Origin of the sequence: Mesorhizobium sp. B2-4-18, assembly GCF_006441385.1 — a bacterium.
GTDB classification, from domain to species: Bacteria; Pseudomonadota; Alphaproteobacteria; order Rhizobiales; family Rhizobiaceae; genus Mesorhizobium; species Mesorhizobium australicum.
In genome coordinates this window covers 53,909-109,763 of sequence record NZ_VFUW01000006.1, presented here as the reverse complement: position 1 = coordinate 109,763, position 55,855 = coordinate 53,909, and the positions used below count along the sequence as shown (strand labels likewise).

Annotated in this window: 59 protein-coding genes and 4 tRNA genes (2 of these 63 cut by a window edge); 47 read left to right on the top strand and 16 right to left on the bottom strand. The window is 62.0% G+C overall.

The features are described 5' to 3' along the window. The 7 genes from FJ527_RS16190 to FJ527_RS16160 all read left to right on the top strand — a co-directional run. Positions 1-182, top strand: the 3' portion of a protein-coding gene (locus FJ527_RS16190; RefSeq protein WP_140823571.1) for an N-acetylmuramoyl-L-alanine amidase. It extends 1,096 nt beyond the left edge of the window; the window shows 182 of its 1,278 coding nt (coding positions 1,097-1,278); the start codon falls outside the window, past its left edge; it ends in the stop codon at positions 180-182. A gap of 214 nt (positions 183-396) precedes the next feature. Continuing rightward, positions 397-2,841, top strand: coding sequence for a penicillin-binding protein 1A (locus tag FJ527_RS16185; protein ID WP_140823570.1), 2,445 nt, complete (start codon positions 397-399; stop codon positions 2,839-2,841). 124 nt (positions 2,842-2,965) lie between these two features. After that, positions 2,966-4,097, top strand: a protein-coding gene (prfB, locus tag FJ527_RS16180) for a peptide chain release factor 2 (protein WP_015318029.1) whose coding sequence is annotated in 2 segments (ribosomal slippage) — positions 2,966-3,031 and positions 3,033-4,097 — 1,131 coding nt in all. Because the reading frame shifts where the segments join, the coding sequence is not laid out codon by codon here. 589 nt (positions 4,098-4,686) lie between these two features. Next, on the top strand, positions 4,687-5,055 hold the full coding sequence (locus tag FJ527_RS16175; protein ID WP_015318027.1) for a hypothetical protein: 369 nt from the start codon (positions 4,687-4,689) through the stop codon (positions 5,053-5,055). 114 nt (positions 5,056-5,169) lie between these two features. After that, the gene (locus FJ527_RS16170) at positions 5,170-5,538 is read left to right on the top strand and encodes a GFA family protein (protein ID WP_015318026.1); all 369 of its coding nucleotides are present in this window, start codon (positions 5,170-5,172) and stop codon (positions 5,536-5,538) included. A 133-nt stretch (positions 5,539-5,671) separates the two neighbouring features. Beyond that, positions 5,672-6,322, top strand: coding sequence for an OmpA family protein (locus FJ527_RS16165; protein WP_015318025.1), 651 nt, complete (start codon positions 5,672-5,674; stop codon positions 6,320-6,322). Between the two features lie 253 nt (positions 6,323-6,575). Continuing rightward, a complete protein-coding gene (locus FJ527_RS16160; protein ID WP_140616918.1) occupies positions 6,576-7,181 on the top strand; it encodes a hypothetical protein in 606 nt (201 codons plus the stop codon). A 151-nt stretch (positions 7,182-7,332) separates the two neighbouring features. Here FJ527_RS16160 and FJ527_RS16155 read toward each other — a convergent pair whose 3' ends face one another. The 7 genes from FJ527_RS16155 to FJ527_RS16120 form a co-directional block, all read right to left on the bottom strand. Continuing rightward, positions 7,333-8,916 carry a DEAD/DEAH box helicase gene (locus tag FJ527_RS16155; protein WP_181166373.1) on the bottom strand — a complete coding sequence of 528 codons (1,584 nt, stop codon included), beginning with the start codon at positions 8,914-8,916 and terminating at the stop codon, positions 7,333-7,335. A 192-nt stretch (positions 8,917-9,108) separates the two neighbouring features. Continuing rightward, on the bottom strand, positions 9,109-9,882 hold the full coding sequence (locus tag FJ527_RS16150) for an NAD kinase (RefSeq protein ID WP_041163462.1): 774 nt from the start codon (positions 9,880-9,882) through the stop codon (positions 9,109-9,111). 893 nt (positions 9,883-10,775) lie between these two features. Next, entirely contained in the window at positions 10,776-11,537 is a 762-nt protein-coding gene (locus tag FJ527_RS16140) for an MBL fold metallo-hydrolase (RefSeq protein ID WP_140823569.1), read from the bottom strand. Between the two features lie 2 nt (positions 11,538-11,539). Beyond that, on the bottom strand, positions 11,540-12,604 hold the full coding sequence (locus FJ527_RS16135; protein ID WP_140823568.1) for an ABC transporter ATP-binding protein: 1,065 nt from the start codon (positions 12,602-12,604) through the stop codon (positions 11,540-11,542). Further along, entirely contained in the window at positions 12,601-13,383 is a 783-nt protein-coding gene (locus FJ527_RS16130; protein ID WP_140717309.1) for an ABC transporter permease, read from the bottom strand. Before FJ527_RS16130 ends, FJ527_RS16135 begins: the two co-directional genes overlap by 4 nt. 2 nt (positions 13,384-13,385) lie before the next feature. Continuing rightward, complete coding sequence (locus FJ527_RS16125; protein WP_140823567.1) at positions 13,386-14,246, bottom strand: ABC transporter permease; 861 nt, start codon at positions 14,244-14,246, stop codon at positions 13,386-13,388. A gap of 12 nt (positions 14,247-14,258) precedes the next feature. Continuing rightward, a complete protein-coding gene (locus FJ527_RS16120; protein ID WP_015318013.1) occupies positions 14,259-15,344 on the bottom strand; it encodes a spermidine/putrescine ABC transporter substrate-binding protein in 1,086 nt (361 codons plus the stop codon). Between the two features lie 91 nt (positions 15,345-15,435). Here FJ527_RS16120 and FJ527_RS16115 point away from each other — a divergent pair, with 91 nt between their 5' ends. After that, a complete protein-coding gene (locus FJ527_RS16115; protein ID WP_140616911.1) occupies positions 15,436-16,050 on the top strand; it encodes a TetR/AcrR family transcriptional regulator in 615 nt (204 codons plus the stop codon). 126 nt (positions 16,051-16,176) lie between these two features. Further along, positions 16,177-16,746 (top strand): DUF2569 family protein, encoded by a 570-nt coding sequence (locus FJ527_RS16110; protein WP_140823566.1) that lies wholly within the window; start codon positions 16,177-16,179, stop codon positions 16,744-16,746. A gap of 105 nt (positions 16,747-16,851) precedes the next feature. Here FJ527_RS16110 and FJ527_RS16105 read toward each other — a convergent pair. Continuing rightward, positions 16,852-16,927 (bottom strand) — tRNA-Thr (locus FJ527_RS16105). Positions 16,928-17,083: 156 nt separating this feature from the next. Here FJ527_RS16105 and FJ527_RS16100 point away from each other — a divergent pair. Further along, positions 17,084-17,251: a hypothetical protein gene (locus FJ527_RS16100; RefSeq protein ID WP_015318010.1), complete on the top strand. Its 168-nt coding sequence runs from the start codon at positions 17,084-17,086 to the stop codon at positions 17,249-17,251. Between the two features lie 166 nt (positions 17,252-17,417). Beyond that, the gene (locus FJ527_RS16095) at positions 17,418-17,642 is read left to right on the top strand and encodes a hypothetical protein (RefSeq protein WP_140823565.1); all 225 of its coding nucleotides are present in this window, start codon (positions 17,418-17,420) and stop codon (positions 17,640-17,642) included. A 61-nt stretch (positions 17,643-17,703) separates the two neighbouring features. Here the strand turns inward: FJ527_RS16095 and FJ527_RS16090 are convergent, their stop codons facing one another. Further along, positions 17,704-17,943, bottom strand: a complete 240-nt coding sequence (locus FJ527_RS16090; RefSeq protein WP_140823564.1) for a hypothetical protein — start codon at positions 17,941-17,943, stop codon at positions 17,704-17,706. Here FJ527_RS16090 and FJ527_RS16085 point away from each other — a divergent pair. Further along, on the top strand, positions 17,936-18,241 hold the full coding sequence (locus FJ527_RS16085; protein WP_140823563.1) for a BA14K family protein: 306 nt from the start codon (positions 17,936-17,938) through the stop codon (positions 18,239-18,241). The genes FJ527_RS16090 and FJ527_RS16085 overlap by 8 nt on opposite strands. A 67-nt stretch (positions 18,242-18,308) precedes the next feature. Here the strand turns inward: FJ527_RS16085 and FJ527_RS16080 are convergent, their stop codons facing one another. Continuing rightward, positions 18,309-18,725 (bottom strand): hypothetical protein, encoded by a 417-nt coding sequence (locus FJ527_RS16080; RefSeq protein WP_140823562.1) that lies wholly within the window; start codon positions 18,723-18,725, stop codon positions 18,309-18,311. A 101-nt stretch (positions 18,726-18,826) separates the two neighbouring features. Then, positions 18,827-19,648 carry an HTH-type transcriptional regulator BhcR gene (bhcR, locus tag FJ527_RS16075; RefSeq protein ID WP_140823561.1) on the bottom strand — a complete coding sequence of 274 codons (822 nt, stop codon included), beginning with the start codon at positions 19,646-19,648 and terminating at the stop codon, positions 18,827-18,829. 208 nt (positions 19,649-19,856) lie between these two features. Between bhcR and gcl the strand changes: the two genes are divergently transcribed. From gcl to FJ527_RS16060, 3 genes are all read left to right on the top strand, one after another. Further along, positions 19,857-21,638: a glyoxylate carboligase gene (gene gcl, locus FJ527_RS16070; RefSeq protein ID WP_140823560.1), complete on the top strand. Its 1,782-nt coding sequence runs from the start codon at positions 19,857-19,859 to the stop codon at positions 21,636-21,638. 171 nt (positions 21,639-21,809) lie between these two features. Beyond that, the gene (gene otnI, locus FJ527_RS16065) at positions 21,810-22,607 is read left to right on the top strand and encodes a 2-oxo-tetronate isomerase (protein ID WP_140823559.1); all 798 of its coding nucleotides are present in this window, start codon (positions 21,810-21,812) and stop codon (positions 22,605-22,607) included. Between the two features lie 89 nt (positions 22,608-22,696). Next, positions 22,697-23,608, top strand: coding sequence for a 2-hydroxy-3-oxopropionate reductase (locus tag FJ527_RS16060; RefSeq protein ID WP_140823558.1), 912 nt, complete (start codon positions 22,697-22,699; stop codon positions 23,606-23,608). Positions 23,609-23,728: 120 nt separating this feature from the next. Here FJ527_RS16060 and FJ527_RS16055 read toward each other — a convergent pair whose 3' ends face one another. After that, the gene (locus tag FJ527_RS16055) at positions 23,729-24,577 is read right to left on the bottom strand and encodes an RNA methyltransferase (protein WP_140823557.1); all 849 of its coding nucleotides are present in this window, start codon (positions 24,575-24,577) and stop codon (positions 23,729-23,731) included. A gap of 200 nt (positions 24,578-24,777) precedes the next feature. Here FJ527_RS16055 and FJ527_RS16050 point away from each other — a divergent pair. Together FJ527_RS16050 and FJ527_RS16045 are read left to right on the top strand one after the other, a co-directional pair. Beyond that, a tRNA-Tyr gene (locus FJ527_RS16050) sits at positions 24,778-24,862 on the top strand. An 89-nt stretch (positions 24,863-24,951) separates the two neighbouring features. Further along, positions 24,952-25,025 (top strand) — tRNA-Gly (locus FJ527_RS16045). 78 nt (positions 25,026-25,103) lie between these two features. Here FJ527_RS16045 and FJ527_RS16040 read toward each other — a convergent pair. Further along, positions 25,104-25,568: a YidB family protein gene (locus FJ527_RS16040; RefSeq protein ID WP_140665425.1), complete on the bottom strand. Its 465-nt coding sequence runs from the start codon at positions 25,566-25,568 to the stop codon at positions 25,104-25,106. A 132-nt stretch (positions 25,569-25,700) separates the two neighbouring features. Between FJ527_RS16040 and FJ527_RS16035 the strand changes: the two genes are divergently transcribed. Beyond that, a complete protein-coding gene (locus tag FJ527_RS16035; RefSeq protein ID WP_015318000.1) occupies positions 25,701-25,958 on the top strand; it encodes a GlsB/YeaQ/YmgE family stress response membrane protein in 258 nt (85 codons plus the stop codon). Between the two features lie 109 nt (positions 25,959-26,067). On the opposite strand, the gene FJ527_RS16030 is transcribed toward FJ527_RS16035, so the two are convergent. After that, entirely contained in the window at positions 26,068-26,955 is an 888-nt protein-coding gene (locus tag FJ527_RS16030; RefSeq protein WP_140616905.1) for a DMT family transporter, read from the bottom strand. Between the two features lie 293 nt (positions 26,956-27,248). Here FJ527_RS16030 and tuf (FJ527_RS16025) point away from each other — a divergent pair, with 293 nt between their 5' ends. From tuf (FJ527_RS16025) to FJ527_RS15965, 13 genes are all read left to right on the top strand, one after another. Then, on the top strand, positions 27,249-28,424 hold the full coding sequence (gene tuf, locus FJ527_RS16025; RefSeq protein ID WP_015317986.1) for an elongation factor Tu: 1,176 nt from the start codon (positions 27,249-27,251) through the stop codon (positions 28,422-28,424). Between the two features lie 163 nt (positions 28,425-28,587). Further along, positions 28,588-30,234, top strand: coding sequence for a hypothetical protein (locus tag FJ527_RS16020; protein WP_140823694.1), 1,647 nt, complete (start codon positions 28,588-28,590; stop codon positions 30,232-30,234). A 96-nt stretch (positions 30,235-30,330) separates the two neighbouring features. Beyond that, positions 30,331-30,813, top strand: a complete 483-nt coding sequence (locus FJ527_RS16015; RefSeq protein WP_015317997.1) for a group II truncated hemoglobin — start codon at positions 30,331-30,333, stop codon at positions 30,811-30,813. 191 nt (positions 30,814-31,004) lie between these two features. After that, positions 31,005-31,080, top strand: a tRNA-Trp gene (locus FJ527_RS16010). 361 nt (positions 31,081-31,441) lie between these two features. After that, a complete protein-coding gene (gene secE, locus FJ527_RS16005) occupies positions 31,442-31,645 on the top strand; it encodes a preprotein translocase subunit SecE (RefSeq protein WP_013531408.1) in 204 nt (67 codons plus the stop codon). A 27-nt stretch (positions 31,646-31,672) separates the two neighbouring features. Next, complete coding sequence (nusG, locus tag FJ527_RS16000) at positions 31,673-32,200, top strand: transcription termination/antitermination protein NusG (RefSeq protein ID WP_015317996.1); 528 nt, start codon at positions 31,673-31,675, stop codon at positions 32,198-32,200. A 174-nt stretch (positions 32,201-32,374) separates the two neighbouring features. Then, positions 32,375-32,803: a 50S ribosomal protein L11 gene (gene rplK / locus FJ527_RS15995; RefSeq protein WP_010909262.1), complete on the top strand. Its 429-nt coding sequence runs from the start codon at positions 32,375-32,377 to the stop codon at positions 32,801-32,803. A 4-nt stretch (positions 32,804-32,807) separates the two neighbouring features. After that, entirely contained in the window at positions 32,808-33,506 is a 699-nt protein-coding gene (rplA, locus tag FJ527_RS15990; RefSeq protein WP_140620687.1) for a 50S ribosomal protein L1, read from the top strand. A 407-nt stretch (positions 33,507-33,913) separates the two neighbouring features. Then, complete coding sequence (gene rplJ / locus FJ527_RS15985) at positions 33,914-34,432, top strand: 50S ribosomal protein L10 (RefSeq protein WP_015317994.1); 519 nt, start codon at positions 33,914-33,916, stop codon at positions 34,430-34,432. 54 nt (positions 34,433-34,486) lie between these two features. After that, the gene (gene rplL, locus FJ527_RS15980) at positions 34,487-34,864 is read left to right on the top strand and encodes a 50S ribosomal protein L7/L12 (RefSeq protein ID WP_015317993.1); all 378 of its coding nucleotides are present in this window, start codon (positions 34,487-34,489) and stop codon (positions 34,862-34,864) included. A 266-nt stretch (positions 34,865-35,130) separates the two neighbouring features. Then, positions 35,131-39,267 carry a DNA-directed RNA polymerase subunit beta gene (gene rpoB, locus FJ527_RS15975; protein WP_140666025.1) on the top strand — a complete coding sequence of 1,379 codons (4,137 nt, stop codon included), beginning with the start codon at positions 35,131-35,133 and terminating at the stop codon, positions 39,265-39,267. Between the two features lie 152 nt (positions 39,268-39,419). Continuing rightward, the gene (gene rpoC / locus FJ527_RS15970) at positions 39,420-43,616 is read left to right on the top strand and encodes a DNA-directed RNA polymerase subunit beta' (protein ID WP_140823556.1); all 4,197 of its coding nucleotides are present in this window, start codon (positions 39,420-39,422) and stop codon (positions 43,614-43,616) included. Positions 43,617-43,698: 82 nt separating this feature from the next. After that, positions 43,699-44,364 carry an O-methyltransferase gene (locus FJ527_RS15965; protein WP_015317990.1) on the top strand — a complete coding sequence of 222 codons (666 nt, stop codon included), beginning with the start codon at positions 43,699-43,701 and terminating at the stop codon, positions 44,362-44,364. Between the two features lie 21 nt (positions 44,365-44,385). Here the strand turns inward: FJ527_RS15965 and FJ527_RS15960 are convergent, their stop codons facing one another. Together FJ527_RS15960 and FJ527_RS15955 are read right to left on the bottom strand one after the other, a co-directional pair. Beyond that, positions 44,386-45,309: a Gfo/Idh/MocA family oxidoreductase gene (locus FJ527_RS15960; RefSeq protein ID WP_181166381.1), complete on the bottom strand. Its 924-nt coding sequence runs from the start codon at positions 45,307-45,309 to the stop codon at positions 44,386-44,388. Positions 45,310-45,464: 155 nt separating this feature from the next. Further along, positions 45,465-45,746, bottom strand: a complete 282-nt coding sequence (locus FJ527_RS15955) for a hypothetical protein (protein ID WP_015317988.1) — start codon at positions 45,744-45,746, stop codon at positions 45,465-45,467. Between the two features lie 472 nt (positions 45,747-46,218). Between FJ527_RS15955 and rpsL the strand changes: the two genes are divergently transcribed. The 16 genes from rpsL to rplN form a co-directional block, all read left to right on the top strand. Beyond that, positions 46,219-46,590: a 30S ribosomal protein S12 gene (gene rpsL / locus FJ527_RS15950; RefSeq protein ID WP_006333356.1), complete on the top strand. Its 372-nt coding sequence runs from the start codon at positions 46,219-46,221 to the stop codon at positions 46,588-46,590. A 73-nt stretch (positions 46,591-46,663) separates the two neighbouring features. Then, positions 46,664-47,134, top strand: a complete 471-nt coding sequence (gene rpsG, locus FJ527_RS15945) for a 30S ribosomal protein S7 (RefSeq protein ID WP_008875664.1) — start codon at positions 46,664-46,666, stop codon at positions 47,132-47,134. A 29-nt stretch (positions 47,135-47,163) separates the two neighbouring features. Next, on the top strand, positions 47,164-49,254 hold the full coding sequence (fusA, locus tag FJ527_RS15940; RefSeq protein ID WP_015317987.1) for an elongation factor G: 2,091 nt from the start codon (positions 47,164-47,166) through the stop codon (positions 49,252-49,254). A 65-nt stretch (positions 49,255-49,319) separates the two neighbouring features. Continuing rightward, positions 49,320-50,495, top strand: a complete 1,176-nt coding sequence (tuf, locus tag FJ527_RS15935; protein WP_015317986.1) for an elongation factor Tu — start codon at positions 49,320-49,322, stop codon at positions 50,493-50,495. 69 nt (positions 50,496-50,564) lie between these two features. Further along, the gene (gene rpsJ, locus FJ527_RS15930; protein WP_010909272.1) at positions 50,565-50,873 is read left to right on the top strand and encodes a 30S ribosomal protein S10; all 309 of its coding nucleotides are present in this window, start codon (positions 50,565-50,567) and stop codon (positions 50,871-50,873) included. A gap of 61 nt (positions 50,874-50,934) precedes the next feature. Next, positions 50,935-51,657, top strand: a complete 723-nt coding sequence (gene rplC, locus FJ527_RS15925; RefSeq protein ID WP_015317985.1) for a 50S ribosomal protein L3 — start codon at positions 50,935-50,937, stop codon at positions 51,655-51,657. Then, positions 51,657-52,277, top strand: a complete 621-nt coding sequence (rplD, locus tag FJ527_RS15920) for a 50S ribosomal protein L4 (protein WP_015317984.1) — start codon at positions 51,657-51,659, stop codon at positions 52,275-52,277. The genes rplC and rplD overlap by 1 nt, the downstream gene beginning before the upstream one ends. After that, positions 52,274-52,567, top strand: coding sequence for a 50S ribosomal protein L23 (locus FJ527_RS15915; protein ID WP_010909275.1), 294 nt, complete (start codon positions 52,274-52,276; stop codon positions 52,565-52,567). The genes rplD and FJ527_RS15915 overlap by 4 nt, the downstream gene beginning before the upstream one ends. 23 nt (positions 52,568-52,590) lie before the next feature. Further along, entirely contained in the window at positions 52,591-53,424 is an 834-nt protein-coding gene (gene rplB, locus FJ527_RS15910; protein ID WP_015317983.1) for a 50S ribosomal protein L2, read from the top strand. Between the two features lie 16 nt (positions 53,425-53,440). Next, positions 53,441-53,719 (top strand): 30S ribosomal protein S19, encoded by a 279-nt coding sequence (gene rpsS / locus FJ527_RS15905; RefSeq protein ID WP_015317982.1) that lies wholly within the window; start codon positions 53,441-53,443, stop codon positions 53,717-53,719. Positions 53,720-53,721: 2 nt separating this feature from the next. Beyond that, positions 53,722-54,111 carry a 50S ribosomal protein L22 gene (gene rplV / locus FJ527_RS15900; protein ID WP_010909277.1) on the top strand — a complete coding sequence of 130 codons (390 nt, stop codon included), beginning with the start codon at positions 53,722-53,724 and terminating at the stop codon, positions 54,109-54,111. Continuing rightward, positions 54,111-54,836 (top strand): 30S ribosomal protein S3, encoded by a 726-nt coding sequence (rpsC, locus tag FJ527_RS15895; RefSeq protein ID WP_013895697.1) that lies wholly within the window; start codon positions 54,111-54,113, stop codon positions 54,834-54,836. The genes rplV and rpsC overlap by 1 nt, the downstream gene beginning before the upstream one ends. Before the next feature lie 27 nt (positions 54,837-54,863). Next, positions 54,864-55,277, top strand: a complete 414-nt coding sequence (gene rplP, locus FJ527_RS15890; protein ID WP_006205460.1) for a 50S ribosomal protein L16 — start codon at positions 54,864-54,866, stop codon at positions 55,275-55,277. 13 nt (positions 55,278-55,290) lie between these two features. Further along, on the top strand, positions 55,291-55,491 hold the full coding sequence (rpmC, locus tag FJ527_RS15885) for a 50S ribosomal protein L29 (protein ID WP_006205459.1): 201 nt from the start codon (positions 55,291-55,293) through the stop codon (positions 55,489-55,491). An 11-nt stretch (positions 55,492-55,502) separates the two neighbouring features. After that, positions 55,503-55,742, top strand: a complete 240-nt coding sequence (gene rpsQ, locus FJ527_RS15880; protein WP_010909280.1) for a 30S ribosomal protein S17 — start codon at positions 55,503-55,505, stop codon at positions 55,740-55,742. Between the two features lie 72 nt (positions 55,743-55,814). Continuing rightward, positions 55,815-55,855 carry the 5' end (the start) of a 50S ribosomal protein L14 gene (gene rplN / locus FJ527_RS15875; protein WP_006205457.1) on the top strand. It continues 328 nt past the right edge of the window, so only the first 41 of its 369 coding nucleotides appear in the window; the start codon lies at positions 55,815-55,817; the stop codon falls past the right edge of the window.

Genomic DNA, 55,855 nt, shown 5'->3' with positions numbered 1-55,855 from the left:
GGTTCAAGGTGCTGAAGGCCCCCGACGTGCCGTCCGTGCTGGTCGAGCTCGGCTATCTCTCCAATGCCAAGGACGAGGCGCAACTGCTTGACGCCGAGTGGCGCGGCAAGGCAGCGCAAAGCATCACCAATGCCGTGGCATTGTTCGCTTCCGCGCGTGCCGGGGCTGGAACCGGAGGTTGACAATGCCCGGCGGCGCCTGCAACCAGAGGCGGCGTTGCGCGATGACAACACCCTGCGCTTTTATTTCGGGCTTGCGGCTGCGAAATCAGGCCTTGCCGTATTTTGTCCACATGGTGGCGACATGGGTTTTCGATTACGGGTTGGGACCGGCTCGAAAGCTTGCGTGAAAGGCGGCTTCGTTTAGGAAATTCCCGAACCAAGGACTGGAGCGGGTATGATTCGTCTCATTGGCTATTTCTTCGGCATAGGCACGACGCTGGCCCTCCTGGCCGCGGCGGGCGTTGCCCTCTACATCGGCCATGTAGCGAAGGATCTGCCTGACTACGAAGTGCTTGCAAAGTACGAGCCTCCGGTGACCACCCGCATCCATGCCTCGGATGGCGCGCTGATGGCCGAGTACGCGCGGGAACGGCGCCTGTATTTGCCGATCCAGGCTATCCCGGATCGCGTCAAGGCTGCCTTCCTGTCGGCTGAGGACAAGAACTTCTACAGCCACCCCGGTGTCGATATAACGGGATTGGGCAGAGCGGTTATCACTTACGTTTCGGGTGGCCCCATGCAGGGCGGCTCGACGATCACCCAGCAGGTTGCCAAGAACTTCCTGCTCACCAACGAGCGTTCCCTGGAACGCAAGGTCAAGGAGGCCATCCTCTCGTTCCGCATCGAACAGGCCTATTCCAAGGATCGTATCCTCGAGCTCTATCTCAACGAGATTTTCTTTGGCTTCAACGCCTATGGCGTTGCCGGTGCGGCACTGACCTACTTCGATAAATCGGTGAACGAGCTGACCGTGGCCGAGGCCGCCTATCTGGCATCGCTCCCGAAAGGTCCGGCCAACTACAATCCCTTCAAGCACGCCGACCGCGCAATTGAACGGCGAAACTGGGTCATCGGCCAGATGGTCGAGAACGGTTACGTGACGCCTGAAGAGGGCGCAAAGGCGAAGGCCGAGCCGCTTGGCGTTGCTCCGCGCCGCAGCGGCTCCTACCTTTTCGCCGGCGAGTATTTCACGGAAGAGGTTCGTCGGCAGATCATTGCCCGCTATGGCGAGAACGCGCTCTATGAGGGCGGGCTGTCGATTCGCACCACCCTTGACCCGAAGGTCCAGCTCATCGCCCGCAAGGCGATGCAGAATGGATTGGTGAAATACGATACTTTGCGTGGCTATCGCGGGCCGTTGAAGACGATCGATGTCTCCGGCGATTGGGGTGTGCCGCTGGGCGCCGTCAAGGGACTGGAAGACGTTCCCGAGTGGTCGCTGGCCGTCGTGCTCGACAGTTCGGCGTCCGGGCTGTCGATCGGCCTGCAGCCCGCACGCCAGGCGTCGGGCGATATCGTGAAGGAACGCGTCGAAGGCACCGTCAGCAAGGAAGACATGGGCTTTGCCATGCGCCATGTGGTCGAGGGCAAGACAGTCAAGGCCAAGTCGCCGGCCGACGTGCTGAAGCCGGGCGATGTCATCTTCGTCCAGAAGAACGACGGCTCCGACAATACCTACAGCTTGCGCCAGGTTCCCGAGGTGGAAGGCGGACTGATCGCCATGGATCCGCACACCGGCCGCGTGCTGGCCATGGTCGGCGGCTTCTCCTATTCGCAGTCCGAATTCAACCGCGCCACCCAGGCGATGCGCCAGCCGGGTTCGTCATTCAAGCCCATCGTCTATTCGGCCGCACTCGACAATGGCTATACTCCGGCCTCGGTGATCATGGACGGACCGATCACCATCCAGAGCGGCAACACCACCTGGACGCCGAAGAACTATGACGGCACCGTCGCCGGGCCGGCAACGCTCCGCTCCGGCATCGAGAAGTCGCGCAACCTGATGACGGTGCGGCTTGCCAACGACATGGGCATGAAGCTGGTCGTCGAATATGCCGAGCGCTTCGGCGTCTATGATCATCTGGCGCCATATCTGCCGATGGCGCTGGGTTCGGGCGAGACGACCGTCATGCGCATGGTTTCGGCCTATTCGATCATGGCCAATGGCGGCAAGTCGATCAAACCGTCGCTGATCGATCGTATCCAGGACCGCTACGGCAAGACCGTGTTCAAGCAGGACGAGCGTGGCTGCGAAGGCTGCAACGCTCCTGAATGGAAAAACCAGCCCGAGCCGGAACTGGTCGACAATTCCGAGCAGGTGCTCGATCCGATGACCGCCTACCAGATCACCTCGATGATGGAAGGCGTCGTCCAGCGCGGCACCGGCGCCACAATCGGGGAACTTGGCCGCCACATCGCCGGCAAGACCGGCACCACCAACGACGAGAAGGACGCATGGTTCATCGGTTATACGCCGAACCTCGTGGTTGGTCTCTACATGGGCTACGACACGCCGCGCGGCCTCGGCCACGGCGCCACCGGCGGCGGTCTTGCCGCCCCGATCTTCAAGGACTTCATGCGTGTGGCGCTGGACGGCACGCCCAATGTCGACTTCAAGGTGCCTGACGGCATGAACCTGATCGCCATCAACCGCAAGACCGGCATGCGCTCCTCCTCGGGCGATGCGGGCACCATCATCGAGGCTTTCAAGCCGGGGACCGGCCCCGCCGACAGCTACTGGGTGATCGGCATGGGTGCCGATGGCTCCAACGCCTCGGGCGGCGCGCTGTCGCCGCAGGCCAACCAGGCCATCCAGGACGGCGGCGGCGGCCTTTACTGACGAATTCACGCGTCCAGTTGGGCCAGCCTCCGGCTGGCCCATTTCGCTTTACACATGGCGGCACCGTCCCTATGTATCGCGCCGACCGAAGCGTCATTTCAGCAACAGGACAAAACATCAGGCCATGCGCGCGGAAACGCAGAATATCGTCGACGAGATCAGGCAGGCGATAACCCTGCTGAGGAGGCATCTTTGACTGGGATCAGGCCATAAAGCGGCTTGAATACCTGAACGTGCGGGCCGAGGACGCCAGTCTCTGGAACGAACCGCTGGAAGCGCAGAAGCTGATGCGCGAGCGCCAGGGCCTCGAGGAAGGCATCGCGGCGGTCAAGGGCCTGACCCAGGCGCTGGAAGACAATATCGGTCTTATCGAGCTCGGCGAGGAAGAGGGCGACGAAGGCGTCGTCGCCGAAGCCGAAGCCGCGATCCGTTCGATGCAGGGCGAGGCCAAGGCCCGACAGGTGGAAACGCTGCTCTCGGGCGAAGCGGACGCCAATGACACCTATCTCGAAATCCATGCCGGCGCCGGCGGCACCGAGAGCCAGGATTGGGCCTCGATGCTGTTGCGCATGTACACACGCTGGGCCGAGCGCCGCCGCTTCAAGGTCGAGGTGCTTGAAGTGCATGACGGCGAAGAGGCGGGCATCAAGTCCGCGACCTTGCTGATCAAGGGCCACAATGCCTATGGCTGGATGAAGACCGAATCCGGCGTCCACCGCCTGGTGCGCATCTCACCCTATGACAGCAATGCGCGCCGTCATACGTCCTTCTCCAGCGTCTGGGTCTATCCTGTGGTCGACGACAGGATAGAGATCGACGTCTCCGAATCCGACGTGCGCATCGATACCTATCGTTCATCGGGTTCGGGCGGCCAGCACGTCAACACCACCGATTCGGCTGTGCGCATCACCCATATCGCCACCGGCATCGCGGTCGCCTGTCAGGCAGAACGCTCGCAGCACAAGAACAAGGCCAAGGCCTGGGAAATGCTGCGCTCGCGCCTCTACGAGGAAGAGCTGAAGAAGCGCGAAGCGGTGGCCAATGCCACCGAGGCATCGAAGAGCGACATCGGCTGGGGTCACCAGATACGTTCCTACGTGTTGCAGCCCTATCAGCTGGTCAAGGATCTGCGCACCGGTGTCGAAAGCACCAGCCCGTCGAGCGTGCTCGACGGCGACCTCGACGACTTCATGGAAGCTTCGCTCTCGCAACGCATCGAGGGTGGCGCGGGCGAAGCGGTGGCGGATCTGGATTAGGCTGCTTGCGCGGGCAATGATCGCGAGCCGGTCGCAAAAGCGGACGTATTGTCGTGCGGCGCCCGGTGTTGGTCTCAAGTGTTCGCCGGTGCGGCGCGACAAGTTCGCGGTGATTGCAGGGTCCCGACTCGGCATATCGCTCTGGTGCGGGAAGGGGCTTTTCTTCCTCCCAAAGCGGGCGCGGCGCATTTTCGCCGTTCGGCCGGCTGCTCATACCTCCGTCGGCTGCAGGGTGGCTGATTCTCCTTTGCGGACGATCGTCGGCACTATCACCGGCAATCAAGAGCATGTGATTGGATTTGAGCGGCTGGAACCACTCCGGGCCAATCCCGTTGTTTGCATGCCCCGCCTGCCGGGAACTTACCTGGCTTGAATCTCGTCAGCGGTAGCAGTGTGTTATGGCGTGCGCCCACATCTGGGTGCAGCGGCTTCTTGCGCCGACCAAGGAATCAGCCCAGCATCCGAATGCTGGGAGACAAAAAGCATTTATGGCCGGACGCGGCATATCTGCGACTGATGATCCGGCCACTGGGAAGACACGTTCCGGGAACGGGCAGGCGAAATGCTTGACGCTCGAAAGGAACGTCCCATGTCTGCTGCCACGCCCAGATCGGCCCGAGCCGTTCAACCGGTCGGCCGACTTATGTTTTCTCTGTTTGCCGTCGCGATGTTCGCGCCTGCGGCCTTTGCTCATGATGCCAAGCCCACGGCGGCAAAGCCGCAGGGTTGGAGCTATCCGTTCGCCTGCTGCGCCAACTATGACTGTCGTGCCACGCACACCGGCGAAGTGCTGGAAAAGCCCGAAGGCTACGTGATTGCCGGTACCGGCGAAGTCGTTCCGATGACGGACAAGCGCGTCAAGGACAGCCCTGACGGCGAATTTCACTGGTGCGCGCATCAGGCCGGTCTCGATGCCGGCAAGACGATATGCCTGTTCGTGCCGCCGCGCTCATTTTGAGACGCGCCGACAGTTGAAGTGCATTGGCGCAAAGGCTGCTGACGGCCAGTTGTCAGGATCGCTTCTTTATGGTGCCTTGCCGCCTGGGCGGCGGACAATGGAGAGGTGATATTCATGGCCATCAAGGGAAGCTGCCACTGCAAGGCGACGATGTTCGAGGTGTCGGAAGCGCCGCAGACGGTGACGCAATGCACCTGTTCGTTCTGCTCGAAACGCGGCTCGCTTTGGGCCTACTATACCCCATCGCAGTTCAAGCTCGTCACGCCGCTGAAGAATGTTTCCTTTTATCAGTGGGGCTCAAAAACCGTAAAGCATGGTTTTTGCGCAACCTGCGGCTGCGGCACCTTCACCGAAACGCCGGACTGGTCGACCGGCGAGCCGGATTTCGACAATCCGAAGATCAGCGTGAACGCGCGGCTGTTCGATGATTTCGATCTCGATAAGGTCGAAGTGGTGGTCATTGACGGCAAGAATCTCTGGTAGCCACACCGGGCGGCCAACTGGATAATCGGCAGGCGCTTTTCCCGTTCCGTTTTTCGCCGCATTTCATGCTACAAGTCGCGGCAAGGGCTGATTTGGCGCCATCGTAAGGCGTGACTTGGAGAGGGACCATCCTATGAAGAAGACCGTGCTCGTCGTTATGGCGACGGCTCTGCTCGTGACCGCGTGCACCACCACCGATCCGTATACGGGCGACCAGAAGATTTCGAACACGGCGGCGGGCGCGGGCCTTGGCGCTCTGGCCGGTGCCAGCCTTGGTCTGCTTGCCGGCGGCAATGACCGCCGCAATGCCTTGATCGGCGCCGGCATCGGCGCGCTGGCCGGCGGCGCCATTGGCGCCACTATGGACCAGAACGAGGCGGAACTGCGCCGGCAGCTCGAGGGCACCGGCGTCAGCGTCACCCGCAGCGGCGACCAGATCATCCTCAACATGCCGTCCGACATCACCTTCAACACCGACCAGGACGCGGTGAAGCCCGGCTTCTACCAGGTGCTGAATTCGGTGGCGCTGGTGCTGAAGAAGTTCAAGCAGACCACGGTCGACGTTTTCGGCCACACCGATTCGACCGGTGGCGACCAGCACAATTTCGACCTGTCGCAGCGCCGTGCACTGGCGGTCGCCAATTATCTCTCCGGCCAGGGCGTCGACCAGCGCCGCTTCGCCGTCACCGGATTTGGCAAGACGAGGCCCGTTGCCTCCAACGCCACGGCCGAGGGCCGGGCCCAGAACCGACGCGTCGAGATCCAGCTTTCGCCACTCACCTGAGCAGGACCGTGTTTGTCACGCTAAACGGCCTCCAATGGGGGCCGTTTTCATCCAGCGTATACTGGCGCTGCCAGCTTCGTGACAGCAGTCAAATAAAATTAGCAATATCTAATAATTTCTTTTCCGCAGCCGTGGAAAGGATTAGCATCGCCGCTGTTCCAAAGGGATGGGGCGGTTTAATCGGCCGCGCAATCAACGTCTTTGCCGCCGCCTCGGTCTTGCACGGCCAGATCATGAAATCTGGGAGGAATGCATGACAAGAACAGCCAGCCTTGGGCGCTGCGGCGTCCTCGCTTTGACAGGTGTTGTAGGTGCATGGTTGGGCCTCGCCACGGCTCATGCCGAGGACGCCAACAAGGCCGACATCGACGCGTTGAAAAAATCGCTCGCCAAATATCAGGACTACACCGCCGCCGTCCGCGATCTCTATTTGTCGACGGTCGGCTGCGTCTACTACAGCGGAGAAAAGATACCCGGCTCCATGGACTATCCGAAAGGCGCCATGGGCATTCATTTCGTCAATGTTCCAAGCGTCGGCCAGAAACTCGACCCGATGAAGCCCAACGTCCTGATCTACGAGCCGACCAAGAAAGGCCTGAAGTTGGTCGGCGTGGAATGGCTGGTGCCGCTAACCCCGGACATCAAGGCGCCGCCGAAGCTGTTCGGTCAAACCTTTATGGGCCCGATGGAGGGACATTATCCGCTCATCCCGAAGGAGTTCGTCCACTACGATCTTCACGCCTGGCTCGATGACAATCCGAACGGCATGTTCAGTCCGACGAACCCGAAGGTGAAATGCAACAAGGCCGAGTTTCCGATGCTGGAAAAACCGACCAAGATGATGTCCGGGCCGATGTGAACTGGAGCGGACCAGCGTTCGCCTGAATCGCCCCACCTGCTTGTTTCCACGCAATTCGCGACGGAAGAGCGCTACGCGGCTTTTCCTCGAATTGCTGTCGGCTGCAGGGCAAAAAAGAAGGCAAGCCGGCTAGGCGGCTTGCTGGCTGGAATCAGACCTTGGCGACGATGCGCATGAAGGCCGGCATGTCGTCGCCGAAGCCGACCGTGGCGTCGTTGTCTTCCTGATGGTGGCGGGCAGGGCGGTTGTTGCTGCGCTGCGGCCTGGTGTCGCCGCGCTCAGGGGCGCGCGGCTCATTGCGGTCGGACGATTTGCGCTCGGTATTTTCCGAGCGGATTGCATCCTTGCGGGCGCGCCGTTCGACAATATCGGCCGTCTCGGCCACATCGGGCTGCTCCTGCGGCTGAGCAACCACGGCCGAGGCATCTTCCTCGCTGTGTCTGCCGCGACGCTCGCCGCTCTTCTTGCGCCCGCCCCTGTCGTTGCGGTCCTCGTCCTTGCGGCCGGCGCGGCGTGGCGCGCCTTTGCCGCGGCGCGGAGCATCGTCCTCGCCTTCGCTGGCAACCACCGTCGACAGGTCGCCGTCATGCCACTCGATCTTGGTCCCGATCAGCCGTTCGATGGCGTCGATATACTTGGTGTCGGACTTGGTCGCGATGGTGAAGGACTTGCCGGAGCGTCCGGCACGGCCGGTGCGGCCGATGCGGTGGACATAGTCCTCGGCATGGATCGGCACGTCGTAGTTGAAGACATGGCTGACGTCGGGAATGTCGAGGCCGCGCGCGGCGACATCCGAGGCGACGAGATAGCGCAGCTTGCCGTCACGGAAATTGGCCAGCATCTGCATGCGCGCGCGCTGGTCCATGTCGCCATGCAGCGCACCGGCATCGAAATCATATTTCAGCAGCGAGCGGAACAGCTCCGAAACCTCGATCTTGCGGTTGCAGAAGATGATCGCGTTCTTCAGCTCCGCATCCTCGGCCTTGATCAGGTTGCGCAGCGTTTCACGCTTGTCCCAAGGCTTCGAGCCCGATTTGACCAACCGCTGGATGATGTTGGTGGCCGCCGAAGCGGCCTTGGAGACCTCGACGCGCACCGGCGCATGCAGGAATTTTTCCGTCAGCTTGGTGATCTCTGGCGGCATGGTCGCCGAAAAGAACAGCGTCTGCCGGGTGAACGAGATCATCTCGCAGATACGCTCGATATCGGGAATGAAACCCATGTCGAGCATGCGGTCCGCCTCGTCGATGACGAGGATCTCGACGCCGTTGAGCAGCAGCTTGCCGCGCTCGCGATGGTCGAGAAGACGGCCAGGCGTAGCGATCAGCACATCGGCGCCGCGCTCCAGCTTTTTGTCCTGTTCGTCGAACGACACCCCGCCGATCAGCAGCGCGATGTTGAGCTTGTGGTTCTTGCCGTATTTGACGAAGTTTTCCTCGACCTGCGCGGCAAGCTCACGCGTCGGCTCCAGGATCAGCGTGCGCGGCATGCGGGCGCGGGCACGGCCCTTTTCCAGCCGGGTCAGCATCGGCAGCACGAAGGATGCGGTCTTGCCGGTGCCGGTCTGGGCAATGCCCAGCACGTCCTTGCCGAGCAAGGCGTGCGGGATCGCACCAGCCTGGATCGGCGTCGGCTGGAGATAGCCGGCATCGGTGACTGCGGAAAGCACCTTCGGCGACAGGCCGAGGTCTGAAAAGGTCAACGCTTCTTGAGCGATCGTCGTGTCTGAGGACAAGTGTTGCTGTCTTTGGCTGGTTCGGGGAAGCGCAACGTCATTCGTCGCGGCAAGCGCCACGCGCCTGCAAGATTGGTATTGCGATTAGGCGCAAGCCCGCGATTTGTCAACAGAAACGGGTAGGATTGGCGCGATTGTGAAGTTGTAACCTTAATCGCGATGCTTAATCCGGCCTCCTGTCACTGTGCCGGCTCAGTAACGGAACTGTTCTGCCAGGATGCGTTCGTTCCAGGAGTGGTTGGGATCGAACAGCAAAGTCGCGGTGGCCGTTGGCGATTCCCGCACCGTGACCGAGGTCACCGCCTTGACCTCCGTGTGGTCGGCGGCCGCGTTCACCGGCCGCTTTTCCGACTCCAGAATGTCGAAGCGCACGGTCGCCTTGTTGGAAAGCAATGCGCCGCGCCAGCGTCGCGGACGAAACGGGCTGACCGGCGTGAGCGCCAAAAGCGGCGCGTCGAGAGGCAGGATCGGGCCGTGCGCGGAAAGATTATACGCGGTCGATCCGGCCGGCGTCGCGATCATGACGCCGTCGCAGTTCAGTTCCTCGAGCCGTATTTGGTCATCGATGCTGATGCGGATCTTGGCCGTCTGGTAGGATTGGCGCCACAGCGCCACTTCGTTGATCGCCAGTGCCGTGACGTGTTCGCCATCCGAGGTGGTTGCCAGCATCTCCAGCGGGCGGATCGTTTCGGCGACCGCCGCTGCGATGCGCTCGGTGAGCCCCCCGGACCGGTATTCGTTCATCAGGAAGCCGATGGTGCCACGGTTCATGCCGTAGACCTTTTTTCCCGTACCCATCGTGTCGCGCAATGTTTGCAGCAGAAAGCCGTCGCCGCCCAGCGCCACCACGACGGTCGCCTCGGCGACCGAACATTGGCCATAGCGCGCCGACAGGCTATCCAGCGCCGCCTTGGCGTCTGCTGTGTCGGACGAGACGAAGGCGATGCTGTTGGTGGCTGTGCTCATGGCTCCCCGATCGCGACCGATTGGCGCCGGCAGGTTCTGGCGCCAGCGCCGGGGTAGCATGGGGCAGGCACGTCTGCAAAGAGAGCCTCTGTCAGCCCATGAGGCGAGGGTGCGGCAGGACCGGCGCACCAGCCGGTCGCGGTTGATGTCACGGCGCGAGCGAATGTGATGGTTAAGGCCGGGCTTAAGGTCTCGTAAAGCCGGATCGATCATGTTAGCCGGCATGGGTGGCGTGGGGCGCCCGCAGCACGACCTTGTCACTTCGGGACGCAAAGGACGCTGCGGCAGTTCAGATATGCGTGCATGAACCCGCGGTTCTCGATGCCAGGGGATATGCGCCAGCCAGACGAGGCCGACATATTGCCGGTAGCACGCCTGATCATCGTCTTTCTCATGTTGGGAAGTTTCGCGCTTGTCTTCGCAGAACTGGTGCGCCAGTCGGAAGAAACGAGCGCTAGGCCGATCCCTACGGCGTCGCGTTGCGGCGATGCCGCCGGCATGCCTTGCCCGCAAAGGGCGCTATAGGGCTTCGGATGTGAGATTCGATTCCGTTCCCTCATCTCCTGGGAACGAGCCTGCGCCGCATTGACCGGCAGAGTTCTGGAATGGAAGACTTTCGCGTGCCGGACCGGGAGATCAGGCCGTTGCGGTTTTTATCAACGCAATCGGCTTTTCTGTGAGCAGCTGAGGCAATGGAGGAGACGCCGCAGGGGATCGGCGCCACCGCGCTATACAATCTCGCTTCCGGCCGAGTGACGCACTGGCTACGGCCCGTTCGTGTCGCGAGCCGGTCGCCCACTGTGTCACCACCGGCGCACTGCGAAGGAGGGTGACGGGCTCGTGCCGCCCCAGGCCTTCCCACGCCATTTCGACTTGATGCCGTAACTCAGCCCTCAAGGGCGCTGCCGCAGATGGCAGCCGGCCTGACGTTTCTGTTCGAGATATTCGTCGATCAACTGGCGGTAGCGCACCTTGCCGAAGCTCGAGAAATGGCCGCCATGGACGGCCGAGACGTCGAGATCGCGCATGGCGAGCAGCGTCGCCATGTAATCTGGTATGTCCGAGTGGTAGACATCATCGATCAGCGGGCCATCATAGATGATGTCGCCGGACAGCAGGATGCCGGTCTTCTTCTCGTAGAGCGCAATGCCGCCCGGCGAATGGCCTGGCGTGTGGACGACCTCGAAGGCCCGGTCGCCGAGATCGATGATGTCGCCATGCGCGAGCATACGGTCGGCCGGCGCGGGCTGGATGCGATAGCGCGCCGTGTCCCAGCCCCGCGGCATGCCATCGAACATTTCTTCTGTCGCATAGGTGCCGGCAGCGGTCCATTCGTTGCGCGGATCGGCCAGGATTGCCGCTTCGGCCGAATGCACGCAGCGATCGGAAAATTCATGGTGGCAGCCGATATGGTCGAAATGCGTGTGGCTGGCAACGCAGGTCAGCTTGCGCTCGCTCACCAGGGACACATGGGTGCGCAGACTGAAATGACCGAGGCCGGTGTCGAACAGGAGATCGCGGTCGCGTCCGCGCACATGCCACATATTGCAGCGGAAGAACGGTTTTATCCATGGCTCGTGGATCAGCGTGATGCCGTCGGCCATGCGGATTGTTTCGTACCAGTCCGGTGCGTCGATGACCGCAAGCGTGCTCATGTTCAATCCGTCAGCAGGATGATCTGGTCGGTATCACAGGAAATCGCGACCCTGTCGCCCGCATGGACGATGGAGGTCGCCGGCAGCTTGGCGATGAACCGCAAGGAAGGCTCTTCGACGGAGGTCGCCAGCACGCGCTTGAAACTGCCCTGGAAAACGACGTCGCTCACATCAGCCTCGCCGAGCTTCGTGCCAGCCGACGCAGCGCCAAGCACAAGGTGCTCAGGGCGTATCGCCAGTGCGGCAGTAGACCCCAACGGCAAGGCACTGGATAAGGAAACCGGTCCGACCGGTGTCGTGACGGTGCTCGTCCTGTCACTGGTCTCGATGACAGTGCCGGCAAGGATCGTGCTCTCGCCCATGAAGGTCGCGGAAAAACGCGTCGCCGGCCTCGCATAGACGCGCTCGGGCGGCCCCTCGTCCTCGATGCGGCCGTCATTCATCACCACGCAATGGTCGGCCAGCGCCATCGCTTCTTCCTGGTCGTGAGTGACATGGATGAAGGCGGTGCCGACCCGCTTCTGGATCGCCTTCAGTTCGTCCTGCATCTGGCGGCGCAGTTTCAGGTCGAGCGCCCCGAGCGGCTCGTCGAGCAGAAGCACCGCCGGCTCGATCACCAGGGCGCGCGCCAGCGCCACGCGTTGGCGCTGGCCGCCGGAAAGCTGGTGCGGCTTCTTGTCGAAGGCGGCGGCGAGACCCACCAGGGCCAATGCATCGCGCGCTTTTGCCGCCCGCTTCGCGCCGTCGACACCTTGCATGCGCAGGCCGAAGCCGACATTGCCGCCGACGCTCATATGCGGGAATAGCGCATAGTCCTGGAACACCGTCGTCGTCGGGCGTTTGGCCGGCGGCACCGAGGTGCAGTCCTGGCCGCGGATGAGAACCTTGCCTTCGCTCGGATTGACGAAACCGCCGAGAATGGAGAGCAGCGTCGTCTTGCCGGAACCGGATGGTCCAAGCAGGATCGTATAGCTGCCGGCCGCTATCGTCAGCGAGACGTTCTTCAGCACGGGATGCTGCCCGAAGCGGTGCGAGATGTCGCGGATATCGACCAGGGGCGCGTTCATGCCGATTTCCTTCGCAGCAAGGTCAGTTCGAAGAACACCACCAGCACGATCGAGACGGCAAAGACCAGCGAACCGACCGCATTGGTCTTGGGGTTGAGGCCGGAGCGCAGCAGGTTCCAGATTTCCACCGGCAGCGTGGTATCGAAGCGCGTCAGCAGGAAGGAGATCACGAACTCGTCCCAGGAGAACGTCATCGACAGGAAGAAGCCGGCGAAAATGGCCGGCGCCATGACTGGCACGGTGATCAACAGCAGCACCTTCCATTCCGGCGCGCCGAGGTCGCGCGCGGCGCGCTCGATGTTGATCTGGTGGTCACCTAACTGGCTGTAGATGATGGCGAAGCACAGCGGCAGGTTGATCACCACATGGCCGATCCCGGCGGCAAGCAGAGATTTCGGCACGCCGGCCCAGTTGAACAGCACCAGCAGCCCCATGCCGATGATGAGATAGCTGACGGTGAGCGGCAAGGTGATCAAACCGCGCAGCAGGCCCGAGCCTGGCAGGACGAAGCGCGCGAACCCCCAGGCCGACAGGAAGCCGAGCATGACGGCTGCGGCCGAGGAAAGAACCGCGACCAGCAGCGAATTGGCCAGCGCCGAAGTCAGCCGGTTATCGGAAAGAACCGCCTCGTACCAGCGCAGCGATGGGCCTGTGAACGGGGGAATGGGGAAGGACGTCGACTGCAGCGAGAACAGCACCAGCACGACGACCGGCAGGAAGATGAAGCCGTAGACGGCAAGCGCGTAAATCCAGGAAGCGATGCGGCCAATGCTGCGCATGATCAGGTCCGCTCGATCTTTAGCCAGCGGGCGCAGGCGAGATAGGCGATGGTCACGACCGCCATCAGGATGATCGACAGCGCCGAGGCCAATGGAAAATCGCCGCGCCGGCCGATCTGCATCATCACCAGCTGCGGCATCAGAAGCTCGTTGTTCCCGCCGAGGATCTGCGGCGTGATGTAGTCGCCGATGCACAGCACGAAAGTGAGAAAAGCGCCGACCATGATGCCGGGCAAGGTCAATGGCAGGATGACATGCAGGAAGGTGCGCACCGGTCCGGCGCCGAGATCGGCGGCGGCCTTGCGGTAACTGGGGCTGAGCTGCTTCAGATTGGCGAAGATGGTCAGCGTCAAAAGCATGACGAAGAAATGCACGAAGGCTGTGACGGTGGCCAGGCGCGTATTGGCGAGTTGCAGCGGTTCGGAGACCACGCCAATGCCAGTCAGCGCCCGGTTGATGACGCCGTTCTGCGCCAGCACCAGCAGCCAGGAGTAGGAGCGCACGACATAGGAGGTCCAGAACGGCAGCACGGCCAGCATCAGCGCCAGCCGCTGCCAGCGTTCAGGAACCTGTTCGGCCAGAATCCAGGCGAAGGGATAGGCAAGCAGCACGGAAACCACGGTGACGATGGCGGTGACCTGCAGCGAGTTCACCATCGCCTGCCAGTAGGCGGGGTTGGTGAAGAATTGGCTGTAGTTGGACAGGGTGCCCCCGCCGCCCTCCTGCGCGGTGAAGCTCGAAAGCCCCATGGCGACGAAGGGCAGCACGAAGAAGAGAAGCGTCCAGCCAAGTGCCGGTGTGACCAGCGCCCAGGGAAGGGCACGGCCTGTCCGCGCGCCCTCACTGTTTCCCGCGGCGCTCATCAGCGTATCGGCTCACTTGGCCTGCAGCATTTCGGTCCACATATCCTGCATCTTCTTGTCGAGGTCGGCGCTCGGCGCCGGATAGGCCTGCGCACGGGCGAGGAAGCCGGGCTGCTCGTCGAAGCGCAGGACCTTTTTCTGGTCGTCGGTCAATGCGGCCTTGGTGTTGGACGGCATGCCCCAGTAACAGGACGAGGTGGCGAGCCGTGCCTGGCCCTCGGGGCTCAGTATGTACTGGATGAATTTCAGCGCCATGTCCTTGTTCCTGGAATCCTTGAACATGGCGAGCGACTGCGACCACAGCACCGCACCTTCTTTTGGAATGGAAAAGTCCAGCGCCGGGTTTTCCTTGGCCAGCCCTGCCGTCACCCATTCGCCGCCGCCGACCAATATGTCGACCTCGCCGGTCGCCAGCGCCGTCTGGCTGGCGGTGACTTCACCGACCAGCTTGGCATTGGCCTTCATCTTGAGCAGCTCTTCCTTGAGCGCGGGCAGGTCGGCTTCGGTGAGATCGGCCGTCTTCTTGCCGATGGCCAATGCCGCCATGCCGATGACGGGGAGATAATAATCGTAGATGGCGACCTTGCCCTTGTACTTGTCTGATGTCAGCGAGGCCAAGGATTGCATGTCCGCCGGATCGACCTTTGTCTTGTTGAAGCCGATCGTGTTGTAACCGAACTTTTCGGTGATGCCGTAGCGCTTGCCGCCGACAATGGTCGAGCCGTCCATCTTCACCTGCGGGAAGAGATCGGCGAACGGCAGCTTGTCTTCCGGCAGCGGCTCGAACAGGCCTTTCTCGACGCCGCGCGGCACGTCGATGCTATCGATCACCATCACATCCCAGTCGCCCGGCTGCGACTGCTCGATGATGGCCAGCCCAGCCCCGGTGCCTTCGAATTCCTTGACGTTGACCTTGACGTTGTTGGCCTCCTCGAAAGGCTGCAGCAGCGCCGGATCGGAATGGTCGCACCAGATCAGCGCGTTGAGATCGGCGGCTTCGGCGAGGCTGCCCGCCGCAAGCAGCAATGCCGTGGCGGCACATGCAGCGTGCATCTGGCGCTTCAGGACGGAAAGCGGATTGCCGGATTTGACGGACATCGAGTGTTCTCCCTTGCCTTTGTGGCTTCTTGCAAAAAACTGAACCAATTCTAAAATTGAGTCAATTCTGTTTTTGTGACAAGAGGCTGATATGAGCGGATTGCGGGCAAGGCAAAAGGCGGATCGCCACCGGCGTATCATCGAGGCGGCGGCGGCGCTTTTTCGCGAGGCCGGGTATGAGGGCGCCAAGATCGAGACGATCGCCGCGCAAGCCGAAGTCTCGATCGGCACCATCTACAATTACTACCAGAACAAAGGCGATATTCTCGGCGCCATCGTCTCGATGGAAGTCGACGAGGTGCTCAATGCCGGGCGCGGCGTGGTCGCCCGGCCGCCCGCCAATGTCGGCGACGCCCTGGACACGCTGATCGGCATCTATATCGAGCACTCGCTGCACTATCTCAGCAAGGAGATGTGGCGGCAGGCGATGGCGATCTCGACGCAACTGCCCGACAGCCCGTTCGGCCAGGCTTATACTGGCCTCGACCGCTCGCTCACCGAACAGATCCGCGCGCTGATCGCCCGCCTTCAGGAGATCGGCCTGGTGCGGCAGGATATCGACGGCACGGCACTCGGCGAATTGATCTTCAACAACATGAACATGATGTTCATCGAATTCGTGAAGCGGGATGAAGCCAGGATACCGGAGTTGAGGGCCGCGATACGGCGGCAGAACCGGATATTGGTGGCGGCGATCGGAGTGTGAGGGCGTCAGGAGCAGGCAGGAGAAGTTGTCGCTTCGGCATCGGACGGCGTCTTACGCGATGATTGGCTCTTGAGTTGAGTTTGAAATCTGCTACAACTTATAGGAGTATAAAAAGGGGGAAGGTAAATGGGGACGTTTTCCATCTGGCATTGGGCGATCGTGCTGCTGCTGATCGGCGTGCCTGTTTTCTTTGCTGTCCGGTCAGCCGCGAAGCCGTCGCAGAATCCTGAGTCACTTGTGGGCTTCGGTGGCTGGCTGATGCTGCTGGCTATCGGTCAGACATTGTCACCGCTGCGCACGCTCGCCGATTTCGGCAATTCCGCCGACGGCTACCAGCAACTCATGACCCTCCCAAACGGCTCTCTGGCTGTGTATGGCGAGGTTGCCCTCAATCTGGCATTTCTGGCGCTTCAGCTGGTGGTGCTGGTTTCAATGCTGCGGCGAAGCCGTCGATTCCCGCAATTGTTTCTCTGCCAATGGTTTGCGATTCCTGTTGTGTTTATCCTGGATACGATCTGGATTTCGTCAATCCTGGGCGTTCCGGTAAACAAGGTGCTCGCTGGCAACGCGCTGGCGGCCCCCATGGCTTGGTTTGTGGTGACCGGCATCTGGGCCGCTTATGTCTATAAGTCTGTGAGGGTGAGGAATACGTTCACCAGGACGAACGTGTCGGCCCAAATCGCGAGCGCTTCGTAAAGGGGGGTGGCGACGTAATCGCCCTACAAGGGGGTTTTCGGAGGACACTCCTGCGTCCCTACGGGCTTGGGGTGGCCTGCCACCCGGAGCTCGAAGAGCGTAGGGTGGTGCCCCCGGACGGAATCGAACCGCCGACCTTCGGTTTACAAAACCGCTGCTCTACCAGCTGAGCTACAAGGGCACGGCGCTCCGGTTAGCATATTTGTTGCGCCAGTAAAGACAAAACTCCGTTTTTGGGCATCAGCCGTGGTGGAGGATGCCCACGCGTCCGCATGCTGAAATCCGCGAACGCGCTTCCTACATCAGGGTAAGTGCAATGCGCTGAACGGAGTGTCGCATGATCAGGCTTGTCATCATTCTCCCTATCGTCGTCGTGGCGTGGATGCTGCTGGTGAAGCTCATCAGCGATGTGAAGAAGGCCAATGTCGACTGGACAGGCGTCACCACCTTCATCGGCTTTATCGCGCTCGCCTTCTGGCTTCGGCATATCACCGGCATGGGCTGAGTGGGTGGTTAGTGAGTGGTGGTCATGGCGTGAGCCGGTACTGCCTACCCAGTTTCGCCAACAGTGCGTCAAAAAAATCTCCAGATCTGTCGAACCTTTCGCCGCGGCGCGCCGACTGATCCTCTGAGGCGAATGGTCGCCTCGATCAGAGATCCAGGAGATCATCATGTTCAAGCGCAGTTTCGTTTCCAGCATCGTCGCCATCGTCGTTGCAACCGGCGCGCTCGCCGGCACCGTTCAGTCTTCGTCGGCTCACGGCATGCATCATCATCATCGTCATTTCGACGACTACCTCTACTACCAGGATTACCCGGACTATCCGGATCACTGGTGGGTCTATGGCCATCACCATCATCGTCATCACCACCACCGCCACATCATCCTCTACTGAGCGCAGCCTGGCGGCTTGATTGAAACCAATCCAGCAAAGGGCGGCTTCGGCCGCCCTTTTCTCATTGAACGCGGCGCTTCCAGTCGCCGTCACGGACGATGACCGATCGGCGCAAGGTGCCTGAAGTGCCGGAATGGATGATCAACGCCGGCGAGGGTCGCCACGCCTTTTTAGCCAGCGAATTCCTGCTACCTCGAAAAAAATCAAAACCCGTCGAACCTTTTTCCTTGCCGCAACGACAGATAATCAAGAGGCGGATGGCTCGCCTCTCCAAACGAAGCAAGGAGATCATCATGTTCAAGCGCACACTCGTTTCCGGCCTCATCGCCACCACCGTCGCCGCCACCGCTTTGGTCGGCACCGTCCAGCCCTCTGCTGCCCACTCGCATCACCACGGCCTCGGCATTGGCATCGCCGCCGGCGTCGGCGGTTTCGTTCTCGGCAGCCTGCTTGCCCAGCGGCAGCCGCGCACCGTCTATGTCGAGGAAGATGGCGGTTCCTGGCACGTCCGCCGCTGCTTCGATCGCTACTCCAGCTACGACCCGGACTCCGACACCTATATCGGCCGTGACGGCTACAGCCATTACTGCCGGCTCTGAGTGGCGGCGGGCGACTGGAAAGAGGGATTGCGAGGCAGCCCCTCTTCGTCGTTTGATGGCCGTCTTTCTAGAGGTGCATCTTCGGGTCGAGGATCGGCAGACCGGCCGCGCGGCAGGTGCCGCCAATCTGAAGCCGGGCAGCCTCGGTCTCGTCGCCCATCGCGACCAGTTCGAAGCGGCTTGCGGCGTCCGGGTAGACCTTGGCGATGAATGGCTTGTCGCCGACGCCGGACGAGGCATTGACGGTGCCGCAAACCACGATCTCCTGGCGGCCATCAAGCATTCGCTCGCCTGCTAACATGGTTCCGAACCTGGCGGAGGCTGAATCCGGCAGCCGCTGGCGGATACCGGCCGTGATGATCTCCTCCAGCGCGAGCGAGATCGGGATGGGATTGACCCGCCGGTCGCCGGTATCGGGTCGTGGTGCCGCCGCCACGCATCCGCACAGCGAAACGGCAAGCAGAAGCTGAACCACTTTCCTCATGCGCGCCCTTTCGCATGCATTCGAACGCGACGGCAAGACGGTCAAATCCCATGCAGCCGGCGGCATGCAGCGATTTTCGGCGCGTCTAGTCTATCCCTTGATCAGCCTGCCTTCGAGCCGCCGATCATTTTCGTCACTTCGGCCGCCGCGTCGCGCACCAGCGGGCCGATCTCGGCCAGCCGCTCGGGCGTGACCCGCACCGTCGGCCCGGACACGGAAACGCCGCCGATCGGCTCGCCATACTCGTTGAAGATGGCGGCGGCCACGCATCGCATGCCGGGATGGCGCTCCTCGTCGTCGACCGACCAGCCGCGATGCTTGATGACGGCCAGATCGTGCGCGAGGGCGGAGATGTCGGAAAGGGTCTTGTCCGTATAGCGCTGCAGGCCCGCCTTGCGCAGGATGGTTCCGACGCGCTCCGGTTCGAGATATGCCAGCACCGCCTTGCCGATTCCCGAGGCATGGAAAGGGCTGCGCGTGCCCGGCCGGAAGAAGGCGCGGATCGCCTGGTGCGTCTCGACCTGGTTGACGAAGACCACGCAATCGTCTTCCGCGACGCCGAGATTGGCGGTCTCGCCGGTCTTCTCCATCAGTTCCTGCATGACGATACGGGCGCGGTCGACCAGCTTGCGGCGGCGCAGGAACGCCGCGCCCATGCGGTAGGTCTCGACGCCGATCGACCAGAGCTGGTCCGATGTATCGAACTCGACCATGCCGTGGTTTTCGAGTGTCGTCAGCATGCGGTAGGCGGTGGAGGCGGCAAGCCCGCTCTGCGCCGATATCTCGCTCAGCGACAGGCCGCTGCCTTCCGCGACAATGGCCAGGATACGCAAGGCCCGGTCGAGCGACTGCACCGAGGCAGCTTCGGCCGGACCATTGAAGGCGCGCGGGCGGCCACGCTGACGTTTTTCGCTCGTTTCCATGGGCTGGCATTCTCGACCGTTTCTCCCAACATGCAACGAAAAAGTTTTTCATGAAATTCTCGGTGCAAAGCCTGGAAAAGGAAAAAGGACACAAAATCAGCTGGTAAGAGCTATTTTCTGTAAATGAAAAAATATTCTGAAAAAATTGAAAAAGCGCTCGCCCGATGACATCCTTAGCCATCCAACAATCATCTCGTGGAGGCTGGAAATGGCCAGGATGCGCGCTGTCGATGCCGCTGTTCTCGTTCTCGAAAAGGAAGGCATGTCCTGTGCCTTCGGCGTGCCGGGTGCGGCGATCAATCCGCTGTACTCGGCATTGAAGGCGAGGGGCACGATCCGCCATGTCCTTGCCCGCCACGTGGAGGGCGCCTCGCATATGGCTGAAGGCTATACCCGAGCCAAGGCGGGCAATATCGGCCTCTGCATCGGCACATCAGGGCCGGCCGGCACCGATATGATCACCGGGCTCTATTCGGCCGCGGCCGATTCCATTCCGATCCTGTGCATCACCGGCCAGGCGCCGCGCGCGCGGCTGAACAAGGAGGATTTCCAGGCTGTCGATATCGCCGCGATCGCTGCGCCCGTCGCCAAATGGGCGGTGACGGTGATGGAGCCCTATCTGGTGCCGATGGCGCTGCAAAAAGCGTTCCATTTGATGCGCTCGTCGCGGCCGGGTCCGGTGCTGATCGACCTGCCGGTCGACGTCCAACTGGCCGAGATCGAGTTCGACATCGATGCCTATGAGCCGCTGACGCCATTCAAGCCGGCGATGACGCGCGCCCAGGCCGAAAAGGCGCTTGCGATGCTCAACGCGGCCGAGAAGCCGCTGATCGTTGCCGGCGGCGGCATCATCAATGCCGACGCGTCCGACCTGTTGATCGAGTTTGCCGAGATCACGGGCGTTCCGGTCATTCCGACGCTGATGGGCTGGGGCGCGATTCCTGACGATCACCGGCTGATGGCCGGCATGTGCGGGCTGCAGACCTCGCACCGCTACGGCAACGCCACCATGCTGGAAGCCGATTTTGTCTTCGGCATCGGCAACCGCTGGGCCAACCGTCACACCGGTTCGGTGGACGTCTACACCAAGGGCAAGAAATTCATCCATGTCGACATCGAGCCCACACAGATCGGCCGTGTCTTCGCCCCCGATCTCGGCGTCGTTTCGGATGCGGGGGCGGCACTGAAGATGCTGCTCGACGTCGCCACCGAGTGGAAGACGGCGGGCAGGCTGCGCGATTGGGCGGGCTGGGCCAGGGAATGCCAGGGCCGCAAGAAGACGATGAAGCGCAAAACCCACTTCGAACAGGTGCCGCTGAAGCCGCAGCGTGTCTACGAGGAGATGAACAAGGCGTTCGGCCGTGACGTCACCTATGTCACCACCATCGGCCTGTCGCAAATCGCCGGCGCGCAGTTCCTGCATGTCTACAAGCCGCGCAACTGGATCAATTGCGGCCAGGCCGGCCCGCTCGGTTGGACCTTGCCGGCCGCACTCGGCGTGCGAGCCGCCGATCCCGACCGCACCATCGTGGCGCTGTCGGGCGACTACGACTTCCAGTTCATGATCGAGGAACTGGCGGTCGGCGCGCAGCACAAGCTGCCCTATATCCACGTCGTCGTGAACAATGCCTATCTCGGCCTCATCCGCCAGGCGCAGCGCGGCTTTTCGATGGACTACGAGGTCAGCCTTGCCTTCGAGAACATCAACCGGGCCGACGATCCGGAGGCGGGCTATGGGGTCGACCATGTCGCCGTCGCCGAGGCAATGGGCTGCAAGGCGGTCAGGGTGCGCAAGCCGGAGGAATTCGCCGGCGCCTTCAAGAAAGCGCAGCGGTTGCTGAAGGAACACCAGGTTCCGGTCGTGCTCGAATTCATTCTCGAACGGGTCACCAACATCTCGATGGGGACCGAGATCGACAAGATCACCGAATTCGAGGACCTTGCCGAACATCAGGAAGACGCGCCTACCGCGATCGTGATGCTGGACTAAGCCATGCTGATATTCAGGTGAGGCCCGCCTGCAAACGGCGGCCTCCTGCGCTTCCGGTGCTCACGTACGAAAAGTACGCTCCGCTCCGGTTCTCGGAAACCACCATTTTCGACTCGGCCTGACCTGAATCTCAACACGGCTTTGGTTCCAGGCAAGAAAAGGAGAAAAAGAATGCCGCGTTTTTCAGCCAATCTGTCGATGCTCTTTGGCGAGCATGATTTCCTCGACCGTTTCGATGCCGCGGCCCGCGCCGGCTTCAAGGGGGTCGAATATATCGGCCCTTACGATCATGCGCCCGAGGTGGTCGCCGCCCGACTGAAGAAGAACGGCCTGACACAAGTGCTGTTCAATCTGCCCGCCGGCGACTGGGCCAGGGGCGAGCGTGGCATCGCCGTGCTGCCGGACCGCGTGCCGGAATTCCGCCAGGGCATTGCCAGGGCGATCGCCTACGCGCAGGCCCTTGGCTGCGGGCAGGTCAACTGCCTGGCCGGCATCGCGCCAACCAATGTCGACCGCAAGGTGCTGGAGGATGTCTTTGCCGAAAACCTGGCTTTCGCGGCGGAGAAACTCGACCAAGCCGGCATCAAGCTGCTGATCGAGCCGATCAACACCCGCGATATCCCGGGCTTCTTCCTCAACTACTCCGACCAGGCGCTGACGCTGATCGACCGCGTCGGCTCGAAGAACCTGTTCCTGCAATATGACATCTACCACATGCAGATCATGGAGGGGGATCTCGCCCGCAAGATCGAGGCAAACCTCGACCGCATCGCGCATATCCAGCTTGCGGACAATCCCGGCCGTCACGAGCCGGGGACGGGCGAGATCAACTACCCCTTCCTCTACGAGCATATCGACCGGATTGGTTATGCCGGCTGGATTGGCGCGGAGTACAAGCCGAAGGCAGGGACGGAAGCCGGTCTGGGCTGGTTCAGGGAACTGACCGGGCAGGGGAGTGCTGCCGCTTAGCTGTCAAGAATCTTGCAATTCAGGTCGCGTTCTGTTGCGCCCCCTCTGGGCGTGAAGGAACGCGATCTGACAAAAAACGGAGAGAAGCAATGGAAACCATCGGCTTCATCGGGCTGGGCATCATGGGCGCGCCGATGGCGGGGCATCTGCTGGCGGCCGGCTACAGCGTCATCGCCAGCGACCACCGCTCAAAACCACCGGCCGATCTCGTCGCCAAGGGTCTGAAGTCAGTCGCCGGCCATGCCGCCGTCGCGAAGGCCGCCGACATCGTCATCCTGATGGTTCCCGACACCCCGCAGGTGGCCGATGTGCTGTTCGGCGACAACGGCGTCGCGTCCGGCCTGGCCAAGGGCAAGCTGGTGATTGACATGAGTTCGATCTCGCCGATCGAGACAAAGGACTTCGCAAAAAGGATCAACGATCTCGGTTGCGACTATCTCGACGCGCCGGTTTCCGGCGGCGAGGTCGGCGCCAGGGCGGCTTCGCTCACCATCATGGTCGGTGGTGAGGAACCGGCCTTCGAGCGTGCAAAACCCGTGTTCGAGAAAATGGGCAAGAACATCACTTTGGTCGGGCCCAATGGTGTCGGGCAGATCACCAAGGTGGCCAACCAGATCGTCGTCGCGCTGACCATTGAAGCCGTCGCCGAAGCGCTTGTTTTTGCATCGAAAGCTGGCGCTGACCCGGCCAAGGTCAGGCAGGCGCTGATGGGCGGGCTGGCCGCCTCGCGCATTCTCGAAGTGCATGGCGAGCGCATGGTCAAGCGCACCTTCGCGCCGGGCTTCCGCATCGAACTGCACCAGAAGGATCTCAACCTGGCGCTGGAGGGTGCGAAGGCGCTTGGTGTGTCGCTGCCCAACACCTCGACCGCCCAGCAACTGTTCAATTCCTGCGCCGCCAATGGCGGCGCGAAGGAAGACCATTCCGCGCTGGTGAGGGCGCTGGAGCGGATGGCGAATTTCGAAATCGGCAAGGAGGCAAGAGAAATCAAAGCGGCATAGGCCGGAAGAGGGCGGCGTAACGTTCCCAGGCCGTCAACTTCCGTCTTAACCCAGCAACGGGTTCCGGCAAGCATCGCCGGGACCCGTTTTGATTTCTGGCGGGAGGCTTGCCGCTTCCAGTCAGCCGCGCTTCAGAAATGCCCGCGCCGCATAAAGGCTCACCGCCGCCGCGTTCGACACATTGAGCGAGCGGATGGCGCCGGGCATGTCGAGCCTGGCCAGCGTCGTCACCGTCTCGCGCGTCTTCTGCCGCAGGCCCTTGCCCTCGGCGCCGAGCACCAAAGCGATCCTGTCGCCGGCAAAGCTGGTTTCAAGCTCAGCCGGCCCGTCCGAATCGAGCCCGATGGTCTGGAAGCCCGCTTCGTGCAACTGGCCGAGCGCATCGGCGAGGTTCTTCACCTCGACCTGGTCGATATGCTCAAGCGCACCGGAGGCGGATTTTGCCAGCACGCCTGATTCCTGCGGGCTGTGGCGCGCCGTGGTGATCAGCGCGCCAGCACCGAAAGCGACCGCCGAACGCAGGATGGCGCCGACATTGTGCGGGTCGGTGACCTGGTCGAGCACCAGCACCAGCCTTGTGTCGCCAAGTGCGTCGAGGCGCTTGGGCTTCAGCGGCTCGGCCTCGATCAGCACCCCCTGGTGCACAGCGTCCGATCCGGTAATCTTGTCGATGTCCCTGGGTTCGACCAGTTCAGCCTTGAAGGGCAGGGCGGCGAGATCGGCGATCTCGAGCCGTTCGGCCGCATTGCGCGTCACCAGCATTTTCTTGATCCGGCGGCGCGGATTGTCGAGTGCCGCGCGCACCGTATGCAGGCCATAGAGCCGCACCAGCCCGTCGGCTGCGTTTTCGCCTGGTGGCACTGGTTGCCGTGGCTTGAACGCCGGCGCGCCGCCGCTCTTCTCGTCGCGAAAGGCGCGGCGCAGCTTGGCGTAATGGGTGTCTTTGGGGGTGTTGGAATTGTTGCTCATGGCCGGCTTCTATAGCCGTGTCCTCCGGCCAAGGATATGCCCTGTCGCCGCAGCCGGCGAACAACATCGAAAAACCGTGGCCGCGCGGTTGACACCCAATGGGCTTGCCGCCATAAGGCGCTTCGCTGGTTTCGGAGAAGACATCTATCTCGGGTCCGGATCGGCAAGAATGCCTCGTTGCATGGCTCCGGCGGCAGACTGGAGAGGTGCCCGAGTGGTTAAAGGGGACGGACTGTAAATCCGTTGGCTTAGCCTACGTTGGTTCGAATCCAACCCTCTCCACCACTGCCGGCCGGAAGCCCTGAAACGTGAAAGCATCGGAGGCGAAAAGCGCATGGCGCTTTTCCGGGAAATCCGATACTTCAGTGCAAGGCGCGGGTATAGCTCAGTGGTAGAGCAGCAGCCTTCCAAGCTGAATATGCGGGTTCGATTCCCGCTACCCGCTCCAGATTTTCAGCGAAACAACCGGCAAGCCGAAACACTGCGCGGCAGGCGCGCAGCGCTTCAGGCATTGGTGTGCGCCGCGTCAGCTGTTGAAGGCGGAGGCGACCTGGTGCTGTTGGGGTATCTGGCCGTTCGGGGTCAGCTTGTCGACGATGCCGGGCAAGGCTGCCGATAGCTGCTTGAGCAGCTCCTGCTCGTCGAGCCCCGTCCTTTGGGCGATCTCGCGAATGACCTGCGGTCCGATCGCGTTGCCCAACTCATTGGCCCCGATTGACTGGTTCTGCCCGGTGCCGACCCAGGAGTCGGCGACATTGCCATGGCCGGCGTTCTTGAGCTTGTCGAGCAGCCCGCCCAGTCCGCCGAGCAGCCCACCGTCACCGGACGCGGTTCCGACAGGCGTGGGATCGGCGGGCGCCGGCGCCTGAGCCTGGTCCGGCTGTTCGGCGCTTCTGCCGCTCAGCATCTTCCCAACCAGCAGCGCACCGAGCGCGATCATCAGCGGTTTGGTGATATTGCCGCCGGGAACGGCGTTGTCAAAAAGTCCCATAGTGGATCCTCCATTTCAACCAAGCCCGGCCCATCTTCAACAATGGCGCATTCGGGGGGAATTTCAAGCTGGCTTGAGCTTTTGACAATCATATGAAAATGTCCGGTTGGCGGAGGAATGGAGAGGAAAAAAATGGGTATCATCAGCTGGATCATTCTCGGCGTCATTGCCGGGTTCATTGGCAGTAAGATCGTCAACAAGACCGGTCAGGGCATGATCATGGATATCGTGCTCGGCATTGTCGGCGCCATAGTCGGCGGGCTGATCTTCAGCGCCTTCGGTGCTTCGGGTGTGACCGGCCTCAACATCTATAGCCTGATCGTCGCCGTCGTGGGTGCCGTCGTGGTGTTGTGGGCCTATCATCAGTTCGCTGGCAAGCGGACCATCTAGACGCAATCGGCAGATTATCAGCTGCCGAATTCTGAATTGCGATGATCCGCCGTCGGTGCTGACCGCGCTCACGGTATCGGAAACTATTATGCCGGTGCGTAGCCGCGGATCAGGCAACCACGGCCAGCCGACGCTTGCGCTGGTCCAGCGACACGATGGTCAGCCCACTGGCGACAACCAGCAGGATGCCGCAGACCGCCAGTGCATTGGGGAATTGCCCGAACACCAGCAGGCCCGAAATGACGGCCCAGACCGTGAAGCAGTAATAGAACGGCGCCACCGCGCCGGTCGGCCCGACGCGATAGGCCATGAAGATGAAGAAGTGGCCGAAGATCAGGAAGAAACCGGCTCCCGCCATCAGCATCAGGTGGTGCGCCTCCGGCGCCACCCAGCGCTCGGAAACCAGATGCGCGGCGCCTGCGCCGATCAGGACCACGACGACCGCCGAGATCGCCACGATCATTCCTGGCACTTCGGCGGCGATCTTGCGGCCGGCCAGATCGCGCGCGGCGGCGAACGTCGCGTTGCCGAGCGCCAGCAAGGCATAGATCGAAATGCCTTGCATGGTGGGCTGCGCCACCATCAGCGCGCCGATGAAGCCCAGCCCGATCAGCGCCATGCGTTGGCCGCCGATACGCTCGCCAAACAGGATCGAGGAGCCGACCAGCATCAGCAGCGGCGTGATCTGCCCCAACGCGGTGGAATCGGCGATCTGCATGTTGGCGAGCGCGACGACGTAACAGAGGATCGCCGCCAGTTCGAGGAGGTTCCTGCGCAGCACCCGCCTGTCGAAGATCAGCGGGATTTGCTTGCCGTAGCCGAGCGCAAACAACAGCGGAAGGCCCCACAGCGTTGCCGCGGCACCGCGCAGGAAGAGCACTTCGTAGGAGGGCAAACCCGACGTGGCGAGCTTCATCATCGTGTCGTTGACCAGATAGGACCCGGTCGAGACGATCATGAACAGCGGGCCGCGAACGGCAGTCGGGATGAAATACATCGGCGCAGGAAATCAGACGCGGATCGCTGCCGCAATGGGCCATGAACCGCCGATAAATCCGACAGCGACTGACGTGGAGACCCGAGCAATCCTCGCTTTGCTCCCTCGGTTTTCGCCCATTCCATTTTCAAAGACGGATCCCCATATCAGCGCCACATCCCCGCAATCGGATCATGGGTTCTGGCCGAGTGAGATGGCGCCCGGGCAAAAGACGCTTGTGTTTTTTGGCCTTTGTCGCTAATCGCCCCGCATTCGACTGAACTGAAGGTCCAGGCCGTCCAAGGAAAGAGACTATGGCAAAAGGTAAATTCGAGCGCACCAAGCCTCATGTGAACATCGGCACGATTGGTCACGTCGACCATGGCAAGACGTCGCTGACGGCGGCGATCACCAAGTATTTTGGCGAATACAAGCGCTACGACCAGATCGATGCGGCGCCTGAAGAGAAGGCGCGCGGCATCACGATCTCGACGGCTCACGTCGAATACGAGACCGCCAACCGCCACTATGCCCACGTCGACTGCCCCGGCCACGCCGACTATGTGAAGAACATGATCACCGGTGCCGCGCAGATGGACGGCGCGATCCTGGTCGTGTCGGCCGCCGACGGCCCGATGCCGCAGACCCGCGAGCATATTCTGCTTGCCCGTCAGGTCGGCGTGCCGTCGATCGTTGTGTTCCTGAACAAGGTCGACCAGGTCGACGATGCCGAGCTGCTCGAACTGGTCGAGCTCGAGGTTCGCGAACTGCTGTCGAAGAACGAATTCCCCGGCGACGACATTCCCATCGTCAAGGGTTCGGCGCTGGCCGCTCTGGAAGATTCGGACAAGAAGATCGGCGAGGACGCGATCCGCGAGCTGATGGCTGCGGTCGACGCCTACATCCCGACGCCGGTTCGTCCGCTCGACAAGCCGTTCCTGATGCCGATCGAGGACGTGTTCTCGATCTCGGGCCGCGGCACGGTCGTCACCGGCCGCGTCGAGCGCGGCGTGGTCAAGGTCGGCGAGGAACTGGAGATCATCGGCATCCGTCCGACGACCAAGACGACCTGCACGGGCGTGGAAATGTTCCGCAAGCTGCTCGACCAGGGCCAGGCTGGCGACAACATCGGCGCGCTGCTGCGCGGCGTTGATCGTGAAGGTGTCGAGCGCGGCCAGGTTCTGGCCAAGCCGGGCACGGTGAAGCCGCACAAGAAGTTCGTGGCCGAAGCCTACATCCTGACCAAGGACGAAGGTGGCCGTCATACGCCGTTCTTCACCAACTACCGTCCGCAGTTCTACTTCCGCACGACCGACGTGACCGGCATCGTGTCGCTGCCGGAAGGCACCGAGATGGTGATGCCCGGCGACAACATCACGGTCGATGTCGAGCTGATCGTGCCGATCGCCATGGAAGAGAAGCTGCGCTTCGCCATCCGTGAAGGCGGCCGCACCGTCGGTGCCGGCATCGTCGTCACCATCAAAGAGTAATCGATCCGGCTGCTGCCGGTCTCGAAAACGAAAGGGCGGTCTTCGGGCCGCCTTTTTTCGTTTCAGACGCCTCGCAACGCAAGCATTGCGCGTTTGTTTCAAAGCTGTTGCAAGCGCCATGGCTGCAACTAGTATAGGTTGCACTGAGGGAGCTTTGCCGACAGTGGTTCCAAGGCACCGTTTCGATGGGAAGGCATGGCGGTTATGGGCACTGGTTTGCCTCGCCGTCGCCATGGCTCTGCCCGTTTTGACAGCGCGAGCGGAGGACGGGCCTCTCGACATCCCGCCCATGCGCTTCGTCGTCGTGCGCAGCAACGCTCCGGGATGCGAACCCAACTGTCCTGAATGGATATCGGCGGATGGCACCATCGACGCGGGCACGCCGTCTCTCCTCAAGCGCACGCTCAAGGCGCTCAAGGGAAGGCAATTGCCGGTCGTCGTCAATTCGCCCGGCGGTAACGTCGACGCCGCGCTGGCACTCGGCCGGATGATCCGCAAGAACAAGCTCGATATCGCCGTCGGCGTGACGGTTTTTTCCGATTGCCAGCCGGAAACAAAAAACTGCGGGGACAACAAGGGCAGGAGTGCCGATTATTTCGGTACGGCCTATGACGACGGAGCCATGTGCAATTCGGCCTGTCCGCTAATGTTTTCCGGCGGTGTCCGCCGCGTGGTTGGAGATTTCGGCTATCTCGGCGTCCACCAGATCACCACCACATACCAGCGGGAGAAGCTGCTCTACCGGACCACGTACCGGATCGTGAACGGCAGGAAGAAGATCATCAGCACCAAGGTGGTCAGCCGCAAAAACGCTGGCAGCTACAAAACCTACGAGATGAGCAGGACAGTCGAGAAGACGCTTTCGGCGTACCTGAAGGAAATGGGGATAGCAGACGGCGTACTGGAAGTCATGAAGGCCACGCCGGCCAGTGAGATTCGTCAGATTCCGCTCGACGACATGGTGAGGATGAAGTTGGTCACCAGCCGGGACACAGTGGATCTGTTGACCACGGCAAGCCTCTGCGGCCTGGCCCAGCCGGCCACGAACTGCCGGCAAATAGCTGGACCCGCAAGCAAGACGACGCCATTGGCCGCAGCCAGGCCCATGGCTGCCGTTCAACCGGACACCGCGAAGGCCGGCGGGGACATGCGGTTTGTCGTCGTTCGCGGCAGCAATCCGCTGTGCGATCCCGATTGTCCGGAATGGATATCGGCCGAAGGCGCGATCACGAACCAGGCGCCGCGGAAGCTGCGGCAGTTGCTGGCCACGCTTGGCGATCGGCGGCTGCCTGTCGTCATCAGCTCACGCGGAGGCGACCTGCCCAGCGCTCTCGCAATGGGGCGGCTTATCCATGAAAGAAAGCTCGACATCGCCGTTGCCCGCACCGATTTCGTCGACTGTGACCCCGACGCGTGGAACTGCCTGGCTACGGAAGGAGCCTATGCCGGATTGAGCATCGATGCGGGGGTGGAGTGTGATTCCGCCTGTGCGTTAGTGGTCGCCGGCGGTGCCAGACGGCTTGTCGGTCCCCGGGCGCGGCTCAGCCTGTATCCGATGGGACAGAAGCTGGTGGTCAAGGCCTACCTCGACGAGATGGCGATCAGTCCCGCTCTGTTCGCAACAATCGAACGACGCTCGACCGAGGGGCAACTTGACCCAGACACCATGCTCAAGCTTGGACTGACAACGGGACCGCAATCGGTCGACGCGCTGACCGGCTCCACGATTTGCAAGGCTGTTGCCAAGCCCGACAATTGCCTGGGCCTGCCAGCCGCCAATGCACAGGCCGACGCGCCCGCCAGGCTGTAGAGCACGGTGATGTCAGGGGAACTGCCCATCGAGGCAGGTTGAGCCATATCCGATTTCCGCTATCGTCGCGGCGGCGGGGCCGGCGAAGGATCGAGAATGAGCCAGGACGTTCCGACACTCTACGAATGGGCCGGAGGCAGCGAGGCGCTGAACCGGCTGACGCAAACCTTCTACGACAAGGTGGCACGAGATCCGGTCGTTGGCCCGGTGTTCAAGCACATGTCGCCGGACCACCCCGCCCATGTCGCGGCCTTCATCGGCGAGGTCTTCGGCGGACCGAAAACCTACAGCGAAACCTTTGGCGGCCACCGCGAAATGGTCATGCATCATCTGGGCAAGCATTTGAGCGAGGAGCAGCGCCGCCGCTGGATCAATCTTCTCGCCGACGCGGCGGATGAGGTCGGTCTGCCGGACGATCCGGAATTCCGTTCAGCCTTCATGGGCTACGTCGAATGGGGATCGCGGCTGGCCAAGATGAATTCCAATCTCGGCGAGACCTGCGATCCCGAGACCGAACCGATGCCGGCCTGGGGCTGGGGCGTGCCTGGCGGTCCGTATCGGGTGCCGGACGCAAAATAGCTTCGGCTGCCGGCGATACCTCTATGAATCGCGCGCCAGCCACTTCAGGCGGGAGCTGGAGATCGATGCCGAGGGGCTGGTCGCCGACCATCTCGATTTCTGGCGCAGGGGTTAAGCACGTTTGCCTGCAAACCGCTCTTTACAGAGCGCGCGGAAGCTTTTAGGAAGCGCCTGCGCCGAAGCGCGCGTGTACGGGCATAGCTCAGTTGGTAGAGCGGCGGTCTCCAAAACCGCAGGTCGTAGGTTCGAGCCCTGCTGCCCGTGCCATTTCCTAAGACTGGCATCAAAACGATGTTTCGCGGGCCAGCCTTTGAAAATCGGCGAGCCGCTTGCCATATTAGCCTGATTGGGGCATAAGGGCGCCATAGCCGGGACGGAACGACTGGATGGTTCCGAGGCGGCGTTTGGTCATAAAGCGGGCACTTGCCACTTGCGTGGATCAAGAATCGGTTTTATGTAGACGAAACAGACACGCGACGCGTGGAGCTGGGAAGCCGGCTTTACGCGTCTGATTTGCATGGGCGAAATGATTGCGCTGATTCGGCGCGAGATTGGGCTCAGGCGGCACGTCCCGGCCAGCGGGATCATCCAGGGGACCCGGCCAACGGGTCTTGAAGACAGGCGGCATATGGCTTCGAAAACCACAAATCCTTTCGTCTTTCTCCAGCAGGTGCGCGCGGAGACAGCCAAGGTGACTTGGCCGTCGCGCCGCGAGACGATGATCTCGACGGTCATGGTCCTGGCCTTTGCTGTGATTGCGATGATCTTCTTCTTCACCGCCGATCAGCTCATGGGCCTCGCGGTCGAGCAGATTCTGGGCATTGGACGCTAAGTCCGGCGATTAGGAGAAGTCGAAAAAATGGCTACGCGCTGGTACATCGTCCACGCCTATTCGAACTTCGAGAAGAAGGTCGCCGAGGACATCGAGAACAAGGCCAAGCAGAAGGGCCTGTCCGCCGATATCGAGCAGATCGTGGTGCCGACCGAGAAGGTCGTCGAGGTTCGTCGCGGCCGCAAGGTCGACGCCGAGCGCAAGTTCTTCCCGGGCTACGTGCTCTTGAAGGCCAACTTGACCGACGCCGTGTTCTCGCTGGTCAAGAACACGCCGAAAGTCACAGGTTTTCTCGGCGACTCCAAGCCGGTGCCGATCACCGAGGCCGAAGCCCAGCGCATCCTGAACCAGGTACAGGAAGGCGTCGAGCGGCCGAAGCCCTCGGTCACTTTCGAGATCGGCGAGGCGATCCGCGTTTCGGATGGTCCCTTCGCGTCGTTCAACGGTTTCGTCCAGGAAGTGGACGAGGAGCGGGCGCGGCTCAAGGTGGAAGTTTCGATCTTCGGGCGCGCCGTGCCCGTCGATCTGGAATTCGGACAGGTCGAAAAGGGCTGATCCGAAATCCCTGATGCCGGTCCGGCGATCAGGGGAGGCGGCGCGGCAACGCGCGGCTCGAGAACGGTGGGAGGCGAAGGCGGCTTTAGCCGGCCGCAAGAACCGCACCACCAGACTGCAACCGCCGGTGTTTCCCAGATCGTGGAGCCGGCATAGACAAAGGCAGGAAAAGAGATGGCTAAGAAAATTGCAGGCCAGCTCAAGCTCCAGGTCTCCGCGGGATCGGCCACGCCGTCTCCCCCGATCGGCCCGGCACTTGGTCAGCGTGGCATCAACATCATGGAGTTCTGCAAGGCGTTCAACGCGCAGACCCAGGAAATGGAAAAGGGATCGCCGGTTCCGGTCGTCATCACCTATTACCAGGACAAGTCGTTCACCTTCGTCATGAAGACGCCCCCGGTGAGCTACTTCCTGAAGAAGGCCGCGAACCTGAAGTCGGGCTCGAAGGAGCCGGGCAAGGTCAAGGCTGGCACGGTTTCGCGCGACAAGGTTCGCGAAATCGCGACCGCCAAGATGAAGGATCTGAACGCGAACGACGTCGAAGCGGCCATGCGCATGGTCGAGGGCTCCGCCCGCTCGATGGGTCTGGAAGTGGTGGGCTAAGATCATGGCAAAGATTGCAAAGCGTGTATCGAAGACCCGTGAAGGCATCGATCCCAACAAGGCTTACGCGCTCGGTGATGCGCTGAAGCTGCTCAAGGATCGTTCCTCGGTCAAGTTCGACGAGACCATCGAAGTGGCCATGAACCTCGGCGTAGACCCGCGTCATGCCGACCAGATGGTTCGCGGCGTGGTCAACCTGCCGAACGGCACCGGCCGCTCGGTCCGTGTCGCCGTGTTCGCCCGTGGCGACAAGGCCGAAGAGGCCAAGGCCGCCGGTGCCGACATCGTCGGTGCCGAGGATCTGGTCGACATCGTCCAGAAGGGCACGATCGATTTCGATCGCTGCATCGCCACGCCGGACATGATGCCGCTCGTCGGCCGTCTCGGTAAGGTGCTCGGCCCGCGCGGCATGATGCCGAACCCGAAGGTCGGCACCGTCACCACCGATGTCGCCGCGGCCGTCAAGGCTTCGAAGGGCGGCGCGGTCGAGTTCCGTGTCGAGAAGGCCGGCATCGTTCATGCCGGTGTCGGCAAGGTCTCTTTCGACGTCAAGGCGCTGGAAGAGAACGTCCGTGCCTTCGCCGATGCGGTGACCAAGGCAAAGCCGGCTGGCGCCAAGGGCAACTACGTCAAGAAGGTGTCTGTCACCTCGACGATGGGCCCGGGCCTCAAGCTCGACGTCGCGACGCTCGCCGCGTCCTGATTGGATTTGGATTGGCCTTTCGAAGGCTGATCCGTGACTGAATTCCGGGCCTTGGATTTATCCTGGGCCCGGTACCGGAAGCCGGAAGGCTTCCGGACATCCTGTCCGAGATTGCGGGCGGCCCGAACCTTGATTCAAGAGGAGGGCCTTAATTCATGTGGGCCTGCATGAGACGGGTGAAAACCGGACAACGGAGCAACAAGCTCCAATGAAAGGTTCGAACCGTGTTTGCCTTTTGTCTGCGCATCGCCGGCTTTGCCGTCGATGTGGCGAAAGGGGGCAGGATCCTCGAGCGTCGTTCGGGAGATCCGTTACTGGATGGCCCGGCCGGCAAAAGGCAACCCGACGCCTGTCCTCGAAATGGGAATGTTCCCATTGGCAGGACTGGGGTCAACTGGAGATAGGCAGTGGACAGAGCGGAAAAACGCGAACTCGTCACGGGCCTGAATGATGCGTTTTCGGGCGCGGGTTCAGTAGTCGTGGCCCACTATGCCGGTATCACCGTCGCGCAAATGAACGACCTTCGGTCGAAGATGCGCGCTGCCGGTGGCACCGTTAAAGTCGCGAAGAACCGTCTCGCCAAAATCGCTCTTCAGGGCACGGACTCCGCATCGATCATCGAGCTGTTCAAGGGACAGACGCTGATCGCGTATTCGGAGGATCCGATTGCGGCGCCGAAGGTCGCGTCCGATTTCGCCAAGGGGAATGACAAGCTCGTCATTCTCGGCGGCGCAATGGGCACCACCTCGCTCAACGCCGACGGTGTGAAGGCACTCGCCACACTTCCGTCGCTCGATGAGCTGCGCGCCAGGCTGGTTGGCATGATCGCCACGCCGGCAACCCGGATCGCCCAGATCGTCAATGCGCCAGCGGCCTCGGTCGCGCGCGTCATCGGCGCTTACGCCCGGAAGGACGAGGCGGCATGAGGCCGTTCCTCGCTATCAAAAACACACGTTCGAACCTAACGAAGGAACACAACAATGGCTGATCTGGCAAAGATCGTAGACGACCTTTCGAAGCTGACCGTCCTCGAGGCGGCTGAGCTGTCGAAGCTTCTGGAAGAAAAGTGGGGCGTTTCGGCTGCTGCTCCGGTGGCGGTTGCCGCTGCTGGCGGTGCTGCCGCTGCTGCTGCCCCGGTTGAGGAAAAGACGGAATTCGACGTCGTTCTCACCGAGGCCGGCGCTCAGAAGATCAACGTCATCAAGGAAGTCCGCGCCATCACCGGTCTTGGCCTCAAGGAAGCCAAGGACCTGGTCGAAGCGGCTCCGAAGCCGGTCAAGGAAGGCGTTTCCAAGGCCGATGCTGACAAGTTCAAGGCGCAGCTGGAAGCAGCCGGCGCCAAGGTCGACCTGAAGTAAGCGTAAAAAGCGGCGGGCGGCCTCGCGCCGTCCGCCACTCCCTTGGGTGACCAGGGGAGGCTGCGTGACGCGAGATGTACGAAAACCTCTTTCCTGAGGGCCGTAAACCGGCCTTCAGGAAACGGGTTTTCTCCCGTTTTAGCCGGTAACCGCCAAGCAATTGGAGAGGCGGCCGGAGAACAGACAGAGAGCCGCCGCCCAGGTGGCTCAGTATGCAAGACGAACCGCGGCGAGGTTCGTCCCGAGTTTAGAGCTAAGGAGCGACGATGGCCCAGACCCAGACTTTCAATGGCCGCAGACGCGTACGCAAGTTCTTCGGGAAGATCCCGGAAGTTGCGGAGATGCCGAACCTTATCGAGGTTCAGAAGGCATCCTATGACCAGTTCCTGATGGTGGACGAGCCCAAGGGCGGGCGTCCCGACGAAGGACTGCAGGCTGTTTTCAAGTCGGTCTTCCCGATCTCCGATTTTTCCGGCTCCTCCATGCTGGAGTTCGTGAAGTACGAGTTCGAAGGACCGAAATTCGACGTTGACGAATGCCGTCAGCGCGACCTGACCTATGCCGCGCCGCTGAAGGTGACGCTGCGCCTCATCGTGTTCGATATCGACGAGGATACCGGTGCCAAGTCGATCAAGGACATCAAGGAGCAGGACGTCTACATGGGCGACATGCCGCTCATGACCTTGAACGGCACCTTTATCGTCAACGGCACCGAGCGCGTCATCGTCTCGCAGATGCACCGCTCGCCGGGCGTCTTCTTCGACCACGACAAGGGCAAGTCGCACTCGTCGGGCAAGCTTCTGTTTGCCGCCCGTGTAATTCCCTACCGTGGCTCGTGGCTCGACATCGAGTTCGATTCCAAGGACGTCGTGCACGCCCGCATCGACCGTCGCCGCAAGATTCCGGTGACGTCGCTGCTGATGGCGCTTGGCATGGACGGCGAGGAGATCCTGTCGACCTTCTACAACAAGATCACCTACAAGCGCGCCGGCGACCATTGGCGCATTCCCTTCAACGTCGAGCGTTTCCGCGGCCTCAAGGCCGTCGGCGACCTGGTCGATGCCGACACCGGCGAGATCGTCGTCGAGGCGGGCAAGAAGATCACCGCTCGCCAGGCACGCCAGCTCGGCGAAAAGGGTCTCAAGGCGATCAAGGCGACCGACGAGGATCTGCTCGGCAACTACCTGGCCGAGGACATCGTCAACTACGCCACCGGCGAGATTTTCCTCGAGGCCGGCGACGAGATCGACGACAAGACGCTCAAGGTGCTGCTCGGCACCGGCGAGCAGGAGATCCAGGTCCTCGACATCGACCATGTCAATGTCGGCGCCTATATCCGCAACACGCTCGCCGTCGACAAGAACGAGAGCCGCCAGGACGCGCTGTTCGACATCTACCGTGTCATGCGCCCGGGCGAGCCGCCGACGCTCGAGACCGCCGAAGCCATGTTCAACTCGCTGTTCTTCGACAGCGAGCGCTACGACCTGTCCGCCGTCGGCCGCGTCAAGATGAACATGCGCCTCGAGCTCAAGGCCGAGGACACCGTGCGCGTGCTGCGCAAGGACGACATCCTGGCCGTGGTCAGGACGCTGGTCGAACTGCGTGATGGCAAGGGCGAGATCGACGACATCGACAATCTCGGCAACCGCCGCGTGCGTTCGGTCGGCGAGCTGATGGAGAACCAGTACCGCGTCGGCCTGCTGCGCATGGAGCGCGCGATCAAGGAACGCATGTCCTCGATCGAGATCGACACGGTCATGCCGCAGGACCTGATCAACGCCAAGCCGGCGGCCGCCGCCGTGCGCGAGTTCTTCGGTTCCTCGCAGCTGTCGCAGTTCATGGACCAGACCAACCCGCTGTCGGAGATCACCCACAAGCGTCGTCTCTCGGCGCTTGGACCGGGCGGTCTGACCCGCGAGCGTGCCGGCTTCGAAGTGCGCGACGTGCACCCGACGCATTACGGCCGTATCTGCCCGATCGAGACGCCGGAAGGCCCGAATATCGGTCTGATCAACTCGCTGGCGACCTTCGCGCGCGTCAACAAGTACGGCTTCATCGAAAGCCCGTACCGCAAGATCGTCGACGGCAAGCTGACCAATGACGTCGTCTATCTTTCGGCGATGGAAGAGGCCAAGCACCATGTCGCGCAGGCCAACGCCGAGCTCGACAAGAATGGCGGCTTCGTCGACGAATTCGTCATTTGCCGCAGCGCCGGCGAAGTGATGATGGCGCCGCGCGAAAACGTCGACCTGATGGACGTGTCGCCCAAGCAGATGGTGTCTGTTGCCGCGGCGCTCATCCCGTTCCTCGAGAACGACGACGCCAACCGCGCTCTGATGGGCTCGAACATGCAGCGCCAGGCCGTGCCGCTGGTGCGCGCCGAGGCGCCGTTCGTCGGCACCGGCATGGAGCCGATCGTCGCCCGTGACTCGGGCGCCGCCATCGGCGCGCGTCGTGGCGGCATCGTCGACCAGGTGGACGCGACGCGTATCGTTATCCGCGCCACCGAGGATCTCGATCCGGGCAAGTCCGGCGTCGACATCTACCGGCTGATGAAGTTCCAGCGTTCGAACCAGAACACCTGCATCAACCAGCGTCCGCTGGTGCGCATGGGTGACCGGGTCAACAAGGGCGACATCATCGCCGATGGTCCCTCGACCGAACTCGGTGATCTGGCGCTCGGCCGCAACGTGCTGGTCGCGTTCATGCCGTGGAACGGCTACAACTACGAGGACTCGATCCTGCTCTCCGAGCGTATCGTGGCCGACGACGTCTTCACCTCGATCCATATCGAGGAGTTCGAGGTCATGGCGCGCGATACCAAGCTCGGTCCGGAGGAAATCACGCGCGATATTCCAAACGTCTCGGAAGAAGCGCTGAAGAACCTCGACGAAGCCGGCATCGTCTATATCGGTGCGGAAGTGCAGCCGGGCGACATCCTGGTCGGCAAGATCACGCCGAAGGGCGAGAGCCCGATGACGCCGGAAGAGAAGCTTCTGCGCGCCATCTTCGGCGAAAAGGCTTCCGACGTGCGCGACACTTCGATGCGCATGCCTCCGGGCACTTTCGGCACCGTCGTCGAGGTGCGCGTGTTCAATCGCCACGGTGTGGAGAAGGATGAGCGCGCCATGGCGATCGAGCGCGAGGAGATCGAACGCCTCGCCAAGGATCGCGACGACGAGCAGGCCATTCTGGACCGTAATGTCTATGCGCGTCTTTCCGACGTTCTCGTCGGCAAGGAAGCGATCGCTGGACCGAAGGGCTTCAAGAAGGGCTCGACGCTGTCCAAGGACACGCTCGACGAGTATCCGCGTTCGCAGTGGTGGCAGTTTGCGGTGGAGAACGAAAAGCTCCAAAGCGAACTGGAAGCCCTGCGTGGCCAGTACGACGATTCCAAGAAGGCGCTCGAACAGCGCTTCATGGACAAGGTCGAGAAGGTGCAGCGCGGCGACGAAATGCCTCCGGGCGTCATGAAGATGGTCAAGGTCTTCGTGGCGGTGAAGCGCAAGATGCAGCCCGGCGACAAGATGGCCGGCCGTCACGGCAACAAGGGTGTCGTGTCGCGTATCGTTCCGGTCGAGGACATGCCTTTCCTCGAGGACGGCACGCATGCCGATATCGTGCTCAACCCGCTGGGTGTGCCGAGCCGCATGAATGTCGGCCAGATCCTGGAAACGCATCTGGGCTGGGCCTGCGCTGGCATGGGCAGGAAGATCGGCGAGCTTATCGATGCGTACAAGACAGCCGGCGACATCAAGCCGCTGCGCAAGACGCTCGAGAGCTTCATGCCGGCCAACGACCGCAACGAGCCGGTTCGCGAATATGACGACGAGAGCATCGTTCGCCTGAGCGAGCAGATGCGCCGCGGCGTCTCCATCGCGACCCCGGTGTTCGACGGCGCGCATGAGGCTGACATCAACATCATGCTGGAGCAGGCGGGCCTGCACACCAGCGGTCAGTCGCAGCTCTATGACGGACGCACCGGCGAGCCGTTCGATCGCAAGGTGACGATGGGCTATATCTACATGCTCAAGCTTCACCACCTCGTGGACGACAAGATCCACGCGCGTTCGATCGGTCCGTACTCGCTCGTCACTCAGCAGCCGCTGGGCGGCAAGGCGCAGTTCGGCGGCCAGCGCTTCGGCGAGATGGAGGTCTGGGCACTGGAAGCCTACGGCGCCGCTTACACGCTGCAGGAAATGCTGACGGTGAAGTCGGACGACGTCGCCGGCCGCACCAAGGTCTACGAGGCGATCGTGCGTGGCGACGACACGTTCGAGGCAGGCATTCCCGAGAGCTTCAACGTGCTCGTCAAGGAAATGCGGTCTCTCGGCCTCAATGTCGAGCTCGAGAACACCAAGCTCGACGAAAACCCGATCCGGCTGCCCGATGCTGCCGAATAGGGGCGCGGCCGAGTAAACAAGACATCCGGGCGCGGGAGAGGGCTCTCGCGACCGGATGCACCAATTCTTCGGCCGGTGGGCCGACCACTCAGCGGGCATTCGGCCCGCGTTAGATGCAAGGGGTTTTCGAGGACCCCGAAAAGGAGAACGGCATGAACCAAGAGGTCATGAATCTCTTCAATCCGCAGGCGCCTGCGCAGGTGTTCGATTCCATCCGGATTTCGCTTGCCAGCCCTGAGAAGATTCTGTCCTGGTCGTTCGGCGAGATCAAAAAGCCGGAGACCATTAACTACCGCACCTTCAAGCCGGAGCGTGACGGTCTGTTCTGCGCGCGCATTTTTGGCCCGATCAAGGACTATGAATGCCTGTGCGGCAAGTACAAGCGCATGAAGTACAAGGGGGTCATCTGCGAGAAGTGCGGCGTCGAAGTCACGCTGTCGCGCGTCCGCCGCGAGCGCATGGGCCATATCGAGCTGGCGGCTCCCGTCGCTCACATCTGGTTCCTGAAGTCGCTGCCCTCGCGCATAGGCACGCTGCTCGACATGACGCTGAAGGACATCGAGCGCGTCCTCTACTTCGAGAACTACATCGTCACCGAGCCTGGCCTCACCGCGCTGAAGGAGCACCAGCTGCTCAGCGAGGAAGAGTACATGATCGCCGTCGACGAATATGGCGAGGATAGTTTCACCGCCATGATCGGCGCCGAGGCCATTCATGACCTTCTGGCCGGCATGGACCTGGAGAAGATCGCCGGCGACCTCCGTTCCGAACTGGCGTCGACCACGTCCGAGCTGAAGCAGAAGAAGTATCTGAAGCGGCTCAAGGTCGTCGAGAACTTCATGGAATCCGGCAACCGTCCGGAATGGATGATCATGAAGGTGGTTCCGGTGATCCCGCCGGACCTGCGCCCGCTCGTCCCGCTGGACGGCGGTCGTTTCGCGACGTCCGACCTGAACGATCTCTACCGCCGCGTCATCAATCGCAACAACCGCCTGAAGCGGCTGATCGAGCTGCGGGCGCCGGGCATCATCGTGCGCAATGAAAAGCGCATGCTGCAGGAAGCCGTCGATGCGCTGTTCGACAACGGCCGTCGCGGCCGCGTCATCACCGGCGCCAACAAGCGTCCGCTGAAGTCGCTGTCCGACATGCTCAAGGGCAAGCAGGGCCGGTTCCGTCAGAACCTGCTCGGCAAGCGCGTCGACTATTCCGGACGCTCGGTTATCGTCACCGGTCCGGAGCTCAAGCTGCACCAGTGCGGCCTGCCGAAGAAGATGGCGCTCGAACTGTTCAAGCCCTTCATCTACGCCCGTCTCGACGCCAAGGGTTACTCCTCGACCGTCAAGCAGGCCAAGAAGCTGGTCGAGAAGGAGCGTCCGGAAGTCTGGGATATCCTCGATGAGGTCATCCGCGAGCATCCGGTGCTGCTCAACCGCGCGCCGACGCTGCACCGCCTGGGCATCCAGGCGTTCGAGCCGATCCTGATCGAAGGCAAGGCGATCCAGCTTCACCCGCTGGTCTGCACGGCCTTCAACGCCGACTTCGACGGCGACCAGATGGCCGTTCACGTGCCGCTGTCGCTGGAAGCGCAGTTGGAAGCCCGCGTGCTGATGATGTCGACCAACAACATCCTGCACCCGGCTTCCGGCGCGCCGATCATCGTGCCGTCGCAGGACATGGTCCTGGGTCTCTACTACCTCTCGATCGTCAACCAGAACGAGCCGGGCGAAGGCATGGTGTTTGCCGACATGGGCGAACTCCAGCACGCGCTCGAGACCAAGGCCGTGACCCTGCACGCCAAGATCAAGGGCCGCTTCCGCACGGTCGACGCCGAAGGCAAGGTCGTGTCGAAGATCCATGACACCACGCCTGGCCGCATGATCATTGGCGAGCTTCTGCCGAAGAACGTCAACGTGCCCTATGAGACCGCCAACCAGGAGATGACCAAGAAGAACATCTCCAAGATGATCGACACCGTCTACCGCCATTGCGGTCAGAAGGAGACGGTCATTTTCTGCGACCGCATCATGGCGCTCGGCTTTGCCCATGCCTGCCGTGCCGGCATTTCGTTCGGCAAGGACGACATGCTGATCCCGGACACCAAGATCAAGCTGGTGTCGGACACCGAGGCTTTGGCCAAGGAGTACGAGCAGCAGTACAATGACGGCCTGATCACGCATGGCGAGAAGTACAACAAGGTCGTCGACGCCTGGGCCAAGTGCTCGGAAAAGGTCGCCGACGAAATGATGGCCCGCATCAAGGCGGTCGAGTTCGAGGACAACGGCCGTCAGAAGCCGATGAACTCGATCTACATGATGTCGCACTCCGGTGCGCGCGGCTCGCCCACCCAGATGCGCCAGCTCGCTGGCATGCGCGGCCTGATGGCCAAGCCGTCGGGTGAAATCATCGAGACGCCGATCATCTCGAACTTCAAGGAAGGCCTGACCGTGCTCGAGTACTTCAACTCGACCCACGGCGCCCGCAAGGGTCTGGCCGATACCGCCTTGAAGACGGCGAACTCGGGTTACCTCACCCGTCGTCTGGTCGACGTGGCGCAGGACTGCATCGTCAACTCCGTGGATTGCGGCACCGACAAGGGCCTCACCATGCAGCCGATCGTCGATGCTGGTCAGGTCGTCGCTTCGGTCGGCCAGCGCGTACTGGGCCGTACATCGCTCGACGACATCACCCATCCGGTGTCGGGCGAGGTCCTGGTCAAGGCCGGAACGCTGATGGACGAGCGTGACGTTGAGCAGATCGAAAAGGCCGGCGTGCAGTCGGTCCGCATCCGCTCGGCCCTGACCTGCGAAGTCAGGATCGGCGTCTGCGCGGTCTGCTACGGACGCGATCTGGCCCGCGGCACCCCGGTCAACCAGGGCGAAGCCGTCGGCGTCATCGCGGCGCAGTCGATCGGCGAGCCGGGCACGCAGCTCACCATGCGTACCTTCCACATGGGCGGTACGGCGCAGGTGGTGGACAGCTCGTTCCTTGAAGCCTCCTATGAGGGCAAGGTCGAGATCCGCAACCGCAACGTGGTGCGCAACTCGGACGGCCAGCAGATGGTCATGGGCCGCAACATGGCGGTGCTGATCCTCGACGAAGCCGGCAAGGAGCGCGCCACGCACCGTGTCACCTATGGTTCGCGCATCTTCGTGGACGATGGCGACAAGGTGAAGCGCGGTCAGCGTATCGCCGAGTGGGATCCCTATACCCGTCCTGTCCTCACTGAAATCGAGGGCAAGGTGTCGTATGAGGATCTGGTCGACGGCATTTCCGTTCAGGAAACGGCCGACGAGTCGACCGGCATCACCAAGCGTGAGGTCATCGACTGGCGTTCGACGCCGCGTGGCAACGACCTCAAGCCCGCGATTGCCATCCTGGACACCAAGGGCAAGGTCGGCAAGCTGTCGAAGGGTGGCGACGCCCGCTTCCTGCTCTCGGTCGAGGCCATTCTCTCGGTCGAGCCGGGTGCTCAGGTTCGCCCCGGCGACGTGCTGGCGCGTATCCCGATGGAAAGCGCCAAGACCAAGGACATCACCGGCGGTCTGCCGCGTGTTGCCGAACTGTTCGAGGCACGTCGTCCGAAGGATCACGCCATCATCGCCGAGATCGATGGCACGATCCGCTTCGGCCGCGACTATAAGAACAAGCGCCGTATTATCATCGAGCCGCATGACTCGACGCTCGAGCCGGTCGAGTACCTGATCCCGAAGGGCAAGCCGTTCCATCTCCAGGACGGCGACGTCATCGAGAAGGGCGACTACATCCTCGACGGCAATCCGGCGCCGCACGACATCCTGGCGATCAAGGGCGTGGAGGCACTTGCTTCCTACCTCGTCAACGAGATCCAGGAAGTCTACCGCCTGCAGGGCGTCTCGATCAACGACAAGCACATCGAGGTGATCGTTCGCCAGATGCTGCAGAAGGTCGAGATCACGGTGCAGGGCGACTCGACCTATATCCCGGGCGACCACGTCGACGTGATCGAACTGGAAGAGGTCAACGAGCGCCTGGTCGAGGACGGCAAGAAGCCGGCCGAAGGCCAGCCGGTGCTCTTGGGCATCACCAAGGCGTCGCTGCAGACGCCGTCCTTCATCTCGGCCGCCTCCTTCCAGGAGACGACCAGGGTGCTGACGGAAGCCGCGGTTGCCGGCAAGACCGACATGCTGCAGGGCTTGAAGGAAAACGTCATCGTCGGCCGGCTGATCCCCGCCGGCACCGGCGGCACGATGAGCCAGATCCGGCGCATCGCCACCTCGCGCGACGAACTGATCATCGACGAGCGCCGCAAGGCCTCCGGTGTGGAAGTCGCCGAGCCGATGCTGGCGGACATGACAACCGCCGCGCAGTAGGCGCGGCGGCAAAAATCTCAGGCAACAGAAGCCGTCGGGGCAACCCGGCGGCTTTTTCATTTTTGCGATCGGAGGAAAGCGGATGAACACGAAGACCTGGACGGCTGTCGATGACTACATCGTTTCTTCTCTCTTCGAGGCGGATCCCGTTCTCGACGCGGTTCTGGCGGCCAACCGCCGCCAGGGCCTGCCGGCGATCGACGTCTCGGCGGCGCAAGGAAAGCTGCTCTCGCTGCTGGTGCGCATCAGCGGCGCGAAGAAGGTGCTCGAGATCGGCACGCTGGGTGGCTATTCGACCATCTGGATGGCGCGGGGATTGCCTGCTGACGGCAAGGTCGTGACACTCGAACTCGATCCGCACCATGCCAAGGTCGCGCGTTCGAATTTGGAGCGGGCAGGGGTTGCGGACCGTGTGGAACTGCGTGTCGGTTCGGCGCTCCAGTCGCTCACAGAACTGGGCGGCGAGAATGCCGGCCCGTTCGATCTCGTCTTCATCGACGCGGACAAGCCGAACAACCCGAACTATCTGGCCTGCGCCTTGCGGCTGTCGCGGTCAGGAACGGTCATCGTCTGCGACAACGTCATCCGCGATGGTGCCGTTCTGGATGAAGATGGACGCGATGCCAATGTCGAGGGCGCCCGCGCGGCATTTTCATTCATCGGTGGCGACAAACGGCTGGACGGCACCGCCATCCAGACGGTGGGCGCCAAGGGCTATGACGGGTTTGCGATTGCGGTTGTCGACTGATGCCAAGGCGGCCCGGCGACCTCAGTCGAAAAACGCCTCGACCACGTTGCGCTTGCCGAGCATGAAGGCGTCGGCGACGTGCTGGAGCGGCGCAAGGTCCACATCCGACGTCCCGGCGTGCACGATTTCGGCAAAGCGCCGGTAGAGCATCGGATATTCCGCTTCCGGCTCCTCGTGTACGATATTGCCATCGACGGCGAGCTTCGAGCCGCCACCCGAGAGCACCATCTGTCCGGCATCCGTATCGGCCAGGATGTCCCAACTCTGCGGTCCGGTCTGCAACCAGTCGAGATCCATCGTCACATCCGATCCGTTCGCTGCCCGGAACGCGACCTGGGCCGCGATCGGCGCGTCACGGTTCGCCGGAAAGTCGAGCACGGCCGAAGTGATGTACATGGCCGGCAGGATGTAGGTTGCGATCGACAGCGCGTTGATGCCGGGATCGAAGACGCCGAAGCCGCCAGGCTGCCAGATCCAGTCCTGGTTTGGGTGCCAGCGGCGCACATCTTCCTTCCAGACGATCGCCGCCGATTTGATTTTGGTCGAAGCGAGGAATGTCCGCGCCGCTTCGACCGCCGGCGCGTAGCGCGAATGCCAGCTTGCGAACAGTGAGACGCCTTGTTTTGCCGCGAGCGCCTTCAGGTCCTCGACCTCGCTGACCGTGGCACCGGGCGGCTTTTCCAGGAAAACGTGCTTCCCAGCCTCGAGCGCCTTGCGCGCGGCGTCATAGCGGAACTGCGGCGGCATGCACAGCGACACTGCATCGAGTTCGGGGACCGCGCCAAGCATCGTCTCGATGTCGGGGAAATTCACAATGCCATCGACCTTGCCGTGCCGGCTGGCCGCCGCGATCAGCTGGTAATCCCGATCCTTGGCCAGGGCGGGAAGGTGTTGGTCGCGGACGATCTTGCCGACGCCGACAATGCCGATTCTTATGGGCGATATGGATGAGGACATGAGGCTCCGCCGGGTTTGGACGACTGCGCGTCTCTTAGCAGATCGGCCATGACGGGCAAGCGTCGGCCGTGCCGGCTATCCAAACGAATCGCGTCACGGCAAGCACGGCAAGGAAGGACACCGCGCCCATGACACGCCCATGATCAGATCGGCGCGTCGAAGGTGACGATCGACACTTCGCCTTCGAGCGCGCCCTGGTAGGCCGACAGATGCGGCTCGTCGTCGGGCACCCCGTCCATATCGCCGATCTGGTCCAGCTCGGCTTCGGCATAGCCTTCCGCCGCCAGCGATTCGAGTGCGCGTCGCACCGCCGAATCGTCATCAGGAGCGACCAGCATGACATGCACGCCTTCCACCTTGCCGCCTTTGCGCTTCCACACCCGGCCGGTGATGATGGTGACCGGGCGTTCTTCATTGTCGTTCACGGCTGATTCCTCCTGGCAAGCGCGGGCGAGGGGATGTTGATGCTCAGGCCGCCTTTTCGCATGAAGCATGGGCGCGCAAAAGCCAAAAGCCGGTCACTTTCTTCCTCGGCATTGCAAAATCGCGAAAGAAAATTACATGCGGTTTTCGCATGGCTGCCAAGTCCCGGCTTCGATGCAATATTTGCCACTGCGGGCTTGACGGTTCGCGGGCTTACGAGTAGAAGCCGCCCAGTCAGAACCGATGTGAGGCTCTCCCTTCCGAAGCGACACGCTTTGGAGTTTGCCTCAAACAGGGTTCGTTTTACGAGCGAAAAGACATTTCCGGCGTGCACGAAGCGGTTTCCGCTTCCTCTGCGATTTGTTCGGGCAAGACCGCGAGGCGCGGTTTGTGGCCCGAATTTGCGTATGGAAATGACGCTTTGAGCGAGCCTTGACCGGCACGAGACACGGAATTGAGAGACAAGAGGGTTTAATGCCTACCGTCAACCAGCTGATCCGCAAGCCGCGCATTGCGCCGGTGAAGCGCAACAAGGTCCCGGCCATGCAGCAGAACCCGCAGAAGCGGGGCGTCTGCACGCGCGTCTATACAACGACGCCGAAGAAGCCGAACTCGGCGCTGCGCAAGGTGGCCAAGATCCGCCTGACCAATGGTTTTGAAGTGATCGGTTACATCCCCGGCGAAGGTCACAACCTTCAGGAGCACTCCGTGGTTATGATCCGCGGCGGCCGCGTCAAGGATCTTCCGGGCGTGCGCTACCACATCATCCGCGGCGTGCTCGACACGCAGGGTGTGAAGAATCGCAAGCAGCGCCGTTCGAAGTACGGCGCCAAGCGTCCGAAGTAAGGCGTCCGAAGTAAGATTTTCGGCCTTGGTGCTGCTTGAATGCGCCGGGCTACGAGATTGAGAGACAAAAGCCATGTCGCGTCGTCACAGTGCAGAAAAGCGTGAGATCAACCCGGATCCCAAGTTCGGCGATCTGATCGTCACCAAGTTCATGAATGCCGTCATGTATGACGGCAAGAAGTCGGTTGCCGAGACCATCGTCTACGGCGCGCTGGACCAGGTCCAGTCGAAGACCAAGCAGGAGCCGGTCACCGTCTTCCATCAGGCGCTCGACAATGTCGCGCCGCATGTGGAAGTGCGTTCGCGTCGCGTCGGCGGCGCCACCTACCAGGTTCCGGTCGACGTGCGCCCCGAGCGCCGCCAGGCGCTGGCGATCCGTTGGCTGATCGCCGCGGCCCGCAACCGCAACGAGACCACCATGGTCGACCGCCTCTCCGGCGAGCTGATGGACGCGGCCAACAACCGCGGCACCGCCGTGAAGAAGCGTGAAGACACCCACAAGATGGCAGAAGCCAACCGCGCTTTCGCGCACTACCGCTGGTAAAGCGCGAACGAGACTGAGAGGCAGCTACGATGGCCCGCGAATACAAAATCGAAGACTACCGCAATTTCGGTATCATGGCGCATATTGACGCCGGCAAGACGACGACCACCGAGCGCGTCCTCTATTACACGGGCAAGTCGCACAAGATCGGCGAAGTGCACGACGGCGCTGCCACCATGGATTGGATGGAGCAGGAGCAGGAGCGCGGCATCACCATCACGTCCGCCGCGACCACGACCTTCTGGAAGGCTCGTGACGGCAAGATGCACCGCTTCAACATCATCGACACCCCCGGACACGTCGACTTCACCATCGAAGTCGAGCGTTCGCTGCGCGTGCTCGACGGCGCCATCGCGCTGCTCGATGCCAATGCCGGTGTCGAGCCGCAGACGGAAACCGTCTGGCGCCAGGCGGACAAGTACCGCGTTCCGCGCATGATCTTCTGCAACAAGATGGACAAGATCGGCGCCGACTTCTACCGCTCGGTCGAAATGATCGGTTCGCGCCTCGGTGCGCATGCCGTCGTCATGCAGCTGCCGATCGGCGCCGAGACCGAATTCAAGGGCGTCGTCGACCTGGTCGAGATGAATGCACTGGTCTGGCGCGACGAGACGCTGGGCGCTGCCTGGGACGTCGTCGAGATCCCGGCCGACCTTCAGGCTCGTGCGGAAGAATATCGCGAGAAGATGATCGAAGCCGCCGTCGAAATGGACGAGACGGCGCTTGAGAATTACCTCGAAGGCAAGATGCCGTCGAATGACGAGATCCGCGCGCTGATCCGCAAGGGCACCATCGCGGTGAAGTTCTACCCGATGTTCTGCGGCTCGGCCTTCAAGAACAAGGGCGTGCAGCCGCTGCTCGACGCCGTCGTCGAATACCTGCCGTCGCCGGCCGATGTTCCGGCCATCAAGGGTGTCGATGCCAAGACCGATGCCGAGATCGAGCGTCACGCCGACGACAACGAGCCGCTTTCGATGCTCGCCTTCAAGATCATGAACGACCCGTTCGTCGGTTCGTTGACCTTTGCCCGCATCTACTCGGGCAAGCTCACCAAGGGCATCTCGGTCGACAACACCGTGAAGGGCAAGAAGGAGCGCATTGGCCGCATGCTTCAGATGCATGCGAACTCGCGCGCCGACGTCGAAGAGGCTTTTGCCGGCGACATCGTCGCCCTGGCCGGCCTCAAGGACACCACCACCGGCGATACGCTGAGCGATCCGCTGCACCCGGTCATCCTCGAGCGCATGGAATTCCCCGATCCGGTCATCCAGATCGCCATCGAGCCGAAGACCAAGAACGACCAGGAAAAGATGGGCTTGGCCCTTCATCGCCTGGCCGCCGAGGACCCCTCCTTCCGCGTCAAGACCGACGAGGAATCAGGCCAGACCATCATTTCCGGCATGGGCGAGCTTCACCTCGACATCATCGTCGACCGCATGCGCCGCGAGTTCAAGGTTGAAGCCAACGTCGGTGCGCCGCAGGTGGCTTACCGTGAAACGATCACTCGCAAGCACGAGCAGGACTACACGCACAAGAAGCAGACCGGCGGTACCGGTCAGTTCGCCCGCGTCAAGATCCTGTTCGAGCCGAACCCGGAAAGCCCCGAGTTCGAATTCGATACCAAGATCGTCGGCGGTGCTGTTCCGAAGGAATACATCCCGGGTGTCGAAAAGGGCATCAACAGCGTCATGTCGTCGGGTCCGTTCGCGGGCTTCCCGATGATCGGTGTCAAGGCGACGCTCATCGACGGCGCATACCACGACGTCGACTCCTCGGTGCTCGCCTTCGAAATCGCCGGCCGTGCCTGCTTCCGTGAAGCCGCGCCCAAGCTCGGCGTGCAGCTGCTCGAGCCGATCATGAAGGTCGAGGTCGTCACGCCGGAAGATTACGTCGGCAGCGTCATCGGTGACCTGAATGGCCGTCGCGGCCAGATCCAGGGCCAGGAAGCACGTGGCGTCGCGGTGGTTATCAACGCGATGGTGCCACTCGCCAACATGTTCAAGTATGTCGACAACCTGCGCTCGATGAGCCAGGGCCGCGCGGCCTACACGATGCAGTTCGATCACTACGAGCCTGTGCCGACCGCGGTCGCCCAGGAAGTCCAGAAGAAATACGCGTAACCCGACGGGTTGCAGCAGTAACTTAAATCAAGGCCCGCACGGGCGAGCAGGATTGGAGACATCACATGGCAAAAGGTAAATTCGAGCGCACCAAGCCTCATGTGAACATCGGCACGATTGGTCACGTCGACCATGGCAAGACGTCGCTGACGGCGGCGATCACCAAGTATTTTGGCGAATACAAGCGCTACGACCAGATCGACGCGGCGCCTGAAGAGAAGGCGCGCGGCATCACGATCTCGACGGCTCACGTCGAATACGAGACCGCCAACCGCCACTATGCCCACGTCGACTGCCCCGGCCACGCCGACTATGTGAAGAACATGATCACCGGTGCCGCGCAGATGGACGGCGCGATCCTGGTCGTGTCGGCCGCCGACGGCCCGATGCCGCAGACCCGCGAGCATATCCTGCTTGCCCGTCAGGTCGGCGTGCCGTCGATCGTTGTGTTCCTGAACAAGGTCGACCAGGTCGACGATGCCGAGCTGCTCGAACTGGTCGAGCTCGAGGTTCGCGAACTGCTGTCGAAGAACGAATTCCCCGGCGACGACATTCCGATCGTCAAGGGTTCGGCGCTGGCCGCTCTGGAAGATTCGGACAAGAAGATCGGCGAGGACGCGATCCGCGAGCTGATGGCTGCGGTCGACGCCTACATCCCGACGCCGGTTCGTCCACTGGACAAGCCGTTCCTGATGCCGATCGAGGACGTGTTCTCGATCTCGGGCCGCGGCACGGTCGTCACCGGCCGCGTCGAGCGCGGCGTGGTCAAGGTCGGCGAGGAACTGGAGATCATCGGCATCCGTCCGACGACCAAGACGACCTGCACGGGCGTCGAAATGTTCCGCAAGCTGCTCGACCAGGGCCAGGCTGGCGACAACATCGGCGCGCTGTTGCGCGGCGTTGATCGTGAGGGTGTCGAGCGCGGCCAGGTTCTGGCCAAGCCGGGCACGGTGAAGCCGCACAAGAAGTTCGTGGCCGAAGCCTACATCCTGACCAAGGACGAAGGTGGCCGTCATACGCCGTTCTTCACCAACTACCGTCCGCAGTTCTACTTCCGCACGACCGACGTGACCGGCATCGTGTCGCTGCCGGAAGGCACCGAGATGGTGATGCCCGGCGACAACATCACGGTCGATGTCGAGCTGATCGTGCCGATCGCCATGGAAGAGAAGCTGCGCTTCGCCATCCGTGAAGGCGGCCGCACCGTCGGTGCCGGCATCGTCGTCACCATCAAAGAGTAATTTGGACTTAAACCGATCTGTCGCGGGCGCCGGAGTTGCCCGCGCCGCGCCAGAACAAGGAAGTGACGCATGAACGGACAGAATATCCGCATCCGCCTGAAGGCGTTTGATCACCGCGTGCTCGACGCCTCGACGAAGGAAATCGTGTCGACGGCCAAGCGCACCGGGGCAAACGTCCGCGGCCCCATTCCGCTGCCGACGCGGATCGAAAAGTTCACGGTCAACCGGTCGCCCCACGTCGACAAGAAGAGCCGCGAGCAGTTCGAGATGCGCACGCACAAGCGTCTGCTCGACATCGTCGATCCGACCCCGCAGACGGTCGATGCTTTGATGAAGCTCGATCTGGCCGCCGGCGTCGACGTCGAGATCAAGCTCTAAGGGAATGAGAGCGCGGTAAGGGGCGGTGCCCCTGGCCCGGAACTCTAAAGGAATTGAACCGATGCGTTCAGGTGTGATTGCAAAGAAGGTGGGAATGACCCGCATCTATAATGATGCCGGGGAACATGTTCCCGTCACCGTTCTCCAGATGGAGAACTGCCAGGTCGTGGCACAACGCACGCAGGAGAAGAATGGCTACACCGCCGTTCAGCTCGGCGTTGGCCTCGCCAAGGTGAAGAACACGTCGAAGGCGATGCGCGGCCATTTCGCGACCGCCTCCGTCGAGCCGAAGGCGAAGGTCGCCGAGTTCCGCGTCTCTGCCGACAACATGATCGACGTCGGCGCCGAGATCACCGTCGACCATTTTGTCGCCGGCCAGAAGGTCGATGTGACGGGCACGACGATCGGCAAGGGTTTCCAGGGCGTCATCAAGCGCCACCACATGGGTGGTGGCCGCGCGACCCACGGTAACTCGGTCTCGCACCGTACACACGGCTCGACCGGTCAGCGCCAGGACCCGGGCAAGGTGTTCAAGGGCAAGCATATGGCTGGTCACATGGGCGACACCCGCGTAACGACACAGAATGTCGAGGTCGTTTCGACCGATGCCGACCGCGGCCTGATCCTGATCCGCGGTGCGGTTCCCGGATCGAAGGGCGCCTGGATCCTGGTCCGCGACGCGGCCAAGGTGGCACTGCCGGCCAATGCGCCGAAGCCCGCCGCGATCCGCGCCGTTGCGGCAGCTGCTAAGAACGAGGCTCCGGCCACAGAGGGAGCGGAATAATGGATCTCAAGATCACAACGCTCGGCGGCAAAGACGCCGGCAAGGTGGAACTTTCCGACGGAATTTTCGGCCTTGATCCGCGCGAGGACATCCTGCAGCGCGTCGTGCGCTGGCAGCTTGCCAAGAAGCAGCAGGGCACGCACAAGGCCAAGGGCCGCGCCGAAATCGCGCGCACCGGTGCTAAGATGTACAAGCAGAAGGGTACGGGCCGCGCCCGTCACCACTCCGCACGCGCTCCGCAGTTCCGCGGCGGCGGCAAGGCCCACGGCCCGGTCGTTCGCAGCCATGAGCATGAACTGCCCAAGAAGGTTCGTGCGCTCGGCCTCAAGCATGCCCTTTCGGCCAAGGCCAAGAGCGCGTCGATCATCATCATCGACGAGCTGAAGCTGACCGAGGCCAAGACCAAGGCGCTGATCGCGAATTTCGCGACGCTGGGCCTGACCAACGCCCTGGTGATTGGCGGCGCCGAGCTTGACAAGAACTTCAAGCTGGCAGCCACCAACATCCCCAACATCGACGTGCTGCCCATCCAGGGCATCAACGTCTACGACATTCTGCGCCGCGGCACGCTGGTCCTTTCGAAGGCCGCCGTCGAGGCTCTCGAGGAGCGCTTTAAATGACCGACCTTCGTCACTACGACGTGATCGTCTCGCCGGCGATCACTGAAAAGTCGACCATGGCCTCCGAGCAGAACCAGGTCGTCTTCAACGTCGCCAAGAAGGCGTCGAAGCCCGAAATCAAGGCCGCCGTCGAAGCGCTGTTCGGCGTCAAGGTGATGGCCGTGAACACGCTTGTCCGCAAGGGCAAGATCAAGCGCTTCCGCGGCACGATCGGCCGCCAGAGCGACGTCAAGAAGGCGATCGTGACGCTGGCCGACGGCCAGTCGATCGACGTCGCGACGGGTCTCTGAGCAAGGCCGCGAGGACAACAACAATGGCACTGAAAAAATTCAACCCGGTAACGCCGAGCACCCGCCAGCTGGTCATCGTCGACCGCTCGGGCCTCTACAAGGGCAAGCCCGTCAAGGGCCTGACCGAGGGTCTGACCAAGTCGGGCGGCCGCAACAACCACGGCCGTATCACCGCCCGCTTCATTGGTGGTGGCCACAAGCGTTCGTACCGCATCATCGACTTCAAGCGTCGCAAGTTCGACGTTGTCGGCACGGTCGAGCGCATTGAATACGATCCGAACCGCACCGCCTTCATCGCACTGATCAAGTATGATGATGGTGAGCTGTCCTACATCATCGCTCCGCAGCGCCTGGCTCCCGGCGACAAGATCGTGGCTGGCGAAGCGGTCGACGTTAAGCCGGGCAATGCGATGCCGCTGGCCTCGATGCCGGTCGGCACCATCGTCCACAACATCGAGCTGAAGCCGGGCAAGGGCGCCCAGGTCGCCCGGTCGGCAGGTGGTTACGGCCAGTTGGTCGGCCGTGACCAGGGCATGGCGATCCTGCGCCTCAACTCGGGCGAGCAGCGTGTCGTTCACGGCTCCTGCATGGCCACCGTCGGTGCCGTGTCCAATCCGGACCACGGCAACATCAACGACGGCAAGGCCGGCCGCACGGTTTGGCGTGGCAAGCGTCCGCACAATCGCGGCGTGACCATGAACCCGGTCGACCACCCGCATGGCGGTGGTGAAGGCCGCACCTCCGGTGGCCGTCATCCGGTCAGCCCGTGGGGCAAGCCGACCAAGGGCAAGAAGACGCGGTCCAACAAGGCGACCGACAAGTTCATCCTGCGCTCGCGCCATCAGCGCAAGAGCTAAGAAGAGGTAACGCCAAGTGACTCGTTCTATTTGGAAAGGCCCCTTCATCGACGGCTACCTTCTCAAGAAGGTAGACAAGGTTCGTGAAGGCGGTCGCAATGAGGTGATCAAGATGTGGAGCCGTCGCTCCACCATCCTGCCGCAGTTCGTCGGCCTCACCTTCGGTGTCTACAACGGCCAGAAGCATGTTCCCGTTTCGGTGAACGAGGACATGGTCGGTCACAAGTTCGGTGAATTCGCTCCGACCCGGACCTATTACGGTCACGGCGCGGATAAGAAGGCGAAGAGGAAATAATCATGGGCAAGGCCAAAGCTCCGCGCAGGCTTGCTGACAACGAAGCGCGCGCCGTGTTGCGCACGATCCGTATCAGCCCGCAGAAGCTGAACCTGGTTGCCGCGCTGATCCGCGGCAAGAAGGTCGCGACAGCGCTTTCCGATCTCGAATTCTCGGCCAAGCGGATTTCCGGCACGGTCAAGAAGACGCTGGAATCGGCAATCGCCAACGCGGAAAACAACCACGACCTCGATGTCGATGCGCTGGTGGTGGCGGAAGCCTATGTCGGCAAGTCGATCGTCATGAAGCGGTTCCACGCTCGTGGCCGTGGTCGCGCCAGCCGTATCGAGAAGCCGTTCTCGCACCTCACGATCGTCGTTCGTGAAGTCGAAGAAAAAGGGGAGGCCGCATAATGGGCCAGAAAGTCAATCCGATCGGTCTTCGCCTCGGCATCAACCGCACCTGGGATTCGCGCTGGTTCGCGAACACCGGCGAGTACGGCAAGCTGCTGCATGAGGACATCAAGATCCGCAAGTATCTTGAGAAGGAACTCAAGCAGGCCGCGATCTCGAAGGTCGTGATCGAGCGTCCGCACAAGAAGTGCCGCGTCACCATCCATGCCGCGCGCCCGGGTCTGATCATCGGCAAGAAGGGCGCCGACATCGAGAAGCTTCGCAAGAAGCTGATGGAGATGACGAAGTCCGAGACGCACCTCAACATCGTTGAAGTGCGCAAGCCGGAAATCGACGCGACCCTGGTCGCCCAGTCGATTGCCCAGCAGCTCGAGCGCCGTATCGCGTTCCGCCGCGCCATGAAGCGTGCCGTGCAGTCGGCCATGCGCCTCGGTGCCGAAGGCATCCGCATCAACTGCGCCGGCCGTCTTGGCGGCGCCGAGATCGCGCGCATGGAATGGTACCGTGAAGGTCGCGTGCCGCTGCATACGCTGCGCGCCGATGTCGACTACGGCACGGCCGAGGCGAACACGGCGTATGGCATCTGCGGCGTCAAGGTCTGGGTATTCAAGGGCGAGATCCTCGAGCACGATCCGATGGCTTCGGAACGCCGCGCGACCGAGGGTGATGCCGCGCATGGCGGTGGTGGTGATCGCGAACGCGGTCGTCGTCGCGAAAACGCCTGAGACATTTAGGAATTTGGAGTTAGAACGATGCTGCAGCCAAAGCGCACAAAGTTCCGCAAGCAGTTCAAGGGCCGTATCCATGGTACCGCAAAGGGCGGCACCAACCTGGATTTCGGTGGTTTCGGGCTGAAGGCGCTTGAGCCGAACCGCGTCACCGCGCGTGAGATCGAGGCGGCCCGCCGCGCGATCACTCGCGAAATGAAGCGTGCCGGCCGCGTCTGGATCCGCATTTTCCCGGACGTGCCGGTCACTTCGAAGCCGACCGAAGTCCGCATGGGCAAGGGCAAGGGCGCGGTCGATTACTGGGCGGCGCGCGTCAAGCCGGGCCGCATCATGTTCGAGATCGACGGCGTCAATGAAGAAACCGCCCGTGAGGCGCTGCGTCTCGGCGCGGCCAAGCTCTCGGTCAGGACGCGCTTCGTACAGCGCATCGCAGAATAAGGACGGGCTGATCATGAAAGCCGAAGACATCCGGACCAAGACCCAGGACCAGCTGACCGACGACCTGGCCAGCCTGAAGAAGGAGCAGTTCAACCTGCGCTTCCAGAAGGCCACCGGCCAGCTCGAGAAGACCGCGCGCGTGAGGCAGGTCCGCAAGGACATTGCGCGTATCAAGACCATCGCTGCGGAAAAGTCCGCGGCCAAGAAGGCTTAAGGACGAAAACCATGCCAAAGCGCATTCTGCAGGGCACCGTCGTCAGCGACAAGAACGAGAAGACGGTTGTCGTCAAGGTCGAACGGCGCTTCACGCATCCCGTGATGAAGAAGACCGTGCGCATGACCAAGAAGTACAAGGCGCACGACGAGAACAACGCCCACAAGGTCGGCGATCAGGTGTTCATCCAGGAATCGAAGCCGATTTCCAAGGATAAGCGCTGGATCGTCGTATCCTCGGATCAGGCGTAAACAAACGAATTTTGGACAGACCGGGGAGGGGCTTCGAGCCCATCCCGTTAGAAAAGAAGAAGGCGGCCAGTCATGATTCAGATGCAAACAAACCTCGACGTGGCGGATAATTC

Bases quoted from the DNA above. Each gene is read 5' to 3' on its own strand.
- FJ527_RS16185 (WP_140823570.1), top strand. From the start codon at position 397: ATGATTCGTCTCATTGGCTATTTCTTCGGCATAGGCACGACGCTGGCC.
- FJ527_RS16175 (WP_015318027.1), top strand. From the start codon at position 4,687: ATGTCTGCTGCCACGCCCAGATCGGCCCGAGCCGTTCAACCGGTCGGC.
- FJ527_RS16170 (WP_015318026.1), top strand. From the start codon at position 5,170: ATGGCCATCAAGGGAAGCTGCCACTGCAAGGCGACGATGTTCGAGGTG.
- FJ527_RS16165 (WP_015318025.1), top strand. From the start codon at position 5,672: ATGAAGAAGACCGTGCTCGTCGTTATGGCGACGGCTCTGCTCGTGACC.
- FJ527_RS16160 (WP_140616918.1), top strand. From the start codon at position 6,576: ATGACAAGAACAGCCAGCCTTGGGCGCTGCGGCGTCCTCGCTTTGACA.
- FJ527_RS16150 (WP_041163462.1), bottom strand. From the start codon at position 9,882: ATGAGCACAGCCACCAACAGCATCGCCTTCGTCTCGTCCGACACAGCA.
- FJ527_RS16140 (WP_140823569.1), bottom strand. From the start codon at position 11,537: ATGAGCACGCTTGCGGTCATCGACGCACCGGACTGGTACGAAACAATC.
- FJ527_RS16135 (WP_140823568.1), bottom strand. From the start codon at position 12,604: ATGAACGCGCCCCTGGTCGATATCCGCGACATCTCGCACCGCTTCGGG.
- FJ527_RS16130 (WP_140717309.1), bottom strand. From the start codon at position 13,383: ATGCGCAGCATTGGCCGCATCGCTTCCTGGATTTACGCGCTTGCCGTC.
- FJ527_RS16125 (WP_140823567.1), bottom strand. From the start codon at position 14,246: ATGAGCGCCGCGGGAAACAGTGAGGGCGCGCGGACAGGCCGTGCCCTT.
- FJ527_RS16120 (WP_015318013.1), bottom strand. From the start codon at position 15,344: ATGTCCGTCAAATCCGGCAATCCGCTTTCCGTCCTGAAGCGCCAGATG.
- FJ527_RS16115 (WP_140616911.1), top strand. From the start codon at position 15,436: ATGAGCGGATTGCGGGCAAGGCAAAAGGCGGATCGCCACCGGCGTATC.
- FJ527_RS16110 (WP_140823566.1), top strand. From the start codon at position 16,177: ATGGGGACGTTTTCCATCTGGCATTGGGCGATCGTGCTGCTGCTGATC.
- FJ527_RS16100 (WP_015318010.1), top strand. From the start codon at position 17,084: ATGATCAGGCTTGTCATCATTCTCCCTATCGTCGTCGTGGCGTGGATG.
- FJ527_RS16095 (WP_140823565.1), top strand. From the start codon at position 17,418: ATGTTCAAGCGCAGTTTCGTTTCCAGCATCGTCGCCATCGTCGTTGCA.
- FJ527_RS16085 (WP_140823563.1), top strand. From the start codon at position 17,936: ATGTTCAAGCGCACACTCGTTTCCGGCCTCATCGCCACCACCGTCGCC.
- FJ527_RS16080 (WP_140823562.1), bottom strand. From the start codon at position 18,725: ATGAGGAAAGTGGTTCAGCTTCTGCTTGCCGTTTCGCTGTGCGGATGC.
- bhcR (WP_140823561.1), bottom strand. From the start codon at position 19,648: ATGGAAACGAGCGAAAAACGTCAGCGTGGCCGCCCGCGCGCCTTCAAT.
- gcl (WP_140823560.1), top strand. From the start codon at position 19,857: ATGGCCAGGATGCGCGCTGTCGATGCCGCTGTTCTCGTTCTCGAAAAG.
- otnI (WP_140823559.1), top strand. From the start codon at position 21,810: ATGCCGCGTTTTTCAGCCAATCTGTCGATGCTCTTTGGCGAGCATGAT.
- FJ527_RS16060 (WP_140823558.1), top strand. From the start codon at position 22,697: ATGGAAACCATCGGCTTCATCGGGCTGGGCATCATGGGCGCGCCGATG.
- FJ527_RS16055 (WP_140823557.1), bottom strand. From the start codon at position 24,577: ATGAGCAACAATTCCAACACCCCCAAAGACACCCATTACGCCAAGCTG.
- FJ527_RS16040 (WP_140665425.1), bottom strand. From the start codon at position 25,568: ATGGGACTTTTTGACAACGCCGTTCCCGGCGGCAATATCACCAAACCG.
- FJ527_RS16035 (WP_015318000.1), top strand. From the start codon at position 25,701: ATGGGTATCATCAGCTGGATCATTCTCGGCGTCATTGCCGGGTTCATT.
- FJ527_RS16030 (WP_140616905.1), bottom strand. From the start codon at position 26,955: ATGTATTTCATCCCGACTGCCGTTCGCGGCCCGCTGTTCATGATCGTC.
- tuf (WP_015317986.1), top strand. From the start codon at position 27,249: ATGGCAAAAGGTAAATTCGAGCGCACCAAGCCTCATGTGAACATCGGC.
- FJ527_RS16015 (WP_015317997.1), top strand. From the start codon at position 30,331: ATGAGCCAGGACGTTCCGACACTCTACGAATGGGCCGGAGGCAGCGAG.
- secE (WP_013531408.1), top strand. From the start codon at position 31,442: ATGGCTTCGAAAACCACAAATCCTTTCGTCTTTCTCCAGCAGGTGCGC.
- nusG (WP_015317996.1), top strand. From the start codon at position 31,673: ATGGCTACGCGCTGGTACATCGTCCACGCCTATTCGAACTTCGAGAAG.
- rplK (WP_010909262.1), top strand. From the start codon at position 32,375: ATGGCTAAGAAAATTGCAGGCCAGCTCAAGCTCCAGGTCTCCGCGGGA.
- rplA (WP_140620687.1), top strand. From the start codon at position 32,808: ATGGCAAAGATTGCAAAGCGTGTATCGAAGACCCGTGAAGGCATCGAT.
- rplL (WP_015317993.1), top strand. From the start codon at position 34,487: ATGGCTGATCTGGCAAAGATCGTAGACGACCTTTCGAAGCTGACCGTC.
- rpoB (WP_140666025.1), top strand. From the start codon at position 35,131: ATGGCCCAGACCCAGACTTTCAATGGCCGCAGACGCGTACGCAAGTTC.
- rpoC (WP_140823556.1), top strand. From the start codon at position 39,420: ATGAACCAAGAGGTCATGAATCTCTTCAATCCGCAGGCGCCTGCGCAG.
- FJ527_RS15965 (WP_015317990.1), top strand. From the start codon at position 43,699: ATGAACACGAAGACCTGGACGGCTGTCGATGACTACATCGTTTCTTCT.
- rpsL (WP_006333356.1), top strand. From the start codon at position 46,219: ATGCCTACCGTCAACCAGCTGATCCGCAAGCCGCGCATTGCGCCGGTG.
- rpsG (WP_008875664.1), top strand. From the start codon at position 46,664: ATGTCGCGTCGTCACAGTGCAGAAAAGCGTGAGATCAACCCGGATCCC.
- fusA (WP_015317987.1), top strand. From the start codon at position 47,164: ATGGCCCGCGAATACAAAATCGAAGACTACCGCAATTTCGGTATCATG.
- tuf (WP_015317986.1), top strand. From the start codon at position 49,320: ATGGCAAAAGGTAAATTCGAGCGCACCAAGCCTCATGTGAACATCGGC.
- rpsJ (WP_010909272.1), top strand. From the start codon at position 50,565: ATGAACGGACAGAATATCCGCATCCGCCTGAAGGCGTTTGATCACCGC.
- rplC (WP_015317985.1), top strand. From the start codon at position 50,935: ATGCGTTCAGGTGTGATTGCAAAGAAGGTGGGAATGACCCGCATCTAT.
- rplD (WP_015317984.1), top strand. From the start codon at position 51,657: ATGGATCTCAAGATCACAACGCTCGGCGGCAAAGACGCCGGCAAGGTG.
- FJ527_RS15915 (WP_010909275.1), top strand. From the start codon at position 52,274: ATGACCGACCTTCGTCACTACGACGTGATCGTCTCGCCGGCGATCACT.
- rplB (WP_015317983.1), top strand. From the start codon at position 52,591: ATGGCACTGAAAAAATTCAACCCGGTAACGCCGAGCACCCGCCAGCTG.
- rplV (WP_010909277.1), top strand. From the start codon at position 53,722: ATGGGCAAGGCCAAAGCTCCGCGCAGGCTTGCTGACAACGAAGCGCGC.
- rpsC (WP_013895697.1), top strand. From the start codon at position 54,111: ATGGGCCAGAAAGTCAATCCGATCGGTCTTCGCCTCGGCATCAACCGC.
- rplP (WP_006205460.1), top strand. From the start codon at position 54,864: ATGCTGCAGCCAAAGCGCACAAAGTTCCGCAAGCAGTTCAAGGGCCGT.
- rpmC (WP_006205459.1), top strand. From the start codon at position 55,291: ATGAAAGCCGAAGACATCCGGACCAAGACCCAGGACCAGCTGACCGAC.
- rpsQ (WP_010909280.1), top strand. From the start codon at position 55,503: ATGCCAAAGCGCATTCTGCAGGGCACCGTCGTCAGCGACAAGAACGAG.